At 31.3% G+C, this 57,671-nt stretch carries 42 protein-coding genes and 1 pseudogene (1 of these 43 running past the window's edge); 26 read left to right on the top strand and 17 right to left on the bottom strand.

Annotated features, from left to right (window positions below; all coding sequences use genetic code 11):
* From Q1A15_RS20070 to Q1A15_RS20060, 3 genes are all read left to right on the top strand, one after another.
* Positions 1–52: the final stretch of a helicase HerA-like domain-containing protein gene (locus tag Q1A15_RS20070; protein ID WP_299628091.1), read on the top strand. It extends 1,469 nt beyond the left edge of the window; 52 of the gene's 1,521 nt are visible here — the last part of the coding sequence; the start codon falls outside the window, past its left edge; it ends in the stop codon at positions 50–52.
* 42 nt (positions 53–94) lie between these two features.
* Positions 95–655, top strand: coding sequence for a hypothetical protein (locus Q1A15_RS20065; RefSeq protein ID WP_299628089.1), 561 nt, complete (start codon positions 95–97; stop codon positions 653–655).
* A gap of 88 nt (positions 656–743) precedes the next feature.
* Positions 744–1,724 (top strand): pyridoxal-phosphate dependent enzyme, encoded by a 981-nt coding sequence (locus Q1A15_RS20060; RefSeq protein WP_299628087.1) that lies wholly within the window; start codon positions 744–746, stop codon positions 1,722–1,724.
* 537 nt (positions 1,725–2,261) lie between these two features.
* On the opposite strand, the gene lipA is transcribed toward Q1A15_RS20060, so the two are convergent.
* The 5 genes from lipA to Q1A15_RS20035 form a co-directional block, all read right to left on the bottom strand.
* Complete coding sequence (lipA, locus tag Q1A15_RS20055) at positions 2,262–3,146, bottom strand: lipoyl synthase (protein WP_299628085.1); 885 nt, start codon at positions 3,144–3,146, stop codon at positions 2,262–2,264.
* A 44-nt stretch (positions 3,147–3,190) separates the two neighbouring features.
* Positions 3,191–3,637, bottom strand: coding sequence for a hypothetical protein (locus Q1A15_RS20050; RefSeq protein WP_299628083.1), 447 nt, complete (start codon positions 3,635–3,637; stop codon positions 3,191–3,193).
* Between the two features lie 117 nt (positions 3,638–3,754).
* Positions 3,755–4,981 carry a divalent metal cation transporter gene (locus Q1A15_RS20045; protein WP_299628082.1) on the bottom strand — a complete coding sequence of 409 codons (1,227 nt, stop codon included), beginning with the start codon at positions 4,979–4,981 and terminating at the stop codon, positions 3,755–3,757.
* 2 nt (positions 4,982–4,983) lie between these two features.
* Complete coding sequence (locus tag Q1A15_RS20040) at positions 4,984–5,538, bottom strand: sigma-70 family RNA polymerase sigma factor (RefSeq protein ID WP_299628123.1); 555 nt, start codon at positions 5,536–5,538, stop codon at positions 4,984–4,986.
* 11 nt (positions 5,539–5,549) lie between these two features.
* Entirely contained in the window at positions 5,550–5,753 is a 204-nt protein-coding gene (locus tag Q1A15_RS20035; RefSeq protein ID WP_299628080.1) for a membrane or secreted protein, read from the bottom strand.
* A 111-nt stretch (positions 5,754–5,864) separates the two neighbouring features.
* Here Q1A15_RS20035 and Q1A15_RS20030 point away from each other — a divergent pair, with 111 nt between their 5' ends.
* The 6 genes from Q1A15_RS20030 (at position 5,865) to Q1A15_RS20005 (ending at position 10,580) form a co-directional block, all read left to right on the top strand.
* A complete protein-coding gene (locus Q1A15_RS20030; RefSeq protein WP_299628078.1) occupies positions 5,865–5,990 on the top strand; it encodes a hypothetical protein in 126 nt (41 codons plus the stop codon).
* A 146-nt stretch (positions 5,991–6,136) separates the two neighbouring features.
* A complete protein-coding gene (locus Q1A15_RS20025) occupies positions 6,137–7,444 on the top strand; it encodes a sulfatase-like hydrolase/transferase (protein ID WP_299628077.1) in 1,308 nt (435 codons plus the stop codon).
* A gap of 4 nt (positions 7,445–7,448) precedes the next feature.
* Entirely contained in the window at positions 7,449–8,216 is a 768-nt protein-coding gene (locus Q1A15_RS20020) for a YHYH protein (RefSeq protein ID WP_299628075.1), read from the top strand.
* The gene (locus Q1A15_RS20015; RefSeq protein WP_299628073.1) at positions 8,217–8,780 is read left to right on the top strand and encodes a hypothetical protein; all 564 of its coding nucleotides are present in this window, start codon (positions 8,217–8,219) and stop codon (positions 8,778–8,780) included.
* Positions 8,764–9,429: an SCO family protein gene (locus Q1A15_RS20010; RefSeq protein WP_299628071.1), complete on the top strand. Its 666-nt coding sequence runs from the start codon at positions 8,764–8,766 to the stop codon at positions 9,427–9,429. The genes Q1A15_RS20015 and Q1A15_RS20010 overlap by 17 nt, the downstream gene beginning before the upstream one ends.
* A 98-nt stretch (positions 9,430–9,527) precedes the next feature.
* On the top strand, positions 9,528–10,580 hold the full coding sequence (locus Q1A15_RS20005; RefSeq protein WP_299628069.1) for an alpha/beta hydrolase: 1,053 nt from the start codon (positions 9,528–9,530) through the stop codon (positions 10,578–10,580).
* Here the strand turns inward: Q1A15_RS20005 and murB are convergent, their stop codons facing one another.
* On the bottom strand, positions 10,581–11,588 hold the full coding sequence (murB, locus tag Q1A15_RS20000; protein ID WP_299628067.1) for a UDP-N-acetylmuramate dehydrogenase: 1,008 nt from the start codon (positions 11,586–11,588) through the stop codon (positions 10,581–10,583).
* Between the two features lie 6 nt (positions 11,589–11,594).
* Positions 11,595–12,785 carry a pyridoxal phosphate-dependent aminotransferase gene (locus tag Q1A15_RS19995; RefSeq protein ID WP_299628065.1) on the bottom strand — a complete coding sequence of 397 codons (1,191 nt, stop codon included), beginning with the start codon at positions 12,783–12,785 and terminating at the stop codon, positions 11,595–11,597.
* Positions 12,786–12,966: 181 nt separating this feature from the next.
* On the opposite strand from Q1A15_RS19995, the gene Q1A15_RS19990 reads away from it, so the two are divergent.
* Entirely contained in the window at positions 12,967–14,307 is a 1,341-nt protein-coding gene (locus Q1A15_RS19990) for an aspartyl protease family protein (RefSeq protein WP_299628063.1), read from the top strand.
* A 50-nt stretch (positions 14,308–14,357) separates the two neighbouring features.
* Here Q1A15_RS19990 and Q1A15_RS19985 read toward each other — a convergent pair whose 3' ends face one another.
* Entirely contained in the window at positions 14,358–14,747 is a 390-nt protein-coding gene (locus Q1A15_RS19985) for a DUF1573 domain-containing protein (protein WP_299628061.1), read from the bottom strand.
* A gap of 190 nt (positions 14,748–14,937) precedes the next feature.
* Between Q1A15_RS19985 and Q1A15_RS19980 the strand changes: the two genes are divergently transcribed.
* The 4 genes from Q1A15_RS19980 to Q1A15_RS19965 all read left to right on the top strand — a co-directional run bounded on the left by Q1A15_RS19980 (position 14,938) and on the right by Q1A15_RS19965 (position 22,983).
* Complete coding sequence (locus tag Q1A15_RS19980; protein ID WP_299628059.1) at positions 14,938–17,577, top strand: valine--tRNA ligase; 2,640 nt, start codon at positions 14,938–14,940, stop codon at positions 17,575–17,577.
* Positions 17,578–17,796: 219 nt separating this feature from the next.
* Positions 17,797–21,309, top strand: coding sequence for a nitrate reductase (locus Q1A15_RS19975; protein WP_299628058.1), 3,513 nt, complete (start codon positions 17,797–17,799; stop codon positions 21,307–21,309).
* Entirely contained in the window at positions 21,306–22,736 is a 1,431-nt protein-coding gene (locus tag Q1A15_RS19970) for a rubredoxin domain-containing protein (protein WP_299628057.1), read from the top strand. The genes Q1A15_RS19975 and Q1A15_RS19970 overlap by 4 nt, the downstream gene beginning before the upstream one ends.
* A gap of 85 nt (positions 22,737–22,821) precedes the next feature.
* Positions 22,822–22,983, top strand: a complete 162-nt coding sequence (locus Q1A15_RS19965; protein WP_299628056.1) for a hypothetical protein — start codon at positions 22,822–22,824, stop codon at positions 22,981–22,983.
* A gap of 128 nt (positions 22,984–23,111) precedes the next feature.
* Here Q1A15_RS19965 and Q1A15_RS19960 read toward each other — a convergent pair whose 3' ends face one another.
* Genes Q1A15_RS19960 through Q1A15_RS19950 form a run of 3 tightly spaced genes read right to left on the bottom strand, consistent with a single transcriptional unit; the run spans position 23,112 to position 25,211 of the window.
* Positions 23,112–23,693, bottom strand: a complete 582-nt coding sequence (locus Q1A15_RS19960; protein ID WP_299628054.1) for a molybdenum cofactor guanylyltransferase — start codon at positions 23,691–23,693, stop codon at positions 23,112–23,114.
* Positions 23,690–24,031, bottom strand: a complete 342-nt coding sequence (locus tag Q1A15_RS19955) for a LysR family transcriptional regulator (protein ID WP_299628052.1) — start codon at positions 24,029–24,031, stop codon at positions 23,690–23,692. Before Q1A15_RS19955 ends, Q1A15_RS19960 begins: the two co-directional genes overlap by 4 nt.
* A gap of 1 nt (position 24,032) precedes the next feature.
* A complete protein-coding gene (locus tag Q1A15_RS19950; RefSeq protein WP_299628051.1) occupies positions 24,033–25,211 on the bottom strand; it encodes a molybdopterin molybdotransferase MoeA in 1,179 nt (392 codons plus the stop codon).
* Positions 25,212–25,432: 221 nt separating this feature from the next.
* Here Q1A15_RS19950 and Q1A15_RS19945 point away from each other — a divergent pair, with 221 nt between their 5' ends.
* The 7 genes from Q1A15_RS19945 (at position 25,433) to Q1A15_RS19915 (ending at position 33,500) form a co-directional block, all read left to right on the top strand.
* Complete coding sequence (locus Q1A15_RS19945) at positions 25,433–26,164, top strand: Crp/Fnr family transcriptional regulator (protein WP_299628049.1); 732 nt, start codon at positions 25,433–25,435, stop codon at positions 26,162–26,164.
* A gap of 256 nt (positions 26,165–26,420) precedes the next feature.
* Positions 26,421–27,800 (top strand): CmpA/NrtA family ABC transporter substrate-binding protein, encoded by a 1,380-nt coding sequence (locus Q1A15_RS19940; RefSeq protein ID WP_299628047.1) that lies wholly within the window; start codon positions 26,421–26,423, stop codon positions 27,798–27,800.
* A 27-nt stretch (positions 27,801–27,827) separates the two neighbouring features.
* Positions 27,828–28,934, top strand: a complete 1,107-nt coding sequence (locus Q1A15_RS19935; RefSeq protein ID WP_299628045.1) for an ABC transporter permease — start codon at positions 27,828–27,830, stop codon at positions 28,932–28,934.
* An 11-nt stretch (positions 28,935–28,945) separates the two neighbouring features.
* Positions 28,946–29,788: an ABC transporter ATP-binding protein gene (locus tag Q1A15_RS19930; protein WP_299628043.1), complete on the top strand. Its 843-nt coding sequence runs from the start codon at positions 28,946–28,948 to the stop codon at positions 29,786–29,788.
* Between the two features lie 85 nt (positions 29,789–29,873).
* On the top strand, positions 29,874–30,632 hold the full coding sequence (locus tag Q1A15_RS19925) for an ABC transporter ATP-binding protein (protein WP_299628121.1): 759 nt from the start codon (positions 29,874–29,876) through the stop codon (positions 30,630–30,632).
* A gap of 12 nt (positions 30,633–30,644) precedes the next feature.
* Positions 30,645–31,931, top strand: a complete 1,287-nt coding sequence (locus Q1A15_RS19920; RefSeq protein ID WP_299628041.1) for an alginate export family protein — start codon at positions 30,645–30,647, stop codon at positions 31,929–31,931.
* A 405-nt stretch (positions 31,932–32,336) separates the two neighbouring features.
* Entirely contained in the window at positions 32,337–33,500 is a 1,164-nt protein-coding gene (locus tag Q1A15_RS19915; protein WP_299628039.1) for a M12 family metallopeptidase, read from the top strand.
* Positions 33,501–33,594: 94 nt separating this feature from the next.
* Here Q1A15_RS19915 and Q1A15_RS19910 read toward each other — a convergent pair whose 3' ends face one another.
* The 6 genes from Q1A15_RS19910 to nirB all read right to left on the bottom strand — a co-directional run bounded on the left by Q1A15_RS19910 (position 33,595) and on the right by nirB (position 47,289).
* Positions 33,595–34,272 carry a response regulator transcription factor gene (locus Q1A15_RS19910; RefSeq protein WP_299628037.1) on the bottom strand — a complete coding sequence of 226 codons (678 nt, stop codon included), beginning with the start codon at positions 34,270–34,272 and terminating at the stop codon, positions 33,595–33,597.
* Between the two features lie 139 nt (positions 34,273–34,411).
* The gene (locus tag Q1A15_RS19905; RefSeq protein WP_299628036.1) at positions 34,412–41,704 is read right to left on the bottom strand and encodes a choice-of-anchor D domain-containing protein; all 7,293 of its coding nucleotides are present in this window, start codon (positions 41,702–41,704) and stop codon (positions 34,412–34,414) included.
* Between the two features lie 237 nt (positions 41,705–41,941).
* Positions 41,942–43,750 (bottom strand): type IV pili methyl-accepting chemotaxis transducer N-terminal domain-containing protein, encoded by a 1,809-nt coding sequence (locus Q1A15_RS19900; RefSeq protein ID WP_299628034.1) that lies wholly within the window; start codon positions 43,748–43,750, stop codon positions 41,942–41,944.
* A 22-nt stretch (positions 43,751–43,772) separates the two neighbouring features.
* Positions 43,773–44,357, bottom strand: a complete 585-nt coding sequence (locus tag Q1A15_RS19895) for a DUF4202 domain-containing protein (RefSeq protein ID WP_299628032.1) — start codon at positions 44,355–44,357, stop codon at positions 43,773–43,775.
* 11 nt (positions 44,358–44,368) lie between these two features.
* Positions 44,369–44,746 carry a nitrite reductase small subunit NirD gene (nirD, locus tag Q1A15_RS19890; protein WP_299628119.1) on the bottom strand — a complete coding sequence of 126 codons (378 nt, stop codon included), beginning with the start codon at positions 44,744–44,746 and terminating at the stop codon, positions 44,369–44,371.
* Between the two features lie 26 nt (positions 44,747–44,772).
* A complete protein-coding gene (gene nirB / locus Q1A15_RS19885) occupies positions 44,773–47,289 on the bottom strand; it encodes a nitrite reductase large subunit NirB (protein ID WP_299628030.1) in 2,517 nt (838 codons plus the stop codon).
* A gap of 318 nt (positions 47,290–47,607) precedes the next feature.
* On the opposite strand from nirB, the gene Q1A15_RS19880 reads away from it, so the two are divergent.
* From Q1A15_RS19880 to Q1A15_RS19860, 5 genes and pseudogenes are all read left to right on the top strand, one after another.
* On the top strand, positions 47,608–49,260 hold the full coding sequence (locus Q1A15_RS19880) for a solute:sodium symporter family transporter (protein ID WP_299628028.1): 1,653 nt from the start codon (positions 47,608–47,610) through the stop codon (positions 49,258–49,260).
* Between the two features lie 36 nt (positions 49,261–49,296).
* A complete protein-coding gene (locus Q1A15_RS19875; RefSeq protein ID WP_299628026.1) occupies positions 49,297–52,056 on the top strand; it encodes a LuxR C-terminal-related transcriptional regulator in 2,760 nt (919 codons plus the stop codon).
* A 196-nt stretch (positions 52,057–52,252) separates the two neighbouring features.
* Positions 52,253–55,267: a TonB-dependent receptor gene (locus Q1A15_RS19870; RefSeq protein ID WP_299628024.1), complete on the top strand. Its 3,015-nt coding sequence runs from the start codon at positions 52,253–52,255 to the stop codon at positions 55,265–55,267.
* Between the two features lie 12 nt (positions 55,268–55,279).
* Positions 55,280–56,758 carry a RagB/SusD family nutrient uptake outer membrane protein gene (locus Q1A15_RS19865; protein ID WP_299628023.1) on the top strand — a complete coding sequence of 493 codons (1,479 nt, stop codon included), beginning with the start codon at positions 55,280–55,282 and terminating at the stop codon, positions 56,756–56,758.
* A 15-nt stretch (positions 56,759–56,773) separates the two neighbouring features.
* Positions 56,774–57,671, top strand: a pseudogene (locus Q1A15_RS19860) (hypothetical protein); the annotation flags it as partial.

The raw sequence follows: 57,671 nt of genomic DNA, 5'->3' as shown, positions 1-57,671 counted from the left end.
AAGCGCAACATTTATACGTGCTGTATTTGGAATTTTAAAGAAAGTAATTTAGACTAAAACAAGTAAATAAACGTTATATCAGAAACTAATTTAAATGAGAAAATTATTCAAAATTGTGTTGATTGTTTGTGTAGCCGTGGTAAGTACACAATGTAGTAAAGATAAATATACAATCAGCAAAGGAAAAGTAGGACAGATTACAAAAGAAACTACAATGCAAGATTTAGATAAGATTTTTGCTAAAGATTCTATTGTAAAGATTTTGAGTGAAGGTGCGAAAGGAAACTACTATTTTCAAGATGATGATGAATACCAGATTTTTGAAAAAGGAGGAAAGCATTTGTTAACGATAGTTCCAAGAGAACAATTAGATTCTACATCAACAATAAAAAGTATCGAAATTTTTGATGATCGATTCAAAACTGTAAACGGATTAAATGTACTTTCTACTTTTAGAGATATTAATGCAAACAATGCCATTAGTAAAATAGAAACTTCATTTGCATCTGCTACTATTTTTATAGATGATTTAAATGCTACTATAGCCATAGATAAAGAAGAATTAGGATTAAAAGAATTCAATATGAAGAAAGTAAGTATTGAACAAATACCTGATCTAGCAAAGATTAAATCCTTTATAGTTTGGTTTAACTAACACAATATTAATCCCGATTTATCGGGATTTTTTATTGGCTTTAAATTATCGTTTGATAAACCTATATTTGCACAGCAAACTTAACGAAATGAAATACGCAGAGAATATATTAGAAACTATTGGTAACACACCTTTAGTTAAAATAAATACGCTAGCAGAAGAATTACCTTGCTTGGTTTTAGCTAAATACGAAACGTTTAATCCAGGAAATTCTGTAAAGGATAGAATGGCTTTAAAAATGATTGAAGATGCAGAAGCAGATGGAAGATTAAAACCAGGAGGTACAATTATTGAAGGTACTTCTGGAAATACAGGAATGGGATTGGCTTTAGCTGCAATTGTAAAAGGATACAAGTGTGTATTTGTAATGGCAGATAAGCAAAGTAAAGAAAAGATTGATATCTTAAAAGCAGTAGGAGCAGAGGTTGTAGTTTGTCCAACAAATGTAGAACCAGACGATCCAAGAAGTTATTATTCAGTTTCAAAACGTTTAGCAGAAGAAACAGAGAATGCTTGGTATGTAAATCAATATGATAACCCAAGTAACGCAAAAGGTCATTATGAAAGTACTGGACCAGAAATTTGGGAACAAACTGAAGGAAAAATTACACATTTCGTTGTTGGAGTTGGAACAGGAGGAACAATTTCTGGAGTTGGTAAATATTTAAAAGAGAAAAATCCAAATGTAAAAGTTTGGGGAATTGATACTTACGGATCTGTATTTAAAAAATATCATGAAACAGGTATTTTTGATGAAAATGAAATTTATCCGTATGTAACTGAAGGTATTGGAGAAGATATTTTACCAAAGAATGTAGATTTTAGTATTATTGATGGATTTACTAAAGTTACAGATAAAGATGCTGCTGTTTACACACAGTTATTAGCTAAGAAAGAAGGAATGTTTTTAGGGAATTCTGCAGGAGCAGCTATGAAAGGTTTATTGCAGTTAAAAGAGCATTTTAATGAAGATGATGTAGTTGTAGTATTATTCCATGATCATGGAAGTCGTTATGTTGGTAAAATGTTCAACGACGAGTGGATGAAAAAAATGGGATACTTAGAATAATATTCTATGATTCATTTTTTATGTGGAGGTCCAAGTAATATTCAACAAGTACTTTTAGTATTAGCTATATTTTATGGTCTACCAGTTTTTGTTTTAGTATACTTATTAAATTTACTAATTAAGAAAACCACTTTTTATAGAGAACATATTAATAGTAATCTCAAAAAGACTTTGTTTGTATCAAGCTTAACCATCTTAATGTTTGTTTTGTGCGTGTTTTTCACCTTTCTGATACAAATAGTTTAAAAAATAAAAAACCACCTCTTAGGTGGTTTTTTTTATTAAGTAAAAAGGTTATTTTTTTGTTTAATGTTTTTAGCGCAGTTCTATAAAAATCAAAAGCCATCTCTCTGAGACGGCTTCTGTTAATCAACTAATTCAAATAATTTACACAATGAAAACATTATTGTACAATAATAAGTTTTCAATTACTGTGCCAAAATTATGAATTATAACTGTACCTTTTTGATTTTATTTTATAGTTTACAATTTTTTAACTTTAAAAAGCTCTCTTGTTAAGGAATTCATAATAAAATATTAGTTTGCATGCTTGTGTGCTTTGTAAGAAGATCTTACTAAAGCTCCACTTTCCACATACATGAATCCCATTTCCTTACCTAAATCTTCATATTTCTTAAATTGATCTGGTGTAATAAATTCTTTAACAGGTAAATGTTTTTTGGTAGGTTGTAAGTACTGACCGATAGTAATAACATCTAAGCCAACATTTCTTAAATCTGTCATAGTTTGTATTACTTCTTCTTCAGTTTCTCCTAAACCAAGCATAATACCCGATTTAGTTCTCATACCATTTTCTTTTAAGTATTTTAAAACTCCTAAACTTCTATCATATTTCGCTTGAATACGTACTTCTCTGGTAAGTCTTCTAACAGTTTCCATGTTATGAGAAACAACTTCAGGATGTACTTCAATTATACGATCTATCAACTTTTCGTTTCCTTGAAAATCTGGAATTAAAGTTTCTAATGTTGTATTAGGATTTGCTCTTCGTATAGCTTGTACTGTTTCTGCCCAAATAATTGAACCTCCATCTTTCAAATCATCACGATCAACAGAAGTAATTACTGCATGTTTAATATTCATGATTTTAATTGAACGAGCTACCTTTTCAGGCTCATCCCATTCAACAGTCTCAGGTCTTCCTGTTTTAACACCACAGAAACCACAAGATCTGGTACAAACATTACCTAAAATCATAAATGTAGCTGTTCCTTCTCCCCAACATTCACCCATATTAGGACAACTACCACTAGTACATATGGTATTAAGTTTATATTTATCAACTAAGCCACGAAGTTCTGTGTATTTCTTACCTACAGGTAATTTAACACGTAACCATTTAGGTTTTTTTACTCGCTCTACTGGAGGAGTAGTTATTGTTGTAGCTAAATTATCAGACATTCTATAATAAATTTGAATTACAAATTTACGAAAGAAATGTTTGTTTATTGCATAATGTTTAACTCAGTTGCTTTATCTATGGCAAGCTGAAGTGCTGTATCGTTAGCTTTTACTAGAGAAACAATGCGACCAATTTTTTCAAGATCGTCTCTGTTTGTACTCCAAAATGTAATACCGCTAACTTCTACTTTAGTTTCTAAGTTGTCAATTAAATCACTTCCGCCTACTTTAAAAGCACCATAAATAATACCAAGCCAAGATGGTCCTCCACCATGGTATCCGCTTTCTTGTAGAACTTTAGCTAAAGAATCTTTTTCGTAAACATCATGATAATCGTACCTATATCTTTCACCTTGTAATTGTAATACACCAGTAAAGTATAAGTCTTTAGTTTCTAATGCACTTTTAAAATCATCTTGTGAAAAAGAGATGTGTGATGAAAGTAAAAAAAGAATTAAAGAGAGTACTGTTTTAGTAATAACATTTTTCATATGAATCTGAATATTGGGATTTTAATTGCCTTGATGGAAATAATCAAAAAGCATGCTAATTTAATTTTTTTTCCGATTTTTTTTAAATTTTTTTCTTTTTTTTAAAGAAAATTCAATTTAAAGGGTTGATATATAGTTTTTTAAAAACCATATACTGAAGGCTATTAAAAAGAAAAAACCAAGAAAACTCATGATTTTCAGTAAAAGTTTAGGTCGATGTTTTTCTGGAGTGAACTTGCTTGTTATCAGTTTGTAATTTAAAAAAGCAAAGATTGGAGCAGTTAAAAAAGAGAAAATTGTTGCAATTTTTACAAGAGTAAGCATAGTACTTGTAAAGAAAGTTAAAATAACACAAGTGCCAGACAACAAGAATAAAATCCAAAACCAATAGTTTAGTTTTTTAAACCCTAATAATAAAGCACTTTTTTCCATTGCCCTAGGAGATGCATCAAAAGTTGTTAAAGTTGTACTAAACATAGTTGTAAATGCGGCTATTCCAATAATAACTTTTGCATAGCTACCTAAGTTTTCGGTGTAAAGGTTTATTAATTGGATGGCAAACTTACCCCCACTAGAAGAAAAGCTTTCTCCAGTGTTAAACATTACTAAAGCTCCTAAGAGTAGAAAACAAATTCCTAAAAATAAGGTTCCAAGAAAACCAACATTAAAATCTAAAATAGATCTTTTTACAGAAATTGGTTCCGATGAGTTTTTATTTTTTTCTACAGACCAAAGCGAATGCCATATAGAAACATCCAATGGAGCAGGCATCCAACCTAAAAAAGCAATTAAAAAGCTAATTTCAATAGCATTTTTAGGTAAAGTTTGTGCAAAAGAAAATGAGGTTTCATTTTTAAAAAAGGCAATACTAACAGCCAATAATGTACTTACAGTCAGAAAAATGATAATGAATTTTATTAATCGATCTAAGAAGTTATATTTTCCTAAAATTAATATGACTAAAGAAATGATCAATAAAATGTATGACCAGTAAGTTAAATTACCAGTAATACCAAAAAGTTGACTAGCCAAACCAGCTGTAACTATTGTTACCGCTGCCTGTATGGTAAACATGGTAATAAAATTAACAATTACATAGAGTAGGAGATATGTGTTACCAAGTTTCTTATAACCATCCAATAAACTTTCTCCTGTTGCAGAAGCATATTGCGGACCAAACCTAAAAAAAGGATATTTAAAAATATGAACTAAAATTATAGCCCAAAGTAAACCAAATCCGTAATCTGCTCCAGCTCTAGTCGCTTGTACTAAATGAGAAACACCAATTGCGGCTCCAGCAAAAAGAAGTCCTGGCCCTAATGCGTTAAGTATATTTTTTTTCATAATCACCCTTTTTTAATAATCTCGGCTAATAACTTTTTAGCACGAAGTAATTTCACTTTTACGTTATTTATGGGTTCATTTATTTGAGAAGAAATTTCTTTGTAAGAAAGTTCTTGAAAAAAACGTAAATGTATTACTTCTTGGTACTTAGGTTTTAATTTTTTTATATCTCTAAGTAATTTTGCTAAATTTTGTTCCTTGATTATTTTATCTTCAGGTGAAGGAGTATCATCAGCGATGTGATAAATTTTATCTTTTTCTTCGGATGAAGAATTAAATTGAATTGATGCTTTTCGTTTTCGAATTAAATCTTGATGTAGATTTTTTGATATCGCAATTAACCAAGTATTAAATTCGTACTCTTCTTTGTATAAGTGAATTTTATTAAAAGCCTTGGCAAAAGTCTGTATCGTTATATCTTCAGCATCATTTTCATTTTGAGTACTTTTTAGCTGATAACCATAAACACTAGACCAATAGGTATCTAAAAGGTAATTAAAAGCGACTTGATTACCTTTCTTAGCTTGTTCAATATGTTTAAGGATTTCTTTTTTTATGAGTTTTCTTTTTATTGGTGTTGAGGTTCAGAACATGTATCAAATTGATCTGGAGTCTTACCACAAAAACCACAAGCTTCACCAGATTTATTCAACATTGGATTTTGACTTGCACAAGTACCTGCAAATTCTCCATCTTTTTTAGCCCAAATTTTAATTGCTATACCAGCAAAAGCAAAAGCTAATAATCCAATAGTTAAAAAAATTAATTTCATAAAAATGTATTTAGAATGCAAAGATACGCAAAGAAATTTTTAAAAGCTCAGTGACTTTTTGAAAATTAAGGTGTCTTAAGTAATGTAAGGTAAAAATTTAATCCCTCATTTATGAAAGAATTAACTACTGTATTAAAAGCTTTAATTGGGTTCATTACTAACGAGTATGATAGAGAATTGAAACCTAATTATATGAGAGTAGAGAAAGAAGATCGTAGAAATAGATTTTATAATTAATTTCTACAGGAATTATCCCTAATTTTATTTTTTAAACCTAATGCAACTTGTTTTTAATCAGTTGTCTTAGGTTTTTTTTGTACATTAAAAAAGAAAAGTTTTAAACCTTTTAGAGTTTTTTAGGTCTAAACTTTAAAGTGAAAAATATGAGATCAGTATTATCCCCGATTTTAGCATTTTTAATGCTATTCTTTTCATGTAGTAAAGATTCTATAACTATAGAAACACCAGACGATTCTTCTGAACAACCAACAAAACCAAATATCCTGCTAATTATTGCAGATGATATGGGATTAGATGCCACACCAGGATATAATGTTGGTACTATTAAACCTACAATGCCCAATTTGCAAAACATGATTTCTAATGGATTACGTTTTGAAAATTTATGGTCATACCCAACATGTACTCCAACAAGGTCGAGTATTTTAACAGGAAAACATGGTTTTAGAACTGGAGTTTTAAAAGTTGATGACGAACTTTCTACATCAGAAACTTCATTACAGCAATATTTAAAAAGCAGAGCTACAAATTATAGTAGTGCTGTAGTTGGAAAATGGCACTTGTCAAGAGATGCTTCTCATCCAAATGATTTAGGAGTTGATTATTATGCTGGACTTTTAAATGGAGCAGTTACTTCTTATTGGGATTGGACTTTAACAGAGAATGGTGTTCAAAGTAATTCTACTGAATATACAACTACCAAGTTTACAGATTTAGCTATTGATTGGATTAAAGATCAAGATTCTCCTTGGTTTTTGTGGTTAGCTTATAACGCACCTCATACACCATTTCATTTACCACCTGCAGAATTACACTCTCAAGGAAGTTTACCTTCAGATCAAGCAAGTGTAGATGCAAATCCAATGCCTTATTACATGGCGATGTTGGAAGCTATGGATACTGAAATAGGAAGATTGTTAAACTCTATGTCTGATGAAGAAAAAGATAATACGGTTATTATTTTCATTGGAGATAATGGAACTCCAAATCAAGTTGCACAAGATTACAGAAGTCGAAGAGTTAAAGGAACTGTTTATCAAGGTGGAGTTAACGTACCGATGATTATTTCAGGAAAAAATGTAAACAGATTTAATGAAACAGAATCTGCATTAGTAAATACTACAGACCTTTTTGCTACAATAGCCAATATAGCAGAGGTAAACGTAAGTAATATAAATGATAGCTATAATTTTTGGAGTTTGGTATCTACAAGTAGTAAGATAAGAGATTATGCTTATACAGAAGTAGGAAAAGATACTGGACCTGAAGATATCACAATTAGAAATGAGGAATATAAATACATACTTTTTTCTGATGGAAGTGAAGGATTTTACAACGTCGCTAATGACTTTTTTGAAACAACAAACCTTTTAGATCAATTACCATTGAATGCAAATGAAGAAGCTGTGTTAAATGAATTAAAAGATGCAATTACTAACTTAAAACACTAACAGAATGAAAACTTTAAATAGAATAATTTTATATACATTTTTAATCGTTTTTGGAGCTTGCTCTTCAGATGATGATTCAGATACAACTACAACGCCAACTACTCCTGTAGATTCATACGATATCACAAGTATTTTATCGAAATTCGATAATATCCCTGGGGTTTCTTATGCTATAAATGGAGATGTCGTTCAAATTACTACAGATGATTTACCAAATCATGGAAGTCCGTATTGGGAAACTACACATCCAATGTACGAAGCGTATAATGGAGACAATCCCAATTGGAGAAAAAATCCGAATTTAATAGAAAGTCAGAATATTGTATTTACTATTCCTTTAAAACCCCAAGAGGCAACAAACAAAGAAGCTACGCCTTTAGGTCCGATAGGGGTTACTGTAAATGGGATAGTTTTTTATAATCAATATGCAGGACCAAATAATCAGCCTTTAACTAATGAGATAGATTCTTTTGATCAATATTTAGGTCATCCAGATGCTAGAGGAAATTATCATTACCACATAGAACCAACATTTTTAACTGACACTTTCGGAAAATCAGGTTTCTTAGGATTATTAGCAGATGGTTTTCCTGTTTACGGACCAGAAGAAAATGGCGGACCAGTAACGAATTCAGATTTAGATGAATATCATGGTCATGTTGGAGTAACACCAGATTTTCCAAACGGAATTTATCATTATCATGTTACTACAGAAGCTCCATACATTAATGGAAATGGATATTTTGGTTCACCAGGAAATATTTCTCAATAAATGAATAAAGTTATAGTCTTCGTTTTTTTGTGCTGTTTATCGTGTAAAAAGCAGCCAGAGGTTGAACAAGAAAAAGTTTTTGATCCAATTACTTTTAAGCTAATTAATGGTGAGCTTTTTTTACAAGACGATTTGTATTCAGGAGTTTTAATAAAAGAAGATTCTTTGAATAAAGTGAAAACAATAACGAAATATAACTTAGGAAGAAAAGAAGGTATAGAGATTAAGTGTTATCAAGATACACTTAAAATAGAAGAACGTTTTTATACAGAAGGAATGAAAAGTGGTATTCATAGAGGTTGGTGGCGTAACGGAAATTTACGATTTGAATACCATTTTAATTCCAAAGGAGCTTACAACGGATCAGTAAATGAATGGTACAAAAATGGTCAACAAATGAAGGCTTTTAATTTTGAGAACGGAAAGGAATCTGGTACACAAAGATTATGGCAAGATGATGGGAAGATTAGAGCCAATTTTGTGGCTAAAAATGGAGATCGTTTTGGCTTAATCGGATTAAAAAAATGTTATTCAGTAAATACAGTAAATGAAGATTATCGATAGAAATACAGTATTTTTTTTCTTAACAATACTAGTTGTTTTAACTAGTTGTAAGAAAACACAACAAGTAGATAGAAATGTTACATTACCGTTTTTTAATTCTCCAATTTTCACTCCAGAATGGATTGCTGAAGATTCAAAGGAGTATACTAAAATCCATAAAATAGCAGATTTCAATTTAGTAAATCAAGAAGGAATAAAAATCACGAATAAAAATTATGAAGGTAAAATTTATGTAGCGGATTTTTTCTTTGCGAGTTGTCCCGGAATTTGTCCTGTTCTTGAGAAAAACATGAGCAAAGTTCAGGATCAATTTAAAGAAGATAACGACGTGCTTTTATTATCGCATACTGTAATGCCAGTGAAAGACTCTGTTCCTGTTTTAAAGAAATATGCAGTAGAAAATGAAATTAATTCAAAAAAATGGAATTTAGTTACAGGTAACAAAGAGCATATTTACGAATTAGCTCGTACTTCTTATTTTGCTGATGAAGATTTTGTAAAAACTCAAGATAAAGATGCTTTTATTCATACCGAAAACTTTATTCTCGTTGATAAAAAAGGAAGAATTAGAGGTGTTTATAACGGAACAATTGAGTTGGAAGTAAAAAGGTTAATTCGACATATAAAGTTGTTGAAAAAAGAAGCTTAACAACTACTAATATTTTATTGATTTACTAAAGAACTTAACACTAAAATGCAACGCCGCTAAACTATAACTGTCATTACTATAAGTCAAAATTGTGATTTATGATGATAAGATATTATAGTTTGTTACTGTTTCTTATGTGTAATCTTTCTTTTGCTCAAGGAGAAAAAAAAATAGTGAACTTTGGATTTGAAGGCTACAACTTACAAGGAGTCTTAAACATTCCAAAAGATCAAACTCCAAAAGGTGTTGTAATTATTGTACATGGTTCTGGAAAAACAAATGCAGTACAACAAGAATGGCATCTTGATGTAAGAAATGCTATTTTAAATGCTGGATATGCGACTTACATGTGGGATAAAATGGGCTGTGGTAAAAGTGAAGGCGTATTTAATTATAATCAAACAGTACAGAATAGTGCCGATGAGGTAATTGCAGCTATAGCATCACTAAAGAAACAGAAAATTAAAGGTTCCGATAGGATAGGTTTGTGGGGAATTAGTAGAGCAGGATGGATAAATCCTATTGTAATTAATAAGTACAAGAATATTAGTTTTTGGATATCTGTAAGTGGAGTAGGGCCTAAAGAAAGTTTTGTGTACTTATTCAAAGAGAATTTAAAAATTGAAGGTGTGCCTAAGGACTCTATAGATATTGTACTGAATGAATTAAAAGAGAGTTACAGAATTACACATTCTAGCGGAAGTTTTAAAGACTATATGAATGCCACTAAAAATCTTAGAAAGAATAAGTTTTTAAAGAGATTTAATGGAGGAAGAGTTGTTACTGAAAAGGGATATCTAGCGTATCAGAAAGAGTTTATAAAAATGCCTTTTGATTATAAAACAAATCTTCAAATTTACGTTCAAGATTTTGAGTCAGAATTATCAAAAATTAAATGTCCTGTTTTGGCATTGTTTGGAGAAAAAGATACACAGGTTGATTGGAAAAAAACAAAAGCTTTATATCAGAAAACTTTAGGAGAAACTACAGATTTTACTACGAAATCATTTCCCAATTGTAATCACAATTTATTTGAATGCAGAACAGGAGGATTTTATGAGTTCCAGGATGATAATTTACCTTGGGTAAGAAATAAAGATTTTCTTTCAGCGATAACAAATTGGTTAAATGAAATTGAAGAGAAAATCTAATTAAATTACATTCACTTCAATTTCTAAATCAATACCAAAGTTTTCTTTAATTGTAGTTTGTATTTCTTGTGCAAGACTGTAAATGTCTTTACCAGAGGCATTTCCGTAATTTACTAAAACTAAGGCCTGTTTTTCATGAACACCGTAATCTCCAAAACGTTTTCCTTTAAATCCGCTTTGTTCAATTAACCAACCAGCTGGGACTTTAATTTCTTCATCAGAAACTGAATAACTAGGAATATTCGGGAATTTCTCTTTTAAATTCTCGAAAAGACTTTTAGAAATCACTGGGTTTTTAAAAAAACTACCGCTATTTCCAATTTCTTTAGGATCTGGTAGTTTCGATTGCCTAATGGCTATTACAGCATCAGAAACCGTTTTAATTGTAGGATTTGTAATGTTTTTAGAAGCAAGTTCAGTTTCAATAGCACCATAAGAAGTGTTAAGTACATGATCTTTTTTTGTAAGTTTAAAACTTACAGAAGTAATAATATACTTTCCTTTAACTTCATTCTTAAAAATAGAATTACGATAACCAAATTTACATTCAGCATTCGAAAATTGAACTAGTTTTCCTGTTTCAATGGAAACTGCTTCTACTTTTGTAATTACATCTTTAACTTCAACACCATATGCACCAATATTTTGGATAGGACATGTACCAACATTTCCAGGAATTAAAGATAAATTTTCAATTCCACCATAGTTTTGATCTATACACCACAAAACAAAATCATGCCAGTTTTCTCCTGCATTTACTGTAAGATAAACCGAGTTATCATCTTCTCTGTCAATACAAATTCCTTCGGTATTTATATGCACAACTAAATCATTAATATCTTTAGTTAATAGCATATTACTTCCTCCAGATATTAAAAAGAGAGATTTTTCCTTTATTATAAGTTGTTGCAGTTCATGAACAGAACGGATAGAAATAAAACGTTTGGCATTAACATCAATGCCAAACGTATTATAATTCTTTAGTGATATATTTTGTTGAATTTCCAAATGAAATTATTTATTGTAAGCTTCTAAAGCTGCTTTTAAAATAGCGACACAACGTTTTAAATCTTCTTTATTTAAAACATAGGCAATACGAACCTGATTTTTTCCTTCTCCTTTGGTAGAATAAAAACCTCCAGCAGGAGCAATCATTACAGTTTCGTTGTTATGATTAAAGCTTTCTAAAATCCATTGAGCAAAATCTTCTGAGTTTTCAACTGGTAACTCGGCAATACAGTAAAAAGCACCTTTTGGTTTGGCAACTTTTATACCTTCGATTTTTTCTAGCTCAGAAATTAATGTATTTCTACGTTCTACATACTCTTCAATAACATCATCAAAATAGCTTTGAGGCGTATCTAAAGCTGCTTCACTAGCTATTAAAGCATAGGTAGGCGGACTTAATCTTGCTTGTGCAAATTTAATCGCAGTTTGAACAAATTCTTGATTTCTAGAAACAATACATCCAATTCTTGCACCACACATACTGTAACGCTTCGAAACAGAATCGATAACGATAGCATTTTTGTCTAAACCATCTTCTTTTAAAATTGAATGATGTTCAGCACCATCGTATGCAAATTCTCTGTAAACTTCATCAGCAATTAAAAATAAATCGTGTTTAAGTACAATTTCTTTTAATTTTTGAATTTCTTCTTTGCTGTATAAATATCCTGTTGGATTTCCAGGATTACAGATTAGAATTGCTTTAGTTTTAGGAGTAATTAACTTTTCAAAATCTTCAATCTTTGGTAAAGCAAAATTATCATCGATAGAAGAAATTACAGGAACTACTTTTACTCCAGAAGCAATAGAAAAACCATTGTAATTAGCATAAAAAGGCTCAGGAATAATAATCTCATCTCCCGGATCAGTAATGCTACCAATAGTAAATAGTAAAGCTTCAGATCCACCTGTAGTTGCAATAATATCATTTGCAGTTACAGAAATACCATTTTTTCCGTAGTATTCAGAAAGTTTGTTTCTATATGTTTCAGAACCTTCAGATCTGGCATAAGATAATACCTCAATATTATTATTTTTTACAGCATCTAATGCTACCTGAGGAGTTTTAATATCTGGCTGACCGATATTTAAATGAAAAACTTTTACTCCTCTTTTTTTAGCATCTTCCGCAAAAGGTACCAATTTACGAATTGGTGATTGCGGCATTGAATTTCCTTTATCAGAAATTGATGGCATAATCAGAAATTTTATAGTTGTTTATGGGAAGCAAAGTTGCAAAAAATATATTTAAAATTAAATATTGTTTCACCTTAAAAAACATACAATTCATCGAAATAAAATGGTTAAAAGTATCTTAAAATAGCAAGAGTTAACGAATTTGATTGTATATTGAAAAGTTGAACATAAAATTTACAGCTTGAAGAAGGTATTACTCTTATCTCTACTTTTTTTTTCACTACATAATGTTTTTACACAAGGAAGATTCCAGTTTTTTGGAAAAAATGATGTAAAACAGAAAGTTAAGTTTGAACGAATTAACAATTTAATTGTAATTCCATTAGAAATTAATGGGAAAGAATTATCATTCATTTTAGATACAGGTGTGAATAAAACAATTCTATTCAATTTAACTGAGAATGATAGTTTAGGATTGAATAATGTAGAAAAAATTAAATTACAAGGTTTAGGAGATAACGAACCTGTAGATGCATTACTATCAAAAAACAATCGATTTAAAATCAAGAATATTGTCAATTCTAATGAAGATTTATATGTAATTCTGAAAGACAATTTTAATATGTCTTCTAAAATGGGAACTACAATTCATGGAATTATTGGTTTTGATTTGTTAAGAGATGTAATATTGAAAGTAGATTATTCGAATCGAATGCTTACTTTTTATAATCCGAAAAAATATAAACTTAGAAAGTGTGGAAGTTGCGAAGTTTTTCCTCTAGAGTTTTATAGAAGTAAACCGTACATAAATACCTACACACAATTAGATACGGTTTCTGATAAAAAGATAAAAACAAAATTATTAGTTGACTCTGGGGGAAGTGATGCTATTTGGCTCTTCGAAGGAACACATAATGATATAAAAACACCTAAAAAGTTCTTTAAAGATATTTTAGGAGAAGGACTAAATGGAAGTATTTATGGGAATAGAAGTAGAGTTCCTGCTTTTCAGTTAGGGAAATTTACGATACCAGAACCTACAGTTTCCTTTTTAGACACAACATCAACAGTAATTGCAAGACAATTTACCAAAAGAAATGGTAGTATTGGAGGTAATATTTTAAAACGATTTAAAGTGTGGTTCGATTATCCTAACCGAAGAATGATGCTTAAAAAGAATGGATCTTTAAAAAAAGGATTTTACTATAATATGAGTGGAATTGTTGTTGTTTATTCGGGTAAAGATTTGATTAAAGAAGAGGTTCAAAAGACGAGTGTAGATTCTTACGGAATTGAAAATAAATCTTCAAGTTCCGATGTGTTTTCTTTTGTTACCACTTATAAGTATCAGTTTAAATCAGCATACAAGATTCTTGAAATCATAGAAGATTCACCTGCATACAAAGTTGGAATGGAAAAAGGAGATCTTATAAAGAGAATTAACGGAAAACCAGCACATGAGTATTCATTAGATGATATCAACGGTATTTTTAGCTATAAACCCGGTAGAAGAGTAATCATAGATGTAGAAAGAGATGGTTTACCGCTTAAGTTTAAATTCAAACTAGAAAAAAGGATATAAAAAAAGAGTTCCAATTTGGAACTCTTTTCATTTTTATATTTTAAGAAATATTACATTGAAGACTTTTCAGTTTTAGCATCTTTAGTAATGTATCCTTTAATTTTCAACATTTTTCTCTCTTGCTTTGCATTAGAGTAAATAGTAATCGCTTTAGAGAATCCTCCTGGTCTTTTAGTATCGTAAGAAACTTCAATTTTACCTTTTTCTCCTGGCATAATTGGTTTCTCTGGTTTACTAGGAACAGTACATCCACAAGTAGACTTAATATCTTTTATGATTAATGGAGCATCACCTACGTTAGTAAATTCAAATACTCTCTTACCTTCAGAACCTAAAGCTATTTTTCCGTAGTTAATTACTTCTGTTTCAAACTTGAATTCTTGAGCGTTTACAGATAAAGTAATGAAACAAACTGCGATAATTGATAAAATTGTTCTCATAATGTTAAAATAATTGTTTAGGGATTTTCCTATGTTTACAAATTTAATATAATTTTTCAGTTATAAAAAAATCAACATCTAAATTTTCTGTACATGATTAGATAGTTGTATTTTTGTCAACTATATTTCAAAAATGATGCCAAAAATCATTTTTATCAATTTATAAACAACTTGATTAACAAGAGAACATATGAAAATTTCACCTAAATACAACGCCAGCGAAATAGAAAGCAAATGGTACGATTACTGGATGAAAAACAATTATTTTCATTCTGAAGTGGATGAGAGAGAACCTTATACTATAGTAATTCCACCACCAAATGTCACTGGTGTCTTACATATGGGGCATATGTTAAATAACACGATTCAAGATGTTTTAATTCGTAGAGCACGTTTATTAGGTAAAAATGCATGTTGGGTTCCTGGAACAGACCACGCTTCTATTGCTACAGAAGCTAAAGTTGTAGCGAAATTAAAAGAAGAAGGAATCAATAAAAATGATTTAACCAGAGAAGAGTTCTTGAACCACGCTTTTGAATGGAAAGATAAATATGGTGGAATCATTTTAGAACAATTAAAAAAGCTTGGAGCTTCATGTGATTGGGAACGTACTAAGTTCACTATGGATGATGATATGAGTGAAGCTGTAATCAAGGTTTTTGTTGATCTTTATAATAAAGGATTAATTTACCGTGGATTCAGAATGGTAAATTGGGATCCTGAGGCTAAAACTACATTATCTGATGAAGAGGTAATTTATGAAGAGCGTCAAGGAAACTTATATTATTTACAATACGATATTGTAGGTTCTGATGAAAAAGTAACCATTGCAACTACGCGTCCTGAAACTATTTTAGGAGATTCAGCAATTTGTATTAATCCAGAAGATGAGCGTTTCACGCATTTAAAAGGAAAGAAGGCGATTGTACCATTATGTAATCGTGAAATTCCAATTATTGAAGACAGCTATGTAGATGTTGAATTCGGAACAGGATGTTTAAAAGTAACTCCTGCACACGATGAAAATGATAAGGTTCTAGGAGATAAACACAATTTAGAGGTAATCGATATTTTTAATGAAGATGCTTCATTAAATTCTTTTGGTTTACATTATGAAGGTAAAGATCGTTTTGTAGTTCGTAAAGAAATAGCCAAAGAACTTGAAGAGAAAGGATATTTAGTAAAGGTAGAACAGCATACTAATAAAGTTGGAACTTCAGAAAGAACAAAAGCAGTAATCGAGCCTAGATTATCTGATCAATGGTTCTTAAAAATGGAAGATTTAGCGAAACCAGCTATTGAAGGTGTTTTAGGAGAAGATAGAGATGTAAAATTATATCCTAGAAAATTCGAAAATACATACCGTCACTGGATGGAAAATATTCGTGATTGGAATATTTCTCGTCAGTTATGGTGGGGACAACAAATTCCTGCATTCTATTATGGAGATGGTAAAGAAGATTTTGTAGTTGCAGAAACTAAAGAGAAAGCTTTAGAATTAGCAAAAGAGAAAACATCTAACGCAAATCTTCAAGCTTCAGATTTAAGACAAGATGCAGATGTTTTAGATACTTGGTTCTCGTCTTGGTTATGGCCAATGTCTGTATTTGATGGGATTAGAAATCCTGAGAATGAAGAAATCAACTATTATTATCCAACAAACGATCTAGTAACAGGTCCAGATATTTTATTCTTCTGGGTAGCGCGTATGATTATTTCAGGATATGAATATAAAGATACTCGTCCGTTTGAAAATGTATATTTAACAGGATTAGTACGAGATAAGCAACGTCGTAAAATGAGTAAATCATTAGGAAATTCTCCTGATGCATTAAAACTTATTGAAGAATACGGAGCAGATGGTGTACGTGTTGGTTTATTATTGAGTTCAGCTGCTGGAAACGATTTATTATTTGATGAAGCTTTATGTCAACAAGGTAAAGGTTTAGGCAATAAAGTTTGGAGTGCATTTTACTTAACATCTTTATGGGAAGTTTCTGGAGAAATTGAGCAACCAGAGCATAGTAAAATAGCTATTGAATGGTATAAAACTAAATTACAAAAAACATTAGCTGAAATTGAAGATCATTATAGTAAATATCGTTTGAGTGATGTAATCATGAGTATTTACAAATTAATTAATGACGATTTCTGTGGATGGTTATTAGAAGCTGTAAAACCAGCATACCAACAACCGATTGATAAGAAAACTTATGATGAGGTAATTGCTATTTTTGAAGATAATTTAAAGGTATTGCATCCTTTTATGCCATTTATTACAGAGGAAATTTGGCAATTAATTTCTGAAAGAACAGCAGAAGAAGCTTTAATTATAGCGAAATATCCAGAAATTAATGAAATTAAAGATTCTTCAATTATTGAGGAGTTTGATTTTGCAACGAGTATTATTTCAGGAATCAGAACGATCAGAAAAGAGAAAAATATAGCTTTTAAAGACGCTATAGAACTTTATGTAGTAAATAATGAAAACTATACAAAGAGTTTTGATAGTGTAATTAAAAAACTAGTAAATGCTTCTGAAGTTAATTACGTACAGGAAAAAGTAGACGGAGCTTCATTCAGAGTAAAATCTAATGAATATTTCGTGCCGATTTCTGCTGATAGTATTAATGTAGAAGAGGAAATTAAAAAGATAACTGAAGAGTTAAACTATACTGAAGGTTTCCTAAAATCAGTACAGAAGAAGCTTTCTAACGAAAGATTTGTAAATAATGCACCAGAACAAGTTGTAGCAACAGAAAAAAAGAAAGAAGCTGATGCATTAGCTAAAATAGAAACACTTAAAGCAAGTTTAGCGTCTTTAGGATAAAGCTTAAACTTTTCTTATAAATTTAAGACCAAAAAGAGTTTTTTGTAACTAAAACAAAATCTCTTTTTGGTCTTTTTTTATTTTTTATACTCTTTTTTTATCAGGTCTGTAATTTTATATAGGCTTTATTTCGTGATGTTTAATTCTTTTTACTTACGTATATATTTATTTAAAAATTAAGTATAAATACTTAGATTTGTTCAGTAATGTATTTGTACTATGGAATTTAAAACAACTTGTTCTTATTGTGGTGTAGGATGTGGAATTAAAGTCAAGAAAGATAATAATGATAAAGTTCATGTTACTGGAGACGAAAATCATCCTGTCAATAAGGGAATGTTGTGTTCAAAGGGAATGAATTTACATTATGTTGTAAATGATCAATCTGATCGAATTTTATACCCAGAAATGCGTTGGAGTCGATCACACCCAAGAGAACGTGTGAGTTGGGACACAGCTTTAGATCGCGCAGCAAAAGTTTTTAAATCCATTATAAAAACACACGGTCCAGATAGCGTAGGTTTTTATGTTTCTGGCCAGAGCTTAACCGAAGAATATTACATTGCAAATAAACTTACTAAAGGTTTTTTAGGAACAAATAATATAGATACAAACTCTAGATTATGTATGAGTTCTGCCGTAGTTGGTTACAAAAAAACGTTTGGAGAAGACAGTGTGCCAATCGCATATGAAGATATTGAATTAGCAGATTGTTTTTTAATTACAGGAGCAAATCCAGCTTGGTGTCATCCAATCTTGTTTAGAAGAATAGAACAGCATAAAGAAGCGAATCCAGATGTGAAAATAATTGTTGTAGATCCAAGAAAAACAGATTCAGCAAATTTCGCAGATTTACATTTACAGTTACTACCTGGAACAGACGTAATTCTATACAATGCAATTGGTCAGTATTTATTAAAAAGAGGAATGATTGATGAGAATTTTATTAATAAATATACTGAAGGATTTGCAGCATATAAAGAACTGGTTTTTTCAACTTCAATAAAACAAGCATCAAAACTATGTGGAGTTGCTGAAAAGGATATAAAGAAAGCGGCTAACATTATTGGAATGTCTAAAGGCTTTATTAGCATGTGGGCAATGGGATTAAACCAAAGTGTTATTGGTACAGATAAAAACGTATCATTACTAAATCTTTCATTAATCACAGGTCAAGTTGGTAAGCCAGGAGCGGGACCTTTTTCTTTAACAGGACAGCCGAATGCGATGGGTGGAAGAGAAGTAGGTGGAATGGCTAATTTATTGGCAGTTCATAAGGATTTACAAAATGAAGAACATCGAAGAGAAGTTGCTCAGTTTTGGGGTGTAGATAAAATTTCAGAAAAGCCAGGATTAACTGCTACAGAAATGTTTGAAGCGCTGGAAAGTGGAAAGCTAAAAGCAGTATGGATTGCTTGTACAAATCCATTGGTTAGTTTGCCAAATTCGCATCAAATTGAACGTGCGATGAAAAACGCAAAATTTGTAGTTGTTCAAGATATTTCACATAAATCTGATACGGTTGATTATGCTGATTTAGTTTTACCAGCTGCTGGTTGGCTTGAAAAAGAAGGAACAATGACGAATTCTGAAAGAAGAATTTCGTATTTACCAAAAGCAATTGATCCACCAGGAGAAGCTAGACCAGATGTAGAAATCTTTTGTGATTTTGCACGAAGAATGGGCTATAGAGGTTTTAATTATAATGAAACTAGTGAGATTTATGATGAATATACTTCTATGACTAAAGGAACTAATATCGATGTTTCCTTCTTAAATTACGATCGATTAAAAAACGAAGGAACTTTTCAATGGCCAGTTCCAGAACATAGACATCAAGGAACAATTAGATTATTTCAAGATAAAAAGTTTTATACAGCGTCTCAAAAAGCAAAGTTTAATCTCCCAGCATCCAATTATAACCCGATTTTAGATATAGATCCAGAGTTTCCATATATTTTAACTACAGGAAGAATTCGAGATCAATGGCATACGATGACGAGAACAGGAAAAGTTTCTCGTTTAAAAACACATTATGCAGTGCCAGTACTACAAATTAATCCTGTTGATGCACATTTAAGTAAAATAAGTGATGGTGATATTACAGAGATTAAAAGTAAAAACGGAGTAGTAAGAGTTCGAGCAAAAGTTACAGATGATATTAAAAAAGGAGTTGTTTTTTTACCAATGCATTGGGGAAAACAATTACAAAGTGATTTAAATAGAGCGAATAATTTAACGAATACTATTGTTGATCCGGTGTCTAAAGAACCTGATTTCAAATTCACGCAGGTTTCAATCTCAAAGTATGTTAAGAAAGCAGAAAAAATAGTGGTTATTGGAGCAGGAGCAGCTGCATTCCGATTTGTGCAAAATTATAGAGAGAATAACGATTACGATGAAATTCATGTATTCTCTAAAGAATCAAATTTATTTTATAATAGAGTTTTACTTCCTGAATATGTTACTGAAGAATTGTCTTGGGAACAGTTGCTTAAAATCAAAAGATTAGAGTTAGAAGAATTAGATTTAAAATTATATCCAGAAACTTCAGTTTCTAAAATAGATAAAGAGAATAAGATCATTCTAGATAGTAATGGTAAAGAACATAGTTTCGATAAACTTGTTATTGCTACAGGAAGTAGAGCTTTTATTCCTAGAGACGTTCAAATAGATTTACCAGGAAGATTTACCATGCGTAGTAAGAATGACGCAGATCGATTTAAAGCGTATTTAGACGCTACAAATTTACCTCCAGAAGAACAACATGTTGTAATTGTTGGTGGAGGTTTATTAGGTTTAGAATTGGCTGCAGCAATGAAGCATAGAAATGTGAAAATTACTATCGTACAAAGAGCTTCACGTTTAATGGAACGTCAGTTAGATCTAGTTTCTAGTAAATTGTTGGCGTTGGATGTTCAAGAACGTGGAATTCAGATTTATTTTGATAACGAAGTAAGTACTGTTTTTGATGATGAAGATACTGGTGATTTGAATATTAATTTAAAAAGTGGAAAATCAATTACAGCCAATGCGATTGTTTATGCAATAGGTACACAGCCTAATATAGAAATTGCTAAAGAAAACGGAATTGCTTGTGGTAGAGGAGTTATAGTAAATCAATATTTACAATCTTCTCATCCAGATATTTTCGCTATCGGAGAAATAGCAGAGTTTAATAATCAGTTATTCGGAATTACTTCAGCAGCAGAAGAACAAGCAGCAATTTTAGCAAATTATTTAGCAGGAGATGTAAGCAGTCGATACAAAGGTTCTGTGTTAATGAATATTTTAAAATTCAACGACCTTAGTTTGTGTTCTATTGGAAATGTTTTAATTCCTGAGAATGAAGAAGGCTACGAAGAAATTGTATTTACTGATACAAATAAACGTTACTATAAAAAATGTATTGTTAAAGATGATCTTTTAATCGGAGCGGTTTTAATGGGAGATAAGAGTGAGTTTGCAGAGTTTAAAACACTTATCGAAAGTAAAATAGAAATGGCCGATAAACGAGATACTTTGTTAAGAGGCTCATCTAATAACAAACCTGTTATAGGGAAGTTAGTATGTTCTTGTAGTCAGGTTGGAATCGGAAATATAGAAGAAGCGATAGCAGCAGGTTGTACAGATTTTACAGATTTGTGCAAGCAAACAGGAGCAGGTTTAGGTTGCGGAAGTTGTAAAACAGAAGTTAGAGAAGTACTACATAATGCCAAAAGTTTAGTATGAGAGAATTAAACAGAATATTAATAAGTGGTGGAGTACTTTCTCCAGGTGAATTAAAAAATATTTGTGAAGTTGCTGAGGCAATGGGAATGAAAGAAATTTCATTTGGTTCTCGTCAAGATATTATCTTCCCAAAGAAGATTGATCAAGAAATACTAGAACAAAATCCGTCTTTACAAGTTGTAGATCCGAGTAAAGAACCTATTCAGAATATAATGTCGTCATATGTTTCTTCTGATTTGTTTCATAATACATCTTGGTTAATTAGTTCTCGATATTTGTACATTCTAGAACAGTTTAAATACAATCCTAAATTAAGGATTAACATTACAGATCCGAAACAACGTTTGGTTCCATTATATACAGGAAACATAAACTTTATTGCTTCAGAAAATGAAGATTATTGGTATTTGTATTTGCGTTTACCAAATTGGAGAAAAACAAAAATGTATCCGGCTTTAATTTATAGTTGGGATTTACATAAAGTAGCAAAAGCTATTGAAGATATTTTAATAGAAGAACCAGAAAATATAGACACGGTTTTCGAATTGGTTAACGATGCTGTTGAAACTAATAATAGAACTGTAGATAAACCTTTAGAAGTTCCTTTTCATCCTTTTCCATATTACGAAGGAATGAATAGAAGAGGTGATAAATATTGGTTGGGATTATATTGGAGAAATAACTTATACGACACAACTTTTTTAAAAAGTATGTGTGATTTATGTAACGAGAATAAAATTGGTAAAATATCACTTACACCATGGAAATCTTTTATTGTAAAAGGTATTCCCGTAGCATCTAAATTAGACTGGGAAAAATTTTTAGGTCGATTTGGAATTAATGTTCGACATTCGATGTTAGAGTTAAATTGGCATTTACCAGTAGCAGATAAAGAGGCGTTAAGTTTAAAACGATATTTAGTTTCTAATTTCGATCAAAATGATATTAGTACTTACGGACTTACCTTCGGTATTACCAATTACATTAACAATCCGTATCGATTCACTGCCATAGTTATTGAGAAAAACAAACAACCAGAAGTGGTTGGAGATTTTGTGATTCGAGACACTTACAATTTACTGTTTGCCAAAAATTTCGATCCTAACACACAAGAATATATCATGTATGTTCAGGATGTAGATAAGGTCGAATTACCTGGCTTACTAATGGAATTGAGTAAGTTGTATTTCGAACAATTAGGAACAGAAAAAGAAGCTAGTTCAGCGAAATCCTCAAGTAAAAAGGCTAAAGAAGAGGAAGAAATTTACCAGTGCGAATGTTGTGATACAGTATACAACGATGTATACGGAGACATTGCACAAAATATTTTACCTAATACATTGTTCAAAGATTTGCCATCTACCTATGTATGCTCAACTTGTGAAGCTCCAAAGAGTAGTTTTAAAAAGAGAATTTTAGTAAAATAAATAAAATTGAAATTCAATTGAGTGAAGATTGTTTTTGTTGATTTTTTTGCTATTTTAGTATCATTAACCTTTAAAATCTAAGAATATGTTAAAAAAAGTAAATCAATTAGGGAAATCACTTACTAAAGAAGAGCAAAAATCAGTAAACGGAGGATTACGTTTTCCTATCGGTTGTCAAACTAGAAGAGACTGTTTCTTCGTAGATTTTGCAGTTAGATGTATCAATAATAGATGCGTTTTTCTTTAATAGTAAATAAACAATGTATACTCTAATTGAAATTAAACTGAAAACATTTCAAAGTTAGAACTATCAATACAACACAGTTTATAAAAATTACTATATAATGGGAATATTCGATAAAGAATATTCCCATTTTAGTTTTCTTCAAAGGTTTCTTTTATTGCTTTTAAATCTTCCTGAGTATTTATATTTTGAATATGAGTAGCATCTTTTTCTGAAAGTAATATGTTTTTAGGATTACAAGTATTTACTACAGATTGAAGTCTATGAACCTTATTCTCTAAAGCATGTTTAAATTTTGAAAGACAGTTTTTAGTGTACAAAGCGATCAAAGGAGTAGTTTTATTTTGATATTCAAACTGAATAATATCAGACTTACCATCAATAGCATTAATCAATTGTTGTAAAGTAGAAGTATTTATTAAGGGAATATCACAGCTTAATACAATATTGTAAGTTGTTTTAGAATTAAATAGACCAGAGTAAATCCCAGCAACAGGACCAAAATCAGTTATAACATCATTAATTCTTGTATAACCTAAAGAATCATGTTTTTCATTATTTGAAACAATAATAATATCAGATGTAATTCCTTCAAGAGCTTTAATGCTGTGTTTTATAAAGGTTTGATTACGAAATTTTAGTTCACTTTTATCACTTCCCATTCTAGAACTTTTTCCTCCAGATAAAATAATTCCAGTAATACTATTTTTCATGATAACTTTTTAAGATGTTCTAATTCCTGATCCAGAAATGCCCAACAGTTTTTATTAATAGTGTCGAAAGTATCAATTAGTTTTCTCCCATATTCTGTAAGTAAAGTGCCGCCACCGCCTTTACCACCAATAGTGTTTGTAGTCACAGGTTCTTTTCCTGATGAGTTCATAGAGTTTAACAAATGCCATGCTTTTTTATAAGATAAATTCAAAGATTTAGCGGCTTTTGATAATGAACCTTCTTGATCTACAGCTTTTAAAAGTTGTATTCTGCCTTCACCTAAAAACACATGATTATCGACTTCAATCCAAATTCTGCTTTTAATTTTATAATTCATTTTAAAAAGGAAGTAAAATGACTGTTACAGTGTCATTGATTTTAATTTCGTTTCTATTACTTGGTAAATAAATAAGTGCATTGCTAGTAGTGAAGGATTGCAACATAGAAGAATTCTGACTTTCTAAAACACGTACATTACCACTTTCATAAAATGCTTTTAAGAAAACCGATCGTTCTCTTTTTTCTTTGTAAGAATCTAATGCTATAGCCTGAACTCTTTTCAATTCAGTTTCAGATTTTCCAAAGAAAGATTGTAAAGAGATATAAACATAGCTGTAAAAGCAGATTAAAGCAGCAGCAGGATTTCCAGGTAATCCAAATATTTGAGTTTCATTTTTTTTACCATAAAACAAAGGTTTACCAGGTTTCTGATTTACTTTATAAAACAATTCGTTAACCTCTAAATCTTGTAAAGCTCTGTAAACAAAATCATATTTTCCAACAGAAATGCCGCCGGAAATTAAAACGATATCATGTTCTTTAATAGCGTTTGCTATCGTAGAAACTGTATCCTCATAATTATCCTTGATTTTATAAATAGTAACATCATATATTTTCAAATTATACAATGCACTAAGCAACATTTTAGAGTTACTTTCATAAATTTCGCCATATGATAGCGGAAGTCCTGGCGCAATTAATTCATTCCCTGTAGAAATAATCCCAATACTAGGTTTTTTAATCACTTTTACAGTATCAATTCCTAAAGAGTATAGAAAACCAACAACAGCTGGATTAATCTTCGTATTTTTTTTTAACGCAATTTCACCTACTTTAATCTGCTCTCCAATAGGTCTAATATTTTTATTCGGAATAATAGTTTCTTTAATTTCTACAGTAGTATTTGTAACCATTGTATTTTCCTGCATTATAACAGTATCTACATCTTCAGGAACAGGAGCACCGGTAAGAATTTTAATGGCTTCTCCTTTTTTAAGTTGATAATTATGTTTGTCACCAGCCTTTATTTCGCCAATTATCGTATACTCTTTTTCTTTATGAATATGTATTCCGTAACCATCCATGGCAGATTGTCTAAATGGGGGTAAATTAATTGGAGCATATATGTCTTCTGCTAATAAATAACCATCTGCTTTTTCTAGTTTTTTTTCAATATTAATTTCATTAGAAATACTATTCTTTTTGATGGTTTCTATGGCTTCTTCAACAGAGATCATAATTTTTATTTTCGTTATATCTTTATAAACATAATGAAAATAGATGGTTAATTTTTAATAGGTTAAAAGTTATTTTTTAGAACTGTTAATATCATAAAAAAGGCTATTTCAAAATGAATTTTTAAAAATATACATCCCATATTTTAACAATTTGAGAAAAATGAAAATCAGATTATTTTGAACAAGTATTATTACGTAATTTCCACACTTAATTTTAGCTTTTGAGTACAAAAAACAACATCACTAATTCGAATTATTCGTGTAATAATTGTTTAAATACAAACTGTTTAATTTATAGAAATCGTAAAAATCAAAATGTATCTAAGTTTGTAGAAAACAAAAAACTTTTACGATGTAAAAAAGGCCAGCAGTTTATTATGGAAGGAGCCATGGTAAACGGATTATTTATCATTTTAGAAGGTACAGCGAAGGTTTTTAGAACAGGAATTAATGGTAAAGAACAAATTGTACGATTTGCAAAAGACGGAGAAGTAGTTGGGCATCGTGGATTTGGAACTGAAGAGTCTTATCCAATCGGAGCAGTTGCGTTAGAAGATATTTTACTTTGCTATTTTTCTAAAGAACATTTACAAGAAGCATTATTAAGTAGTGCTAAGTTATCTTATGATATGATGTTATTTTATGCAAATGAATTAAATAGAAGTGAAAGTAAAGTAAAAACAATTTCTCAAATGACAGTAAGAGAAAGAGTTATAGATACTTTATTATATATAAACAGAAAGTTTGGTACCACTGGAGGATATTTAAACTTATTATTAACACGAAAAGAGTATGCAGATTATGCTGGAACTACAGAAGAGCAAGTTATACGTACTTTTTCTAGTTTAAAAAAAGAAGGACTGATAGGTGCTAGAGGTAAAAAAATAAGTATTCTAGATGTAGAAGGTTTAAAAGCTGAAATTAGTCAGCATAACTTTTTCTTAGATAGTTAATTATAAACGTATTTTATTATGAAAAATGAAAATGCTGCTTACTTTGGTTAGCAGTATTTTTTATTTGTACGTAGTTTTAAAGCCTTGTAAACTACGTATTTTCTAAGGTTTAATTCAAAACCTGTTTTTTCGCAGTTTTATTTATGGTTTAAAAAGATATTATGCTATGGTATATGTCATAAGGTATATGAATTAGTACTTATATATTTGTTTAAAACTAAGTATTAATACGTATAAAAGATCATCAATGAAAAAAATGAAAACTATACTAAATAAAACACTTTCACTAATAGCTGTAGCTATGCTATTAAATTCTTGCGGGGGCAAAGAAAAGAAAGAAGTAAAAGAGACAGTAAAAGAAGAAGTAAAAACTAGTGGTTTAGAAATAGAAAAGCCACAGTTAACTTTTGGTTTTATAAAATTAACAGATATGGCTCCTTTGGCAATCGCTAAAGAAAAAGGATATTTCGAAGATGAAGGATTATTCGTTTCTGTTGAAGCGCAATCAAATTGGAAGAATGTTTTAGATAGAGTTATTGATGGTCAATTAGATGGATCTCACATGTTAGCAGGTCAGCCAATTGCAGCTGGAGCTGGTTTTGGTAGACAAGCAGAATTAGTAACTACTTTTTCTATGGATTTAAATGGAAATGGTATTACGGTATCAAACGATGTTTGGTCTAAAATGAAACCTAACGTGCCTAAAGATGAAGGAGGAAAACCGGTTCACCCAATAAAAGCAGAAGCGTTAAAGCCTGTTATCGATGAGTATAAAAAATCAGGAAGAGCATTTAAAATGGGAATGGTATTTCCAGTGTCTACTCATAATTACGAAATCCGTTATTGGTTAGCAGCAGCAGGAATTCATCCAGGAATGTATACCGCTGAAAACGTACAAGGTCAAATTGATGCAGAGGTTTTATTATCTGTAACTCCACCGCCACAAATGCCAGCAACTTTAGAGTCAGGAACAATCTATGGATATTGTGTTGGAGAGCCTTGGAATCAACAAGCAGTATTTAAAGGAATAGGTGTGCCAGTAACTACAAACTACGATATCTGGAAGAACAATCCAGAAAAAGTATTTGTAATGACAAAGAAATTTATTGAAGAAAATCCAAATACAGCAACTGCCGTTACAAAAGCTTTAATAAGAGCAGGAAAATGGTTAGATCAACCAGAAAATAGAGCAGAAGCTGTAAAAATATTATCGAAACCTCAGTATGTAGGAGCACCAGAATCTGTATTAGCAAATTCAATGACAGGAACTTTTGAGTTTGAAAAAGGCGATAAAAGACAAATGCCAGATTTCAACGTATTTTACAAATATCATGCAACATATCCTTTCTATTCTGATGGAATTTGGTTCTTAACTCAAATGCGTCGTTGGGGGCAAATTCCTGAATCGAAACCAGCTGATTGGTATTCAGAAACTATTCAGAAAATTTATAGACCAGATATCTGGAAAAAAGCTGCTGAATTATTAGTGAAAGAAGGAAAAATACCTGCTGAAGATATTCCTCAAACAGATGGTTACAAACCTGCTACTACAGACTTTATCGATGGTAAAAAGTTTGATGCTAAAGATCCTCTAGGATATATCAATAGTTTCTCAATAGGAAACAAGGATAAGTAAAATAAAAATTCAAAAAACATATAGATCATGAAGCAAAGTGTAACAGTGAATCAACCAGCAGAAGCAAAATGGTTGAAAGCGATTAAAACTCTTTTAAGCAAAGTAAGTATTAAACGACCAACTTTTAATCTTTCATCTATAGTACAGAAAGTAGTTATTCCTTTCGCCTCTATAGTGGCTTTTATCGGGATTTGGCATCTTGGAGCTGAGGCATTAAAGCAAAGAGAAATAAATTACAGAATAGAAAAAACTTTAGCAGATCAAGGAGAAGCTGCAGCAGCTGCGTTGAAATCTTGTTTTGCTTCAGGAGATGCTACATGTCAAACTAACACTTTGCCTTCACCAAGTCAAGTATGGAGTTCAATTACAACTCTAATCGACGATCATTATGTAATAAGAAAAGATAAACAAGATTTTGTAGAAAAAACAGCAGCAGTAAATGCGAAACGTGTGGCAGCGGGTAAAGATCCAATAGTGTACACAGGAAGACCTTCTTTTGTTGATATTGTAATTACGAGTCTTAAAACTGTTTTTGCAGGATTCTTATTAGCCTTTTTTATAGCAGTGCCAATCGGAATTGTTATTGGATTAAGTGATAAATTAAGAAATTCTTTCAATTGGTTTATTCAGATTTTTAAGCCAGTATCACCAGTTGTGTGGTATCTATTAGTGTTTATGATTGTTAAAACATTATTAATTGGTACAAGTACAGATAATTCATTTGTGATTTCATTTATAAGTGTTGGCTTGTGTGCAATGTGGGCGACTTTGGTAAATACTGCTGTTGGAGTTTCTACTGTAGATAAAGATTATATCAACGTAGCTAAAGTTTTAAAATTAGGTCCGTTACAGAAAGTATTTAAAGTGATTTTACCATCATCTTTACCGTTAATTTTTACAGGTTTACGTATCACGTTATCTGTAGCTTGGATGGTGTTAATTGCTATTGAATTATTAGCTCAAAGTCCAGGTTTAGGTCTTTTTGTATGGGAAGAATTTCAAAACGGAGCAAACGATTCTAATTCGAAAATCATTGTAGCCATGTTTGTAATCGGAATTATTGGATTCCTTTTAGATCGATTCATGCTAACGATACAAAATATGGTTTCATTCAATAAAAGTGAAGGAATTTAAAAACGTAAGATATGGCATATTTAGAGTTAAAAAATATATACAAAACTTACGGAGAAGGCGAGCATGCTACTGAAGTTTTATCAGATATAAACTTATCTATTGAAGAAGGAGAATTCGTAGCTATAGTAGGATTTACAGGTAGTGGTAAAACAACTCTAGTAAACTTGATTAACGGATTATTAGAACCAACAAGTGGAGAAGTTTTATTTAAAGGAGAACCAGTAAAAGGAACAAGTCATGAACGAGGAGTAATTTTTCAAAATTATTCTTTATTACCATGGTTATCTGTAGAACAAAACGTTTTAATGGCTGTAAAAGAAGCTTTTCCGAAAAGAGGAAAAGCGGTTTGGAAAAGAAAAGCAGCGCATTATATAGAAATGGTTGGATTAACTCCAGCGATAAATAAACTTCCCAAAGAATTATCAGGAGGAATGCGTCAACGTGTAGCAGTAGCAAGAGCTTTAGCAATGAAACCTGATATGATTATTATGGATGAACCTTTAGGAGCCTTAGATGCTTTAACTAGAGGGAATTTACAAGATCAAATATTAAATATATGGGGAAAAGATAAGAGAACTGCATTATTAATTACTAATGATGTTGATGAGGGGATCTATATGGCAGATCGAATTATACCATTACGACCTGGACCAAATGCAACTTTAGGTCCAGAGTTTAAAATAGATATTGAGCGTCCGAGAGATAAAACAGATTTAAATGATAATCCTGTGTATAAAAAAACTCGAAACGCAATCATTGAATATTTAATGGATTTAGGTGAGCAACGAAAATCTGAACAGCAAAATACTTATGTATTGCCAGATTTAGCTCCAAAGAGTTTTGTAAGAGTATAATTCAAAAAAGATTAAAATGAGTATATTAGAAACAGAAACACATTCAATAACTCAAACTACCCCCGAAATAGAAACTAAAGAGTTAATGTTGGATTTAAAAAATCTTAAAAAGGTTTATCCAACCCCTAAAGGAGATTACATTGTTTTAGAGGATTTGAATCTTCAAATCATGAAAGAAGAATTTGTAACCATAATCGGTCATTCTGGTTGTGGTAAAACAACTATGCTTTCAATGATTGCAGGATTGAACGAAATCACAGGAGGTAGTATTTCTGTGTTAGGAAATCCAATTAAAGGTCCAGGTCCAGATCGTGGTGTAATTTTTCAAGCTCCTAGTTTAATGCCATGGATGACTTCACTTCAAAATGTATTATTAGGTGTAAATCAGGTTTTTCCTCACGCAACAAAAAAACAACGAAACGACATTGCTAAATACTATTTACAAAAAGTAGGTTTAGAAGATGCTTTTCATAAAAAAGCTAATGAATTATCTCAAGGAATGCAGCAACGTGTTGGTATTGCAAGAGCGTTTGCTATTAAACCTAAGGTATTATTATTAGATGAACCTTTCGGAATGTTAGATTCTTTAACTAGAGGAGAATTACAAGATATTCTAATTGAAATCTGGAATAAAGAAAAGATTACTGCAGTAATGATTACTCATGATGTTGATGAAGCTATTTTCTTAGCTGATAGAGTCGTGATGATGACAAGCGGACCAAAAGCTAAAATTGGAGATATTTTAGAAATAGATTTCGAAAGACCAAGAACAAGAAAGACAGTATTAGAACACAACGATTATTATAAATATAGAAAACATTTAATCGATTTTTTAGAACATTAAAACTAAATAAGTATGAAAAACAAACTATTATTATTAGGTATACTATTTACAACATTTTGTCAATTTACTTATGCGCAATTTACACTTAGTGGTGAGTTTAGACCACGTGTTGAATTTCGTAACGGATTCGGAACTTTAATTAGAGAAAGTTCAGATCCAGGTTTAGGAGTAGCTACTAGAGCTAGATTAAACGCAGGCTATAAAACAGATGCATATAAGTTTTATTTAAGTTTACAAGATGTTTTTGTTTGGGGAGAAAACAGACAAATTTTACCTAATGATGCAAATAATTCATTTGCTATTTTTCAAGCATGGGCAGAAATTAGATTAGGAGCAGGTTTTTCTACTAAATTAGGTAGACAAGTATTATCATACGATGATCAAAGAATTTTAGGAGGTTTAGATTGGGCTCAGCAAGGTCGTAATCACGATGCAGCTTTGTTAAAGTATAAAAAAGGAACATTCTCTGCTGATTTAGCATTGGCATTCAATCAAGATAATACAACTCCAGGTGGTTTTCAATCAGAAGGAACTGCATTTACAACTACAGGATTTTTTACGTACAAAACAATGCAAATGTTACACTTGCATAAATCTTGGACAGATTTTTCTGGAAGTTTCCTATTCATGAATAATGGTTTCCAAAAAGGAGCAACAGTAGGTGGAGTTTTCCAACCAGAAAGCGGAAATAACAATTTACAAACTATTGGTACACATTTAAAGTATAAGAAGAATAAGTTTGGAGTTGCTGCAAATGCATATTTACAAACAGGTGAAAGACAAGGTGATGTTGAGGTTAGCGGAGCATATTTATTAGGTTTAGATGTGAGCTATAAAGTTTCTCCTAAAGTTGGAGTAGGAGCAGGTTTAGAAATTATCAGTGGAAGAACAGACGATACAGCTGCATTTTTCCCATTGTATGGAACGAATCACAAGTTTAACGGATTTATGGATTATTTCTATGTAGGAAATCATGCAAATTCAATTGGATTATTTGATATCCATGCAAGTGCAAACTTTAAGTTAGATGAAAAAGCAAGTTTAATGTTAAAAGTATTAAACTTTAGAGGAGAGCAAGAATTAGCAAGCGGAGAAAAATCGTTAGGAACAGAAGTAGATTTAGTATACAAGAGAAAATTCAATGGTTTTTCTATCGTAGCAGGTTACTCTCATATGTTTGAAAGCGACGGAATGTACGAACTGAAAGGAATTACTGAAGCAGAAGCTGCAGGAACACAGAATTGGGCTTGGGCAATGTTAGTTTTAAAGCCTAAGTTTTTAAACGGAACAAAAAAATAATAGACTTATTAAAGAGAAATCAATCATTATTTAGATAAATAATTTGATTTATATGTTTTGGATTAAGGGGGATTACTTTAAAAAAGTAATCCCTTTTTTATGTTATGAATTTGATAATTAATCATGAATAATTTTGATAATTTGTATTTGACTTTAAGATTTTTTAACATTTATTTTAGATGAAAAAATAAATTTAACAAATTGATTTTTTGTTTTTAATTATCTGTTTTTTAGGATTTTGTGTTTTTTTATCGTTAATTTGTGTTAAGTTTTTTTTAAAATATAAGAGGTTTTATTTCTTTTAGTGTACAGATAATAATTTGGAATTTAGTGCATTATGTAACTGAATTAATAAGTTTTTAACATATTAGTTAAACATAATAAATCTAAAATTAAACCCTTTTTATGAAAAACTTAAAACTCCCACTAGTAGCTTTAGCTACTTCAATGTTAATTTTTTCGTGTCAGAGTGAAGACTCTAACGATTTAAATGAAATTATTCCACCAGAATCTGCAGAAATTAAAGCAGAAGAAGCTTTCCCAGCTTTAAGTGGAACAGTACAGAAACTTTATTATGGAACAAGTGAAGTTAATGTAGAAAAAGTAAACGATGTGTATGTGTTAGATGGTGATATACTTTTTGATGCTACACAATTAACTGAATCTCCTGCACAAGTTGGTGAACCATCTCCAATTGAAGTGTTAGGTAGATCTGTTGGAAGAACAGGAGGTCGATGGAGAAACAATACTGTTTATTACGCAGTTGAATCTTCTTTAGCAAATAAAAACCGTGTAACTGATGCTATTGCGCATTGGGAAAGAAATACGGCTTTAAGATTCGTGCAAAGAACAAATCAGTCTGATTATATTTATTTTAGAACTGGTTCAGGATGTTCTTCTTTTGTAGGTAGAAGAGGTGGTCGTCAAGACATTAATTTAGCTACAGGTTGTACTACTGGTAATACAATTCATGAAATTGGGCATGCAGTAGGTTTATGGCACGAGCAAAGTAGAAAAGATAGAGATACTTATGTGAATATTAATTTCGAAAATATTGTAGATAATCGTTCGTTTAACTTTCAAACGTATGTTCAACAAGGAAATGATGGAGATGAATATACATCTACTTTAGATTTCGGATCTATAATGATGTATGGCCCAACATTCTTTTCAAAAAATGGTAAACCAACTATAGAAAAGAAAGACGGTTCTTCATATTCAATCCAAAGAAATGGATTATCTGCTGGAGATATTGAAGGAATTAATAAAATGTATCCTCCTTCAACTGGTGGAGGCGGAGATATCTGTGATGGTGTAGCTGCTTATGTTAGTGGAAGAAGTTATGCAATTGGTTCTAGAGTTACATTCCAAGGTTCTTTATATGAAAGAGTATCTGGAGGTTGGAATAACTTAGGACAGTGTGGTTCACAGAGTGCTGATATTTGTGATGGTGTGGCTGCTTATGTTAGCGGTAGAAGTTATGCAGTAGGTTCTAGAGTTACTTTCCAAGGTTCTTTATACGAAAGAGTATCTGGAGGTTGGAACAACTTAGGACAATGTGGATCTTAAAAAGAAAGGAAAGAAAGTAAGTATAATAAATCCTTATCCCAATCCTAATTATTAAAATGGATATAGGTTGCCCGAGAGGGCAGCCTTTTTTTATTTAAATAAGATTAAATTCGTTTGCTTTTTGATTTAATTCCATGATGTTTTTTACGTTTAGTTTTTTCATCAAATTAAATCGATGTACTTCAACAGTACGTTTGCTAATTTTAAGCTCTTCAGCAATATCTTTATTATTCTTTAACTGTAATACTAAATGTAAAATTTGAGTTTCTCTTTTCGTAAGTTTAAAAGGGTTTTCAGTTTGATTTACAGCAGTTGATTGAATTTTATTAGGTGTTTTTCCATTAACGAAATTATTCATGATAATATCAGAAACATCACCTGTAAAGTATTTATCACCAGATGCAATTTTATGCAAAGCTTTTAAAAACTCTTCTTTACTAGAACCTTTTAAAAGATAACCGTCTGCTCCAGCTTGTATAGATTGTACAACATACTCTTCAGAGTCGTGCATAGATAAAACTAATGTCTTTATTTCTTTTTCTGAATATTGTTGTTTAATCAAAGTAACCAACTCGATTCCTGTCATTTCAGGCATACGAATATCTACAATCAACACAACTTTATGATCTATGTTCTTTACGATAGTTAAAGCATCTTTTCCGTTAGAAGCTTCATTGATAACTTGTATATCTTCTTGATCTTCTAATAATGCTCTAATTCCGTCTCGAACTAACACATGATCATCAACTAAAACAACATTAATTTTTTCCATAGATTCGTTAATTATTAAGCAAATATACTTAGAAACAATCTAAATACGTAGTAAGTTTCTTAAGTATTGTTGTTAAAAAAACAAAGGTCATCTAATACTAGATGACCTTCGATTTTAGAATGTTAAAGAATTAAATCGATTATTTTTTGATAAGTTTAATTCTAGAAATGATTTGATCATTTACATCAGTAACTCTTAAAATGTAGATTCCAGAAGGTAAGTTACTTACATCAACTTGTCCTCTTTTTTGTTCATTTAAAGAAAAGTTTACAGGCTGACTAATTGTAAATCCTGATAGTGTATGAATAGAAGCTTTCAGATTCATATTAGCCAATACTTTAAACTGATCATTTTCTTTTAAAGTAACTGTTGCAATGTCTACAACTGGGTTTGGTGAAACTTGACCAATTACACTGTTACCAGTTGAAGAATCATCATTTATTACGTCAAATGTTACTGATATAGCTGTACCTGGTTTTCCTTTACCAAATAGTTTTTTATACGGAGTTGCTGTTACTGTATTTGTTCCTAAAGAAAATTTAATTGGAAAGAAGTTTCCACCAAAATCTCCACCAATACTATACGGAGCAAAGTTTTCTACTCTATATCGGTCACGATTATTTAAACCAAATACCACACTTCTGGTATCATCACCTTCAGTATTAGCTAGTACTGAGAAGTTATTAGAATTAAAATCAGCAATATTAATAGTATCACCTTCATTTAATTGACCTATTTCTTCGTTAGTAACAGCATTTATCAAAGTTAAACTTGTTACTACAGGAGCATCACTATCTATTACTTCGAAGTTAATTGTAACTGGAGTTCCATTATCACCTTTTCCATTATCATTTCTGAAAGGAGTTGCAGTAATCGTATTTGTTCCTAATAAAAATGGAGTTCCGAAATACTTAGTTCTTCTGAAAGTAAGATCTCCATTTAATGAATATGGAACACTGTTTTCAGTATTAAAATTAGTACGATCGTTGAAATCGAAAATCACACTTTCTACTCGTGATCCTGTTGTATTAGCCACTACAGAAAAATTATTTCGTCTGAAATCAGCTAAATCAATTGTATCGCCTTCATTTAAAGGTCCGACGATTGTATTATTTGTTGCATTAATCAGAACGAAATCTGTAACAGTTGGCGGATTAGAATCAATTACTTCGAAAGTTATTGTATTCGAGATACCAGTTTCACCTTTACCATTTCTCTCTTCGAAAGGAGTAGCGGTAATTGTGTTACTTCCAAGAGGTAAACTAACTCCTCTAAAGAATCGACCATTAAAATCACCTTTAAGAGAGAACGGAGCTCTATTTTCAGTATTAAAACCTGTTTCTTCATTAAAATCAAAAACTACACTGGTAATATCTAAAGTTCCTTTATTCGCTATTATACTAAAGTTATTTAATCCGTTGTAATCATTTAAGTCAATTACATCTCCATCATTAATGATTCCTACTTCAGTATTTGTTGTAGCATCAACAAGAGTAAAACTAACGATTTCTATAGTTTCTAATACGTTTAATGTTACAGGAACAGTAACTTCTGAAGTTGCAGGATCGTTACTACTTATTAAAATATCAGCATTGTAAGTTGTGTCAGCTTCAAGTCCAGCTGCAGAAAATTCAAGAGGAACTTCTGCTGTACTTCCAGGAGCTACACTTCCCATAATTGGAGGAGTAAAAGTAATAGCTAATTCATTTGTTAAGAATTCAGTATTAAAAATTACTTGTAATCCGTTTTCACCATTCGGACCTTCTATACCAACAGTAGAACTTGTGCTAATTTCAGAGTTAACATTCTTATACTGCATTTTTATAGATCCATCTTTAAATAAGATAATTTGGAAAGTAACTGGTGTTTTAACTGGATTAGATCCAAAACCAGGTACTTCTTCGTATTGTACAATGAAATAATCTTCAAAAGATTGATAGAAAACTCCTTCACCATCTTGAGGTTCTAAATCATCCCATAAACCAGCAATTAAATTATTAGGATTAGCTGTTGCTGGAATTTGTTGATTTAAGAAAGCTCCAAAAGTAGCGGTAATTGGACTAAAACTTAAGAATCCGTTTGCAGCAATTATTACAGAATTTTGATCTTCACCAAAGAAATTAAATGTAAAAGGAAGACTTACGGTTTCATCTCCATCAGCGCCAACATTAGCTAATGTTCCGGTAGCACTAATATCTATAAAGTCGTAAGCAGGACCGCCACTGTTGTTATCAGCCCAAATGTAACCGAATGTACCAGGACCACCACTTGCATTTAAGAATTTAGGTCCGATTCGATCATCAGTTTGCTCTTTAGTAATAATTTGTTGTTCAAATTCAATTTGAGTATAACCAGGTATTCTTACAGAATTTGTAAGGTTTGTCGAGAAAGGAGTTTTAACTAGTGAATAGTTTAACGTACTTCCACCATTATTTTCTATAGTTACGATTTCCGTAGTAGTCTTTTCTCTTTTTAAGGTGATATTTAATGAATCAGGAATAACGTTAATTACAGGAGGATCTACACCTACACCTATTAAAGGAATACTAACAGATTCGTTTCCAAAAGCATCGTTACTTGTAATTACTAAATTATCACCTATTGATCCGACAGAAGTAGGAGCAAAGTTAATAGTTATCGCTTGACTTGCACCTGGTAATATTGGAGCTGAAGAAGTAGATGTTATTGTAAAATCTGAATTCTGATTACTAAAGTCAACTTCTAAAGCTTTACTACCTGTATTTTGAATTAACAAATCAGTGCTACTTTGCAAACCAACAAATATTGGTTCAAATGCAATTGAATCTCTTTGTACTTCTATTCTAGGGAAACCTGTTACGGTTAATTCAATAAGAGAACTACTTGTAGAAGTATCTGGAGAATTACTAGATACAGTTAGTTCATCAAAATAAACACCATCGTTTAAATTTGTTGCGTCTAACGTAACAGTCAAATTTCTTGAACCGCCAGCTGGTACAACTCCAGACATTGGTGAAATGTTAGAAATAAAAGGAGTTAAAGCAACATCTGGTTTTATAAATCGAAGTGCTAATCCATTTTTAATATAATCTGAATTAAATACTACTTGTGCACCATCTGAAGCATCTGCATTTTCGATACCTACTGTGGCAGAGTTTAAGAAAGGAGCAGTTTCTACATCTTCGTAGAAAACATCAATATTTCCATCAGCATGTAAAACGATTTGGAAAGTAACAGTTTCATTTTCTGAACCTAAAAATACAGAAGCATTCGTCCATTGAACAACAAATGTATCATCGATAGTTTGATAATGAACAGCTCCATTGAAGTTTTGAGGCTCTAAATCATCCCATAAACCAGCAATCATATTATTTACGCCATTATCTACTGGAATTTGACTATTAACAAATGTAAGAGTAGAAGCTTCATCAAAAGAGATAAAACCATTTGCGTTTACAGTTGCGTTGGTGTAAGTGTTTCCGTAGAATTCAAAAGGAAATTGTAAAGGAATTCCTAAGCTTCCGTCTCCACCAAGATCAGTAGTGATTTCTGTTCCAGTTCCAGAAATATCAACAAAATTATAAATTGGTCCGCCACTTTCATCACTATCGATCCATGTATAACCAAAGCCATTATCAGTACCTAAACTGTATAATACTTTCGATCCGATTCTGTTATCTGGCGCTCCTTTTTGAGTACTGAAACTACTAAAGTTTAAAATTTTAGTATCGTTAAGTTTTACATCTGGTTTTGCTAAAGCAGCTACTACAGCTAACTCAGGGAAAGAAAACAATAAAGGAGCCTTTCCTTCATTTTTAAGTGATAATTGCGTATCAACCGTATTACCAGCATCTACATTTTCAGATATATTAGTAGGAGTTAATACGGCAATTGGTGGTTCTACACCAACACCATTAACAACTACTTGTAAAGTACTTGCGTTAGAAGCGTCACTATTAACAGTAATAATTCCGTTGATATTACCAGGAGTACCAGGTCTAAAGTTTACGGTAACATCTATACTTTCTCCAGCACCAATTGTTGTAGCGGTTGAGGTAACAGCAAAGAATAAATTGTCTGATGTAATAGAGGAAATATTAATTGGAGAAAGTCCAGAATTAGTAAGTGTAAATATCTTCTCTAATTCATTTCCAATAAAAACGTTATTGAATAAAATAAATTCGTCGGATAATTCAATAAAAGATGTTTGACCAGAAACGTCTAAACTTGTTGCTACAGTAGCTGTAGGGTTAAGAGGATCGTTACTAGAAATTAAAATATCTGAAGCGTAATTACCATTAGGTAAATCTATAGCATCGAAAGTAACTGTAACATCAACAGAAGTTCCTGGTGCAACAGAACCTTCAGATGGCTGTAAGGTAATGCTGTTATTTGTTTGTGCATTTAGAGCTCTAGTTAAGAAAACAAAATCTACAGTAGAATATGTTGAACCACCATCATCACTAATAAAATACGTATTAGGTCGAACTGTAGCGCCATCATTAACTCCTTGTGGGAAGTTTATATCTTGTGGATATTTATGTACAACCCAGAAAGAATCACCATTTGAGAAATTGAAAGATTGATTTAAGTTTTCAATAGCAAATACACCATCTGTACTAGTTTCTGTAATAGTTTGAGATAGTAATAAAGTTCCATCTGCAGGAGTTGCTCCACCTTGATAAATTTCAAGAATTACAGGATCGGTAGATGCCTCTGTTCGGTATCCATTACGAATTGCGGTTAATGTAAAGTTTCTATCTACGTCAAACTTAACAGCAGCGGTTAAAGCTGTTCCATTATTAAATCCTACAAAGTCATCTGGAAAATTTATACCAGCGTCATAAAAAATAGAGTCAATAAGATTTGGAGTATTTTCAAGTGCTTTTCGTTTCAGAGAAGATAATGTAATTCCACCTGAAGATGAAGCCTTTTTAAGCTCATTGGTAATTGTATTTGGAGTTCCGTATTTTGAAAGATCGAATGAAGATAAATTGCTAATTCTTGAATTTGAAGCAAAAGGAGTAAAGGTAACATTACCAACTACTGCGCTAAATTCTAAATTGGCTTCTCCAGTATTTGTTATTGTAAATACTTCTGATTTCGTTGCTGGATTATCTGTTTGCACATCAATAGCTGCTGTTAAACTTGTTGGTGTTACAACAATGCTAGGTGGCGAAACTACAGTTAACGATACAGGAATATTAATAGTTGAATTTTCAGGATCGTTACTCGAAATATTTATAGTAGCACTGTATTCTCCAGTGTCTAAAGCTCTAGTATCAAATTTTACAGCTAAAGTAGTTTCTGATCCGAAATCTACACTACCACTAACCGGTGAAACAGATACAAAAAAAGCATCTTCATCACCATCAATAATTTCAATATTATCAATATTCATAGTAGAAGTAGAAGCTTCCATTTCGGATAGTAATACAATTTGTTCAATCTGATTTGTAGCAGCTCTTCCTCTATAAATTAATGCGTCATCAAAGAAAATGGTCATTGCTGCATCATCTCTATCCACTACAATTCTAAGATTAAAATATCCAGTAGGAGTTGTAGTGTCTATTCTAGTAAAGGCACCTATATCTGAGTCAAAAATGTCAATGGTGTTGTCTGGATTAAAACGAACTCTTGTATTAACCAACTCGGCAGTATTTGATTGAGGAATAAATTCCCAAGTAACACCACTACCTTGAATATTAATATCTGCAGATGCAACCATAAACGGTTCTGATCCTGGAGTAATAGATGGAGTAAATGCTAAGGCACGAGTTGTAGATCCATCTGCTCTTAATTGTACAGATTGTGCTCCTTCTGAAGGATTAGAGTTTGAAACTTGCCAAGTATTTGGAGAAGTTTGCCAACCAAACTGATTGTTTAAATCACCGATTTCATAATTTTCAAAATCAGCAGCAAATAAGTTTGTTACTAAGCGATTAAAAGTATTATTTATTGATATAAGCTTAGTATCTACATTATTATTTATAGAAAAACGAGAAGTAATATTTTCTGTTTTAAATCCATTATCTCGTATAAAGTTATTTGTTTCAAGAATTCTAGTAGCAATAGTATTTTGAGGAACATCATTAATGGTAATGTTGTAGTTCAAAACATCATCACCAGTGTTTTGTATTACTAAATCTCTAGTTACTATTTGTAGTTGTTGTAAAGTCTCATCAAATGAAGTAGGATTTACAGTAATACTAGGAGCTTCAGTTCCATCAATTACTCTAATATTAACAGGAATAGTTACTGTTTCTGAAAAACCGTCAATAGTTAAGCTTACACTTTCTTCGTAATTTCCTTTTGTAACTCCTACAGTGCTAAGTTCAATAGAAAACGTTGTGTTTTCTCCTGCAGGAATTGTAAAATTAGTATTGCTAATTGAACGAATTAATTCAGCATTTGAACTTATAGAAGCATTTACAGTAACTGGATTTTCCGAGCTATTAGAAACAGTGATTTCTTGAGTTATAGTTTCTCCAACATTAAGTTCATCATTAATTTGATTTGGAACAACAGTAATAGGAGCTTGTTCAGCTAAAACCCATCCCATATCTCTAAAGAATCCACGTGTAATATCTCCAATATCGAAATTAGATTCTGCACTACCAATTTGCGGACTCATTAATGAGTTTGGATCACCTGCCGGAAAAGCAGCTTCATCCCAATGTGCAATACTTGAACCGCCTTGAAAAGGATTCGGTGCGAATAACTCTGGATTAGAACCATTATTTGCAGCAACAGCAAATTCTCCATTAATAAAAACATCTCCACTAGTATAAAATATACCTAAATCAACAGAAGGATTCGGTAAATCTAAAACAGAATTGTTATTTCCATCAACGACTAAAGTATCAAAAACAAAAGGATCTCCACCATTGTTGATACTACCAACACCACCAGCAACATTACCACCGTCGATAAAACCTAAACCATGCCCGGCTTCATGAAGTGCTACAGAAACGAAATCAAATAAACCAGCAGGAGTATTTCCATCGGTACCAAAATACCAAGGAATTCCGTTACCTAAGTTTACAACTAAATCAAATTCTGTATCTGGAGCTAAATCTTCTCCAGCAATAGAATTGGCTAAAGCAATAGGATAAAATACATTTGGTTTTGGCGCTCCTGGAAAGTCACGTACAAGTGTTGTTGGACCAGCCGAAGCTAATACACCTGGACCTAAATTTGCAAATTCAGCAGATATACGAATAGGCACAGAAGAAACAATTTCTTCAGCCCAAATAGCTAATGCAAAGTCAAAAGCAGCTCTAGCTTCAGGATTTGCTTGTGCTCCCGGACCGTAAGTAACAATAAGTTCTGCAGTTGTATTTCTTCTTACAAACGTGTTTTTTCTTTTAGAAAGCTGTTGCATTCCCATTCTAGAATGCATGTCTTGAAATTTAGCTGGACAAACGACCTGATTTCCAGGTATTTGTTCCATTTTTTGTGCTTGTGAAGGTTGGAAGTTTAAAAATAGGAGTAGGATGATTGTGTTTAACATCCTTTGCTTAAGTATGGGCAATAGTTTCCCCACCATACTTAACAAGTAATTGTTAATCATGATAATTGATTTTAATAGGTTAATTACCAATGAAGATAAGGAAATTATTTTAGTTTAACTAAAATAAAATATTGTTATACAGTATGTTGCTTGAGGTAAAGAAGTCTAGTGCTTGTACTAAGATTTATGAATAGGGATATTTAAAGTAACTCTAGTTCCTTTTCCTTCTTCAGAATTTAAAAATAATCGTCCGTTTATATATTTAATACGTTCTTTCATAAATGTTAATCCCATTCCACCATCTTTACTAAGTGGTTTTTCAGCATCAAATCCTTTTCCGTTATCGTCAATAACAATGCTAAGAATACTTTCACTGTGCGATATAGACAATAAAATATGAGAAGAATTAGCGTATTTAATTGCATTGTTAATCGCTTCTTGTGTAATCCTATAAATATTGATTTCGGTAAGTGTATCTAATCGTTGATCGAAATTAGTTTTATTGAAAAAGATGATGTTTTTTTCGGTCAATCGGCTTAATTCTTTTGAAAGTTTGGTTAGTGCAGGAACCAATCCATGATCAGAAAGTTCCGAAGGCATTAAATTAAATGTAGCAGTTCGAACTCCTTTTATAATATTACTGGTTTGTTCTTTTAGTTGGCTGATTTTCTCTTTAGTTCTTTCAACATTATCTGGATTCACACTTTCTAAATTGAATTTTAATCCAGTTAGCATTTGTCCGATTCCATCATGAACGTCTTTCGCGATTCTACTTTGTTCTTTTTCTTGATTTTCAATGATTTTCTTTGAAATTATTTTTTGCTGATTCATTTTTTCTTCGAATCCAACTTGTTTCAAATAATCAATCTCTAATTGAGCAGTTTTTTTCTCAGTAATATTTGATGCAATGATTAATAATTCAGACTTTTCATTTGTAGGATTATAAGGAATTATAGCCATTTCTAACCAAATATCTTCTTCACTATTTGTTCTAGCTTTAACTTCTCCTTGCCATCCAGTTTTTTTATTTTTTAAAACCAGTTGTTCTATAGCGTCGCGTTCTTGTGGAATAGGAGAGAGCATGTCCCAAAAGAAATCTTTTTTGAATTTCGAATGTTTAAAAAGACGAGAAAATCGATTTCCCATGTGGATGATTAAACCATTTGGCAAAATACGAGCAGAAAGTAAAGTTTCGTCCATAGCTCTACTTAAAGCTTTTAATTCTTTAACAGATTTTTCTTTCGCTAAACTAAGTTCATCGGCATCAAAAGCCATTTTTTTAGCAAGCTTTTCAGCAGATAATAATTCTGCTAATGTATTTCGAATAGATTTTGCTGTGGGCCAGAAAATAAATAGAAATTCGGCTAAAAGTATGATTAAAGTGATGACCATCAACAATAACTCTAACCTACGTAACCAATTTATCTTTGCATTGGCTTCAACATCATATTGATTTACAATTTCATCCATTTTGGTTAAAAATGGACTTTCATTTGTTTTTAAAATATTGATGTATGAATCGTAAGGTTTTTTAGTTGAAGTATCAGCTTGTTCTACATGATTAATTATAGAGTTTGTAGCACTATTTATGACATCAAAAATCGGATTAATTTCAGTGAACTGCTTACTAACTATAGTGCTGTTATTTCCTGGTAATCCTAAAGAATCATTTCCTTTTTGTAAAGCAACATGAGAAGATTTCCAAAGTGAAAGTGTCTTTTTTAACTGTTCTGTTATTTCTTGTTTTTTAGATGTGTCTTTTTCTGAAAATAATAAAAGTGTTTCTTTAGTAAGTTTTTGACTAAGCATACGTTGTCTACCAGCAATATTAATTACTCTAGAATCACTTTGCTGATTTTTTAAATGCTTACGAATTAAAAACTGACTTACAATTACCGATATTGCTATTGTACTTAACGCAATAACGTATAAACGACTTAATTTTTCAAAGGTTCTTTGATCTAATGAATTGGTATGCTTTGGCATATTGATAATTAACTAATATATTTTAGTTAAGTGCTTTTTGAACTAGAGCTAAACTTTTATCTGAGAATTTAATTTTTAAAGCTTCTTCTTTCCCTTTTTCAGACATTTTTACTAATGTCTTTTTTAGAATGTCGATTACTTTTTCATCATTATGTTTTGCAGCAAATTCTTCAAAATAAAAATCTAGAAATACTAAACATATAACATCTTCTAATGTTTGCGCTTCTTCATTTTTTTTGAGTTGCTTTTTTAAAATAAGAAATCGAACTCTTTTGATAAATTCATCGTCGTAACCAACTTCTGCTAATATGTCACCTGTTATTGATGCATGAGATTTTTTTAATTCTTCACGCCATCTTAAATAACCAACTCTATCCATAGGATATTCATCTCTAGCAATTTTCCAACGACAAATATGTTGTGCTCTAGCGGCTATTTGTAAAGCTCGAGAAGCATTAGGTGTAAATTGTAATAACTTCCTAGACATGCGTTGAGAGTACAATAATTCCTTAGGGAAGTTTGTATTGTTTACAGTATAAATATTAGGGTCTTCAGCATTTTTTTTATCAATTAAAGCTAAAGCAGTTTCAAAACGAGTTGGTTTCATGAACTTTTCAATTAATCTGAAAAACCAATATACACATTTTCTTCTTCTATTTTTACAGGATAAGTAGCTATAGCATCTAAATCGCCATTTAAATTTTCGCCGTTTTCTAAAGAAAATGTCTTTTTGTGTAGTGGACAAGCAACTTTAGGAGTTCCTTTATCATCACCAATCATTCCTCTTGATAAAACCATTTCCATTTTATGTGGACAAACATTTTGACAAGCATACCATTTATTTAATCGTGTAAAATTAAAAACAGCAATCTGTTTGTCTTTGTACTTCACACAAGCACCTCCATCTGTTGGGAAATCATGTATTGATGCAGCTTTAAACCAAACGGTTACTTTTTCCAATTGTGTAGTTGTATACTTATCCAAAATTTCTTCCATATTCTTTGTTGCATTTTGTGTACTTATTAACTCCATGGTTCAGGCATTTTTTGTTCTCGCATTGGCACAAAAACAAGATTATCGTCTTCTTCTTTACTATTCACAAAGTGATTGAAACGTTTCATCATTTCAGGATCATTTATAGCTTGTGTCCATTCACATTTGAATCTATTCACTAAAGTTTGCATTTCTTGTTCTAAATCTTCTGCAATACCTAATTTATCATCAATAATAACTTCTTTTAAATAATCTAAACCACCTTCTAATCGTTCTTGCCAAGCAGCAGTTCGTTGTAACGGTTTAGCAGTTCTCATGTAGAACATTAAATAACGATCTAAATATTTAATGACCGTTTCATTATCAATTTGTTCCGCAAATAATTCAGCATGACGAGGATTTGCACCACCATTTCCACCTACATATAAATTCCAGCCACCTTCTACAGCTATTAATCCAAAATCTTTACCGCGCGCTTCTGCACATTCACGAATACATCCAGAAACTCCACCTTTAATTTTGTGAGGAGCACGAATACCTCGATAACGGTTTTCAAGTTCAATTCCGAAGCTTACACTTTCGTCCATTCCGTAACGACACCAAGTAGATCCAACGCAAGTTTTTACGGTTCTAAGTGATTTTCCATACGCATGTCCACTTTCAAAACCATGACCGATTAAATCTTTCCAAATTAGCGGTAATTGATTTAATGTTGCTCCAAATAGATCAACACGTACACCACCAGTTATTTTAGTATATAAATCATATTTTTTAGCAATCTGACCTAACGCAATAAGTTTATCAGGAGTAATTTCTCCACCAGGAACTCTAGGAACAACAGAATATGTGCCATTTCTCTGAATATTCGCCATAAAACGATCGTTGGAATCTTGAATAGCATATTCTTCATTCGCCGTATCAGCATTAATTGTAGCCATTAAGGAAGCAACCAAAGGCTTACATTTTTCGCAGCCATGACCGCCATTTCCATGATTATCTAATACTTCGTTGAAAGTTTTGTAACCTTTAACCTGAATGATTTTATATAAATCTTGTCGATTTAAATCAAAATGCTCACAAACTGAATCTTTTACTTCTATTCCTAAAGATTTTAAAGTAGCATTGGTTAAATCACTAACCATAGGTTTACATCCACCACAACCAGTTCCGGCTTTTGTACAGCTCACAACTCCGGCTAGATCTGTGGCTTCTCCATTTTCTATAACACCACAAATTTGACCTTTTGTAACACTCTCACAAGAACATATTTGAGCATCATCAGGTAAATCCATTACATCACCAAAAGCAGTATTTCCGTCACCAGCAGGTAAAATTAATTGCGCTGGATCTTCAGGAATTGCCATACCATTTAAATATATCTGATGTAACATACTGTAATCAGAAGTATCACCAACTAAAATACCACCTAGTAATTTTTTACCATCTAAACTGATGTTTATTCTCTTATATAAAAATTGAGTTTTATTTTCAAAAATTATAGAATGTCCTTTGTCTGCAGGCATAAAAGGTTCACCAAAACTAGCAACATCAACACCTATAAGTTTTAATTTGGTAGACATATCGATATCTTCTTGCATAACAGATGCTGAAGTACCAACAATTTGCTCAACAGCAATAGCAGCCATATCATAACCTGGTGCTACTAAACCGTAAATCATTTGGTTGTATAAAGAAACTTCTCCGATAGCATAAATACTTGGATCTGAGGTTTGCATTTTATTATTTACAATAATACCACCTCGAGTTCCTGTTTCTAAATTACATGTTTTAGCAAGTTCATCTCTTGGACGTATTCCAGCTGAAATTATAAGCATATCTACATCTAAACGATCGTCTTCACCAAACTGCATTCCGGTAATTTTTCCATCACCTAAAATTTCACTTGTAGCTTTGCTTAAATGAATATGTAAACCAATAGATTCTAGTTTTAATTGTAATACTTTACTACTTCTAATATCTAACTGTCTTGGCATTAATTTAGGAGCAAATTCAACAACGTGAGGTTCTAATCCCATATCTAAAACAGCTTTACCAGCTTCTAAACCTAATAAACCACCACCTAATATTGCTGCTTTAGCATTTGGTTTTTCAGAGTTTAGCTTATCTGCATAGGCAAGCATTCCTTCTAAATCTTCAATGGTACGATATACAAAAACACCATTTTTTTCTACACCTTTGATATTAGGAACAAAAGGAGATGATCCAGTAGCCAATACTAAATAATCATAATTATATTCTTTACCATGAATCGTTTCTATAGTTTTAGCAACCTTATCTATACTATTAACTCTAGTGTTGGTAATTAAATCAATATTATTATCGTTATACCATTCTACAGGAGCCATTTCAAGTGCTTTGGCATCTTTATTTTCAAAATATTCACTTAGATGAACTCTATCATAAGCAGGTCTTGGTTCTTCTCCAAAAACAGTAATTTTAAAATCTTTTGAAGTTGTTTGTTCTGTGAATTTTTCACAGAATTTATATCCAACCATTCCATTTCCGACAACGATAATGTGTTTCATATTCATTGATTTTGAATATAAAACTACGTATAAATACTTAATTAAATACGTAAAAAGAAGTAAAAAAGTACGTGTTTATAGCTTTATTTTGAGATTAAAGAATATGGCTATCTTTTTTTATAAATGTGATAATTTATAGGGTTTTAAATTAAATAGTTATTAAATGTTTAGTGATATGATTTTTTAGTTTGATTATGCTTTAAAAGAGAGAAAAGTAAATTATCGAACTATTTTACCCATACAACAACTATACAAGGTGATTTTCATGGTCATTTCAAAATAAATAATGTTAAATTGGGGATACAAATAACCAAATTTATGTTAGGATTAATATCATTTATAGGATTTACAGTACTAGTTGCTGTTGTTTCATGGAGTGCAACTCGTAAAACTAATGAAGACACATCTGAAGGCTATTTCTTAGGAGGAAGAAGCTTAACTGCAGGTGTAATTGCAGGATCATTATTACTTACAAATTTATCAACCGAACAAATAGTCGGTTTAAACGGAGCGGCATTTTCAGAAGGAATTTTAGTAATGGCTTGGGAAACCTTAGCAGCTATAGCTATGGTAGTAACAGCTGTGTTTTTATTACCACGTTATTTAAAAAGTGGTTTAATTACAATTCCTCAATTCTTAGCAGAACGATTCGATACAACTACAAAAACATTAACTTCTGTATTGTTTCTAACAGGTTATGCAGTTGTTTTGTTGCCTACGATATTATATTCAGGTTCTTTAGCTATCAGTGGAATGTTTGATGTTCCGTCAATTTTAGGAGTATCTAAAGAGGTTGCTTTGTGGATTTGTGTTTGGTCTATTGGTATTATAGGCTCTATTTACGCAGTATTTGGTGGATTAAAAGCGGTAGCAGTTTCTGATGCAATAAATGCTATTGGTTTATTAATTGGAGGAATTTTAATCCCGTTATTCGGATTATTATTAATAGGAGATAATGATTTGGTAAAAGGTATTGAAGTTTTACAAGAAAAAATACCAAACCATTTTGATTCAATAGGAGATACTGCAGCTTCAGTTCCGTTTGCAACTATTTTTACAGGAATGATGTTAGTGCAATTGTTTTACTGGGGAACAAATCAGCAAATTATTCAACGAGCACTAGGAGCTAAAAATTTAAAAGAAGGACAGAAAGGATTATTATTAGGAGCTTTCATAAAAATATTAGGTCCGTTAATTGTTGTTTTACCAGGAGTTATAGCATATTACATGTCAACACAAGGAATGTTAGATGTAGGTGCACCAGATGAAGCGTATGGAGCTTTAGTAAGAAATGTATTACCAAAAGAATTTATCGGATTTTTTGCAGCTGTATTATTCGGAGCTATTTTAAGTTCCTTTAATAGTGTGTTAAATAGTTCTGTAACCTTATTCGGAATCGATATTTACAAAGAACATATAAAGCCAGAAGCAGATGAAAAAGAAGTAGTGAAATACGGAAAAGCTTTTGGAATTATTTTAGCAATTGCTGCAATGTTTATTGCCCCGTTTCTATCAAGTTTAGAAAGTATATTCGCTTATTTACAACAAGTAAATGGAGTATATAGTATTCCTATTTTAACAATCATTTTTGTAGGATTTGTTACTAAAAGAGTACCAGCTATTGCTGCTAAAATAGGATTGTTAACAGGTTCAATTTTATATATAATAAGTGAATTCGTTTTACGTCCAAGTTTTGTAGATTCAGCCCTAGAAGAAGCAAAAAAATCAGGAGAAATAATTAATGAGACTTTAGTAAAAGCAGAAGCTTATCCACACTTTCTTCATATTATGGCTATTCTTTTCGTTTTGAATACGATAATCATGTTATTAATAGGTAAATTAAAACCGAAAGCAGTGCCTTATGAGCAAAAAGAATCGAAGCAAGTAGACATTGTACCTTGGAAACATACTAAGTTGGTTGGTGTTTTTATTTGTATTATTGTAATTCTAATCTATTTCTATTTCTCTTAATTGAAAAGTTTTAATTTTTATTATTTCTTATGCTTCTTGAGTTTTATTTCAGTTAATGCTCAAGAATTGCCGTTGATAAATCATTTTTATCCAGAAGATTACAATGCAGAATCTCAAAATTGGTCAATAAGTCAAGCTGATAATGGCTTTATCTACGTAGCCAATAACAAAGGATTATTAGAATTTAATGGAGCAAACTGGAATTTATATCCAACTCCAAATCAAACAATAATGCGATCTGTAAATGCAAGTAAAGACAAGATATATACTGGTTTTTACATGGATTTTGGATATTGGAAACGTGATGAATATGGAGTTTTACATTATACATCTTTAGTTAAGGAAAATAATATTGGAGTATTACCAGATGAACAATTTTGGAATATTTTCGAATTAGATGGTTGGGTTTTATTTCAATCACTACAACGAATTTACATTTACAATACCAATACAAAAGTTACTAAAGTTATTAATTCTGAAACCTCTATCACTAAAATGTACAAGGTAGATGGTACAATTTATTTTCAAGAATTAGGTAAAGGAATTTTTAAAATAGAAAAAGGGATAGCAAAATTAGTAACTGCTATAGATGAATTAAAAACTAACATAGTTGTATTAGTTTTTAAAGATAAAGATGATCTTGTTTTTTTAACACAGAATAAAGGTTTTTATACTAAAGAGAAAAGCTACTTTTTTAACGAAAAGCTGTTAACTTATTTACAAGGAAAGACTGTATACAGTGCGCATCGTTTTAAAGATAATAATTTCATTATAGGAACTATATCTAATGGAATGATCTACAGTAGTGATTCTGGAGAAATTATTTACCATTTAAATCAGAATAAAGGATTATCAAACAATACAGTTTTAACCACTTTTGAAGATAAAAAAGGAGACTTGTGGTTGGGATTAGATAATGGGATAAATAAAATAGATCTTACTTCTTCTACACGAATTTTTAAAGATGTCAAAGGAAAATTAGGTACAGTTTATACTTCTAAAATATTGAATGATCATTTGTATTTAGGTACTAATCAAGGATTGTTTTTTAAGAAATATCCTTCCTCAGGTGATTTTCAATTTATCGAAAATACTCAGGGACAAGTTTGGAGTTTAGATTTAATTGATGATACACTTTTTTGTGGTCATAATTCTGGAACTTTTATAGTTAAAGACGGATCAGCTCAGAAAGTTAGTGATATACAAGGAACTTGGGGAATTAAAAAAATAGCTCAAAATACGTTGTTGCAAGGAAACTATGACGGATTATATATCATTAAAAAATCAGGTAACGATTGGAAATTATCACACAAAATCAAAGGCTTTCATAATTCATGTAAATTCTTTGAATTACATCACAGCAATACGATTTTTATTAATCACGAGTATAAAGGAGTTTACAAATTAAAAGTAGATGACGGTTTCAAAAACGTAATTTCGTCTGAAATAGATACGTCTTTAGTCAAAGGAATTCATTCAAGTCTAATAAAATATCAGAACAACATTATTTATGCATATAAAGGTGGTGTTTTTCAGTATTTTGATAAAGCTCAAAAGTTCGTTAAAGATGAAATTTTAAGTCAGTTATTACCTGAAAATGATTTTTTATCAGCGAATTTGGTACTTTCCGAAGATGAAAATAAGCTGTTTGGTTTTACTAAAGAGAATATTATTTTTTTAAGACCAGATAAGTTTAGTTCTAATACTATTGTAACAAGAAAAGGAATTGCAAATACAATTAGAAAAGGAGCTATTGGATATGAAAATATAGAAAAAATTGCTGACGATAAATATTTAATAGGTACGTTAAATGGTTATTTGATCACGGATTTAAAAGGAGATAAAAGTCTAAACTATGAGTTAGGAATAAATTCAATTAGAAACCATGCTGTTAATGGAGAACCACATTATTTAGAAAAGAATATTAAGTCTCCAGTAGAATTATCTTCAAAAGATAATAGTCTAGAATTTTCATACAGTGTTCCTTATTTATCTAAAGATGTGTTAGTGAAATATCAATACTTTTTAGATGGATATACAGACAGTTGGAGTCCTTGGTCTACTAAAAATAGCGAGTTATTTGAGAATTTACCTTTTGGTTCTTACACATTTAAAGTAAGAGCAAAAATAGGAGACGAATTGGTAGAAAACATTCCAGAATATTCTTTTGTAATTCATAGAGCTTGGTATTTATCGAATTGGGCAATTGCTTGTTATGTGTTATTTGTTTTCTTGTTTTCTGTATTTATGGATAGATTATACAAAACATATTATAGAAGACAACGAGAAGAGTTATTGCAAAAGCAAGAAAAAGAGTTTCAGCTTAAAACATTGGAAAATGAAAAAACATTGATGAAAATCAAAAATGAACAGTTGAAACAAGATGTAGAAAGTAAAAGTAGAGAACTTGCAATTTCTACAATGAGTATGATTAAGAAAAATGAATTGTTGAGTACTTTAAAAAAGGAGATTGTAAAAGGAGATGAGAAAAGCTTACAAAGTGTTATTAAAATAATTGATAAAAACTTAAATAATACAGACGATTGGCAAATGTTTGAAGAAGCATTTAATAATGCTGATAAAGATTTTATTAATAAAATGAAAAAGAAACACAAAGAGTTAACTCCTAACGATTTAAGATTATGTGCTTATTTAAGATTAAACTTATCGTCTAAAGAAATAGCACCATTATTAAATATTTCACCACGAAGTGTAGAAGTTAAACGATACCGTTTGCGTAAAAAAATGGATTTAGCACATGATGTAAATCTAACGTCTTATATATTAGAGATATAAATACTACAACAATTACTTGTTTTCAGCCATACATTACCACAACATTTGTGTGTTTAAGTGATTTTTAAATCTTTAAAATGCTGATTTTTATTGGGTTTTAAAGTTTTTTTATGATGTATGTTTTTTGTATTGGGGTTTGTTGATTAATTAATAAAAATTCAAGGGTATTTTTATGATATAATCAAAAACTCGTTTTATGAGAAAATTAATTACACTATTATTTTCGATATCTATAGTTGTAATACAAGCACAAGAAATAAGTGTTAGTGGTAAAGTAACAGATGCAAATACAGGTGAACCAATACCAGGGGTAAGTATTCTTATTAAGGATACACAAAAAGGTACAGAAACCGACTTTGACGGAAACTATACACTTAACGTAAACAAGGGAGTATCATTGGTGTTCTCTTCTTTAGGTTATGTATCAAAAACTATAGTTGTAAACAACAAACAAATAAATGTATCATTAGCAGAAGATTCACAACGGTTAGAAGAAATTGTTATCATAGGTTATGGTAAAAAATCTAAAAAAGATGTTACAGGAGCGGTTTCTTTAGTAAGCTCAGAAACTATAGAAGATTTAAAACCTGTAGATGCAAGTTTAGCATTACAAGGTACAACATCAGGAGTTTCAATAAACACAGCATCGGGTTCTCCGGGTAGTGGTTTTAATATTTTAATTCGTGGTATCAGTTCTAACAGAGCAAACGGACCATTAGTTGTTATTGACGGATTGGCAGGCGCTAATTTAAATACCTTAAACCCTAATGATATTGAGTCTATTTCTGTATTGAAAGATGCACAAGCTGCAATCTACGGAATCCAAGGTGCTAACGGGGTTATTTTAGTAACTACGAAATCAGGTAGAAAAAATGCTAAAATGAAAATAACCTACGATGGTTATACAGGAATTCAAGAAACTACTAAAAGACTTGATTATTTAAATGCAACTGAATATGCATTTTTACTGAATGAAAGTTATGCTGCAGGCGGACAAGCATTACCTTTTCCTAATCCTTCATCAATAACAAATAATACAGATTGGCAAGATCAGATTTTTTCAACAGCTTTTATGATGAATCATAACGTTGGAATTTCAGGTGGATCAGAAAAGATAAATTATTACATCGGAGCTTCTAGATTAGAACAAGATGGTATCATTGCACCAGAGAAATCTAATTTTATTAGAAATAATATTCGATTAACGTTGGGTATCGATTTAAGTGATAAAGTTAAAATTTCAACAACTACAAATTACTTCACAACAAGTAGGTTAAGTATAGCAGAAAATGGTTTAGGATCAGTTTTATTTAATGCTCTAAATTACGCTCCAACTTATGCAGTTGATCAAGAGGATTTAACTGGATTCCTTGGAAACGAAGTAATAAATCCATTATCTCAAATTAGAGATACTTACAACGATTATTTCGGAAGCAATTTAGAAGGAACAATCCAATTAGATTATACACCGATAAAAGATTTAACAATAACTTCTCGAGTAGGATATAAAACCTTTAGTGATAAAGGAAAAACTTTTTCTCCGATTGTAAATTATGGTGCAGGAAAAGTATTTAACAGAGATCGAAGTCAAGTCGATCAATCAAGAACTAACTCGAACAACTACAACTGGGAGACTTTTATCAATTACAAAAGAACTTTTTACGAAGATCATAATGTAGATGTTACACTAGGAACTAGTATGCAAAGAAGTTGGGGAGACGGGCTGTTCGCAACAGGATTTGATATACCAAATAATGCTTGGGAATTTGCAGACATCAGTTTAGCCAACGGAATTAATAATGCTTTAACCAACGGTTCTTTTGTTTTTGATAATCGATTATTATCATATTTCGCAAGATTACAGTACGATTACAAAGGAAAATATTTAATCTCTGGTATGATTCGTAGAGATGCTGCTTCAGATTTTACTCCAGAAAATAGAGTAGATTATTTTCCATCGGTTACAGCAGGTTGGAAAGTCACAGAAGAAGACTTTATGAAGAATGTCGATTTTATCAACTTCTTAAAGTTAAGAGCAAGTTATGGTTTCTTAGGAACAAATGCTGGTGGAAACTTATTTAGAGCACAATTAAACGGAGAAGGAACTTATGTGTTCGATAACATGTTAGTTAACGGAATTGCAGTAGGAACTCTACCAAATACTGAAGCGAGATGGGAAAGAGGAGAGAAATTGGATATTGGTTTCGATTTAAATTTATTCAATAATAAACTAGAAATAGTAGCAGATTACTTTAGAGAAGATCGTAACGATTTATTAATTCCGAATATTCCAGTTTCAGGTATTACAGGAATTGCTGCTCCAGGTTCAGGAAGTCCTACAGTAAATGCGGGAACATCTAGAGTAAACGGATTTGAATTTGCAGTGAAGTATAAAGATAATATTGGAGACGATTTTTCTTACAATATAAGTTATAATGTAACTAAAGTTGATGGAGAAGTAACAAAGATCAATGGAGATGTTGTTATTGAAGGTGGTGCTTTTGGTGTTGGACAACCTGCGCCTTCTAGAATGGAAGTTGGTCAGCCAATAGGATATTTCTACGGATTACAAACAGACGGAATTTTCCAAACTACAGATGAAGTAAATAATTCACCTTCTCAAGCTGGTCTATTAGGAATAGACGCTGTTCCAGGTGATATTAAATATGTCGATGTAAATGGAGATGGAGTAATTGATTTTGATGATAGAACAAACATCGGTAATCCTCAAGCAGAGTTCATAATGGGATTAAATCTAGGTTTTAGTTATAAAAACTGGGATTTCGGAACCTACATGTATGCAGAGTTAAATAAAGAAATGGTTAGAAACTACGAAAGAGATCAGCCTAATGTAAACAGACCAGCATTTTATTTAGATAGATGGAGAGGTCCTGGTACAAGTAACGAAGTACCAAGAGTAACCACAGGAGCTACAAACAATAGATTGTTTTCAAGTTTCTTTGTTGAAGATGCTTCATTCTTAAGAATTCAAAATATCCAAATAGGATATAGTTTACCACAAACACTTTTAGATAATATAGGTTTTTCAAAAGTAAGATTATATACAACCGTAAATAATGCATTTACGTTTACAAATTATAAAGGGTTTGATCCTGCAGCCACTACAGGTCAGGCTATAGGAGGAGGAATAGATTACGGATTTTATCCTGTATCTCGTCAGTATTTGTTAGGATTAAATTTAGCTTTTTAAAAAGATAGAAAAATGAAAAAATATATAAAAGCAATAATAGTATTTACATTCATTTTAGTAGTAGGAGTTTCATTCTACGGATGTTCAGATGATTTCTTAGATGATGTAAATGAGTTTAGTATAGATTCAGAAAACTTCTTCAATTCAGAAGATGATTATTACCAAGCTTTAGTTGGTGCTTACGATTTATTACAGTCTACATATGTAAATGCTATGTTAGGAGAAATTGCTTCTGATAATAGCTTATGTGGAGGTGAAAGTGCTACTGATGTCATAGGTTTTCAACAAATCGATGATATGATTCATACAGAAGTTAATAGCAATCTTAGAGATATTTGGAATTGGATGTTTGCTGGAGTAAATAGAGCAAATTACATTCTTGAATTTAAAGACAAAACAGATTTTCAAGGAAAAGAAATCATCATTGCAGAAGCACGATTTTTAAGAGCATATTATCACTTTGAATTAGTAAAATGGTTCGGAGGAATTCCTTTAAAAGGAGATGCTAGATTTAATGTTGGTGATGAAAAAACAATTCCAAGATCAACTCCGGCTGAAGTTTACGCTTCTATTGAGGCAGATTTACAATTTGCAATCGCAAATTTATCATACACTTCTCCACAAGTAGGAAGAGCAAATAGAGGTTCTGCACAAGCTTTATTAGGTAAAGCATATTTATATCAAGATAAGTTTGCTGAGGCAACAAATGTTTTAGAAGATTTAATTAATAATGGTCCATTCAATTTAGTCACAGATTACAGTATCATTTTTGAGAGTAACGGAGAAAACGGGGTTGAATCTGTTTTTGAAGTACAATATACAGATGTTGAAGGAGCTGGATTTGGATGTTTACAGTGTAGTGAAGGTAATGTTGCTGTTGGTTTTAATGGAATTAGGAATTATAACGGACCAACGTACGATTCTGGTTTTAGTTTCAATATACCAGTTCAAGAAGTTTACGATGCTTTTGATGCTGATGATAATAGACGTGATGTTGCAATTTTAGATATCAATGCTTGGGCAGCTAGTACTGGAGCGACATTTAGTGAAGGTTTCGAGCATACAGGTTATTACAATAGAAAATACATTGCTAGAAAGGGAGATTTAAATACAGGAGATGCTAATCTTACCAATCCAAATAATTACAGAGCAATTCGTTTTGCTGATGTTTTATTAATGGCTGCGGAAGCTTTAAATAGAGGAGGAATTAGTGATGGAAGAGCACAAGAATATGTGAATCGTGTGCGTAGAAGAGCATTCGGAGATATGAACCATGATATTAATGCTACAGGAAGTACACTTACTCAAGCTATTTATGACGAAAGAAGGTTAGAATTTGTTGGTGAAGGTCATCGATTCTTTGACTTAGTTCGTACAGGGAATGGAAATTTAATTAATGGATTTACTCCAAACAAAAACGAATTATTCCCTATTCCTATTGAAGAAATTCAGTTCTCAAACGGAAATTGGAGTCAAAATCCAGGGTATTAATTAAAACACTAAATCATGAAGAAAATATATTATATCATATTAGGCTTGTTATTTTTTACAGGCTGTATAGAAGAAGATAGAGATTTATCTTTTGCTGATAGTATTGTTGCTCCAAGTAATGTTGCTGCAACCTATACTATTACACAAGATAATACAGGATTAGTAACGATTACGCCAACAGCAGATGGTGCAAATAGTTTTAAAGTTTACTTTGGAGATGGTACTACTGATTTTGCTGATGTTGAAGCCGGTCAAAGTGTTGCTCATACTTATGCAGAAGGGACATACAATGTAAAAATAGAGGCTTTTAATGTAGGCGGATTAAAAACAGAAGTAATACAAGAATTGGTAGTTTCTTTTAAAGCACCAGAAAATTTAATGGTTACTATTGAAAATAATTCAGGAGTTTCAAAACAAGTTGATGTAACAGTCACAGCAGATTATGCTACGATGTATGAATTCTATTCAGGAGAATCAGGAGTAAGTCAACCAGTAGCGACAGCAAACATTGGAGAATCGTTAAGTTATGTGTATCAAAATCCTGGAGATTACGATATTCGAGTTGTAGCAAAAGGAGCTGCAATTGCAACAACAGAGTACACAGCTACTTTTACAGTTACAGAAATTTTAGCGCCAACAATGGCGGCTCCAACACCAAGAAACAGAGAAGCTGCTGATGTAGTTTCATTATTTAGTGAAGCATATACAGATGTAACTGTTGATACTTGGAACACAGTTTGGAGTGCAGCAAGTTTCGAAGATGTTATGATTGATGGAAATGCGACAAAAAAATATACGGCTTTAAACTTTAACGGTATAGAAACAGTAAGTTCTTTCGTAGATGCATCAGGAATGGAGTTTATCCATTTAGATGTTTGGACACCAAATATTACAGCGTTCCGATTAAAGTTAG

Origin of the sequence: uncultured Tenacibaculum sp. (genome assembly GCF_947495995.1) — a bacterium.
Taxonomy (GTDB): Bacteria; Bacteroidota; Bacteroidia; order Flavobacteriales; family Flavobacteriaceae; genus Polaribacter.
The sequence above is the reverse complement of the archived record's forward strand: the minus strand, read 5'-3'. Positions and strand labels throughout refer to the sequence as shown.

What these genes read in the sequence shown, in the direction of transcription:
- Q1A15_RS20065 (WP_299628089.1), top strand. Translation starts at nt 95, where the DNA reads ATGAGAAAATTATTCAAAATTGTGTTGATTGTTTGTGTAGCCGTGGTA.
- Q1A15_RS20060 (WP_299628087.1), top strand. Translation starts at nt 744, where the DNA reads ATGAAATACGCAGAGAATATATTAGAAACTATTGGTAACACACCTTTA.
- lipA (WP_299628085.1), bottom strand. Translation starts at nt 3,146, where the DNA reads ATGTCTGATAATTTAGCTACAACAATAACTACTCCTCCAGTAGAGCGA.
- Q1A15_RS20050 (WP_299628083.1), bottom strand. Translation starts at nt 3,637, where the DNA reads ATGAAAAATGTTATTACTAAAACAGTACTCTCTTTAATTCTTTTTTTA.
- Q1A15_RS20045 (WP_299628082.1), bottom strand. Translation starts at nt 4,981, where the DNA reads ATGAAAAAAAATATACTTAACGCATTAGGGCCAGGACTTCTTTTTGCT.
- Q1A15_RS20035 (WP_299628080.1), bottom strand. Translation starts at nt 5,753, where the DNA reads ATGAAATTAATTTTTTTAACTATTGGATTATTAGCTTTTGCTTTTGCT.
- Q1A15_RS20030 (WP_299628078.1), top strand. Translation starts at nt 5,865, where the DNA reads ATGAAAGAATTAACTACTGTATTAAAAGCTTTAATTGGGTTCATTACT.
- Q1A15_RS20025 (WP_299628077.1), top strand. Translation starts at nt 6,137, where the DNA reads ATGAGATCAGTATTATCCCCGATTTTAGCATTTTTAATGCTATTCTTT.
- Q1A15_RS20020 (WP_299628075.1), top strand. Translation starts at nt 7,449, where the DNA reads ATGAAAACTTTAAATAGAATAATTTTATATACATTTTTAATCGTTTTT.
- Q1A15_RS20015 (WP_299628073.1), top strand. Translation starts at nt 8,217, where the DNA reads ATGAATAAAGTTATAGTCTTCGTTTTTTTGTGCTGTTTATCGTGTAAA.
- Q1A15_RS20010 (WP_299628071.1), top strand. Translation starts at nt 8,764, where the DNA reads ATGAAGATTATCGATAGAAATACAGTATTTTTTTTCTTAACAATACTA.
- Q1A15_RS20005 (WP_299628069.1), top strand. Translation starts at nt 9,528, where the DNA reads ATGATGATAAGATATTATAGTTTGTTACTGTTTCTTATGTGTAATCTT.
- Q1A15_RS19995 (WP_299628065.1), bottom strand. Translation starts at nt 12,785, where the DNA reads ATGCCATCAATTTCTGATAAAGGAAATTCAATGCCGCAATCACCAATT.
- Q1A15_RS19985 (WP_299628061.1), bottom strand. Translation starts at nt 14,747, where the DNA reads ATGAGAACAATTTTATCAATTATCGCAGTTTGTTTCATTACTTTATCT.
- Q1A15_RS19980 (WP_299628059.1), top strand. Translation starts at nt 14,938, where the DNA reads ATGAAAATTTCACCTAAATACAACGCCAGCGAAATAGAAAGCAAATGG.
- Q1A15_RS19975 (WP_299628058.1), top strand. Translation starts at nt 17,797, where the DNA reads ATGGAATTTAAAACAACTTGTTCTTATTGTGGTGTAGGATGTGGAATT.
- Q1A15_RS19970 (WP_299628057.1), top strand. Translation starts at nt 21,306, where the DNA reads ATGAGAGAATTAAACAGAATATTAATAAGTGGTGGAGTACTTTCTCCA.
- Q1A15_RS19965 (WP_299628056.1), top strand. Translation starts at nt 22,822, where the DNA reads ATGTTAAAAAAAGTAAATCAATTAGGGAAATCACTTACTAAAGAAGAG.
- Q1A15_RS19960 (WP_299628054.1), bottom strand. Translation starts at nt 23,693, where the DNA reads ATGAAAAATAGTATTACTGGAATTATTTTATCTGGAGGAAAAAGTTCT.
- Q1A15_RS19955 (WP_299628052.1), bottom strand. Translation starts at nt 24,031, where the DNA reads ATGAATTATAAAATTAAAAGCAGAATTTGGATTGAAGTCGATAATCAT.
- Q1A15_RS19950 (WP_299628051.1), bottom strand. Translation starts at nt 25,211, where the DNA reads ATGATCTCTGTTGAAGAAGCCATAGAAACCATCAAAAAGAATAGTATT.
- Q1A15_RS19940 (WP_299628047.1), top strand. Translation starts at nt 26,421, where the DNA reads ATGAAAACTATACTAAATAAAACACTTTCACTAATAGCTGTAGCTATG.
- Q1A15_RS19935 (WP_299628045.1), top strand. Translation starts at nt 27,828, where the DNA reads ATGAAGCAAAGTGTAACAGTGAATCAACCAGCAGAAGCAAAATGGTTG.
- Q1A15_RS19930 (WP_299628043.1), top strand. Translation starts at nt 28,946, where the DNA reads ATGGCATATTTAGAGTTAAAAAATATATACAAAACTTACGGAGAAGGC.
- Q1A15_RS19925 (WP_299628121.1), top strand. Translation starts at nt 29,874, where the DNA reads ATGTTGGATTTAAAAAATCTTAAAAAGGTTTATCCAACCCCTAAAGGA.
- Q1A15_RS19920 (WP_299628041.1), top strand. Translation starts at nt 30,645, where the DNA reads ATGAAAAACAAACTATTATTATTAGGTATACTATTTACAACATTTTGT.
- Q1A15_RS19915 (WP_299628039.1), top strand. Translation starts at nt 32,337, where the DNA reads ATGAAAAACTTAAAACTCCCACTAGTAGCTTTAGCTACTTCAATGTTA.
- Q1A15_RS19910 (WP_299628037.1), bottom strand. Translation starts at nt 34,272, where the DNA reads ATGGAAAAAATTAATGTTGTTTTAGTTGATGATCATGTGTTAGTTCGA.
- Q1A15_RS19905 (WP_299628036.1), bottom strand. Translation starts at nt 41,704, where the DNA reads ATGGAACAAATACCTGGAAATCAGGTCGTTTGTCCAGCTAAATTTCAA.
- Q1A15_RS19900 (WP_299628034.1), bottom strand. Translation starts at nt 43,750, where the DNA reads ATGCCAAAGCATACCAATTCATTAGATCAAAGAACCTTTGAAAAATTA.
- Q1A15_RS19895 (WP_299628032.1), bottom strand. Translation starts at nt 44,357, where the DNA reads ATGAAACCAACTCGTTTTGAAACTGCTTTAGCTTTAATTGATAAAAAA.
- nirD (WP_299628119.1), bottom strand. Translation starts at nt 44,746, where the DNA reads ATGGAAGAAATTTTGGATAAGTATACAACTACACAATTGGAAAAAGTA.
- nirB (WP_299628030.1), bottom strand. Translation starts at nt 47,289, where the DNA reads ATGAAACACATTATCGTTGTCGGAAATGGAATGGTTGGATATAAATTC.
- Q1A15_RS19880 (WP_299628028.1), top strand. Translation starts at nt 47,608, where the DNA reads ATGTTAGGATTAATATCATTTATAGGATTTACAGTACTAGTTGCTGTT.
- Q1A15_RS19870 (WP_299628024.1), top strand. Translation starts at nt 52,253, where the DNA reads ATGAGAAAATTAATTACACTATTATTTTCGATATCTATAGTTGTAATA.
- Q1A15_RS19865 (WP_299628023.1), top strand. Translation starts at nt 55,280, where the DNA reads ATGAAAAAATATATAAAAGCAATAATAGTATTTACATTCATTTTAGTA.